Origin of the sequence: Mesorhizobium sp. M0296 (genome assembly GCF_040321675.1) — a bacterium.
Classification (GTDB): Bacteria; Pseudomonadota; Alphaproteobacteria; order Rhizobiales; family Rhizobiaceae; genus Mesorhizobium.
On the sequence record NZ_JAMYRZ010000044.1, the window covers coordinates 1 to 45,482 of the forward strand.

At 63.8% G+C, this 45,482-nt stretch carries 55 protein-coding genes and 2 pseudogenes; 24 read left to right on the top strand and 33 right to left on the bottom strand.

Going from position 1 to position 45,482, the window contains the following annotated elements; genetic code table 11:
• Positions 1-215: 215 nt before the first annotated feature.
• A complete protein-coding gene (locus tag NKI97_RS29505; protein ID WP_352774396.1) occupies positions 216-1,226 on the bottom strand; it encodes a zinc-dependent alcohol dehydrogenase family protein in 1,011 nt (336 codons plus the stop codon).
• Positions 1,227-1,331: 105 nt separating this feature from the next.
• Here NKI97_RS29505 and NKI97_RS29510 point away from each other — a divergent pair, with 105 nt between their 5' ends.
• Entirely contained in the window at positions 1,332-2,261 is a 930-nt protein-coding gene (locus NKI97_RS29510; RefSeq protein WP_352490004.1) for a LysR family transcriptional regulator, read from the top strand.
• Positions 2,262-2,387: 126 nt separating this feature from the next.
• Here NKI97_RS29510 and NKI97_RS29515 read toward each other — a convergent pair whose 3' ends face one another.
• Positions 2,388-3,158, bottom strand: a complete 771-nt coding sequence (locus tag NKI97_RS29515; RefSeq protein WP_023680344.1) for a slipin family protein — start codon at positions 3,156-3,158, stop codon at positions 2,388-2,390.
• A complete protein-coding gene (locus tag NKI97_RS29520; protein ID WP_352837934.1) occupies positions 3,155-4,546 on the bottom strand; it encodes an NfeD family protein in 1,392 nt (463 codons plus the stop codon). Before NKI97_RS29520 ends, NKI97_RS29515 begins: the two co-directional genes overlap by 4 nt.
• 88 nt (positions 4,547-4,634) lie before the next feature.
• On the opposite strand from NKI97_RS29520, the pseudogene NKI97_RS29525 reads away from it, so the two are divergent.
• Positions 4,635-4,761 (top strand): annotated as a pseudogene (locus tag NKI97_RS29525) (HAD family hydrolase); the annotation flags it as partial.
• A gap of 76 nt (positions 4,762-4,837) precedes the next feature.
• Here the strand turns inward: NKI97_RS29525 and NKI97_RS29530 are convergent.
• The 4 genes and pseudogenes from NKI97_RS29530 to NKI97_RS29545 all read right to left on the bottom strand — a co-directional run.
• Positions 4,838-5,125 carry a hypothetical protein gene (locus NKI97_RS29530; protein WP_352837936.1) on the bottom strand — a complete coding sequence of 96 codons (288 nt, stop codon included), beginning with the start codon at positions 5,123-5,125 and terminating at the stop codon, positions 4,838-4,840.
• Between the two features lie 70 nt (positions 5,126-5,195).
• Positions 5,196-5,786, bottom strand: coding sequence for an RES family NAD+ phosphorylase (locus NKI97_RS29535; protein WP_352837938.1), 591 nt, complete (start codon positions 5,784-5,786; stop codon positions 5,196-5,198).
• Entirely contained in the window at positions 5,787-6,134 is a 348-nt protein-coding gene (locus tag NKI97_RS29540) for an antitoxin Xre/MbcA/ParS toxin-binding domain-containing protein (protein ID WP_023680350.1), read from the bottom strand.
• 146 nt (positions 6,135-6,280) lie between these two features.
• Positions 6,281-6,478, bottom strand: a pseudogene (locus NKI97_RS29545) (pseudouridine synthase); the annotation flags it as partial.
• Positions 6,479-6,612: 134 nt separating this feature from the next.
• Between NKI97_RS29545 and NKI97_RS29550 the strand changes: the two are divergent.
• Positions 6,613-7,122: a hypothetical protein gene (locus NKI97_RS29550; protein ID WP_352834098.1), complete on the top strand. Its 510-nt coding sequence runs from the start codon at positions 6,613-6,615 to the stop codon at positions 7,120-7,122.
• Entirely contained in the window at positions 7,112-7,321 is a 210-nt protein-coding gene (locus NKI97_RS29555; protein WP_352837940.1) for a hypothetical protein, read from the top strand. Before NKI97_RS29550 ends, NKI97_RS29555 begins: the two co-directional genes overlap by 11 nt.
• A gap of 22 nt (positions 7,322-7,343) precedes the next feature.
• Here NKI97_RS29555 and NKI97_RS29560 read toward each other — a convergent pair whose 3' ends face one another.
• The gene (locus tag NKI97_RS29560; protein WP_352837942.1) at positions 7,344-8,108 is read right to left on the bottom strand and encodes a pseudouridine synthase; all 765 of its coding nucleotides are present in this window, start codon (positions 8,106-8,108) and stop codon (positions 7,344-7,346) included.
• Positions 8,109-8,223: 115 nt separating this feature from the next.
• On the opposite strand from NKI97_RS29560, the gene NKI97_RS29565 reads away from it, so the two are divergent.
• Positions 8,224-8,814, top strand: a complete 591-nt coding sequence (locus NKI97_RS29565) for a DUF922 domain-containing Zn-dependent protease (RefSeq protein ID WP_352451428.1) — start codon at positions 8,224-8,226, stop codon at positions 8,812-8,814.
• 46 nt (positions 8,815-8,860) lie between these two features.
• On the opposite strand, the gene NKI97_RS29570 is transcribed toward NKI97_RS29565, so the two are convergent.
• On the bottom strand, positions 8,861-9,604 hold the full coding sequence (locus NKI97_RS29570; protein WP_352743728.1) for an SDR family oxidoreductase: 744 nt from the start codon (positions 9,602-9,604) through the stop codon (positions 8,861-8,863).
• A gap of 283 nt (positions 9,605-9,887) precedes the next feature.
• Between NKI97_RS29570 and NKI97_RS29575 the strand changes: the two genes are divergently transcribed.
• The 5 genes from NKI97_RS29575 (at position 9,888) to NKI97_RS29595 (ending at position 14,842) form a co-directional block, all read left to right on the top strand.
• On the top strand, positions 9,888-10,511 hold the full coding sequence (locus NKI97_RS29575; protein ID WP_352614374.1) for an NAD(P)H-dependent oxidoreductase: 624 nt from the start codon (positions 9,888-9,890) through the stop codon (positions 10,509-10,511).
• An 859-nt stretch (positions 10,512-11,370) separates the two neighbouring features.
• Entirely contained in the window at positions 11,371-11,793 is a 423-nt protein-coding gene (gene arsC, locus NKI97_RS29580) for an arsenate reductase (glutaredoxin) (RefSeq protein WP_352837944.1), read from the top strand.
• 69 nt (positions 11,794-11,862) lie between these two features.
• Entirely contained in the window at positions 11,863-12,195 is a 333-nt protein-coding gene (locus NKI97_RS29585) for an ArsR/SmtB family transcription factor (RefSeq protein WP_352451421.1), read from the top strand.
• Between the two features lie 50 nt (positions 12,196-12,245).
• On the top strand, positions 12,246-13,622 hold the full coding sequence (locus tag NKI97_RS29590; RefSeq protein ID WP_352837946.1) for an NAD(P)-binding domain-containing protein: 1,377 nt from the start codon (positions 12,246-12,248) through the stop codon (positions 13,620-13,622).
• On the top strand, positions 13,619-14,842 hold the full coding sequence (locus NKI97_RS29595) for an MFS transporter (protein ID WP_352837948.1): 1,224 nt from the start codon (positions 13,619-13,621) through the stop codon (positions 14,840-14,842). Before NKI97_RS29590 ends, NKI97_RS29595 begins: the two co-directional genes overlap by 4 nt.
• A 24-nt stretch (positions 14,843-14,866) precedes the next feature.
• On the opposite strand, the gene NKI97_RS29600 is transcribed toward NKI97_RS29595, so the two are convergent.
• Positions 14,867-15,091 carry a hypothetical protein gene (locus NKI97_RS29600; protein ID WP_031213090.1) on the bottom strand — a complete coding sequence of 75 codons (225 nt, stop codon included), beginning with the start codon at positions 15,089-15,091 and terminating at the stop codon, positions 14,867-14,869.
• A 229-nt stretch (positions 15,092-15,320) separates the two neighbouring features.
• Positions 15,321-15,686 carry a VOC family protein gene (locus NKI97_RS29605; RefSeq protein WP_023680367.1) on the bottom strand — a complete coding sequence of 122 codons (366 nt, stop codon included), beginning with the start codon at positions 15,684-15,686 and terminating at the stop codon, positions 15,321-15,323.
• 144 nt (positions 15,687-15,830) lie between these two features.
• Here NKI97_RS29605 and NKI97_RS29610 point away from each other — a divergent pair, with 144 nt between their 5' ends.
• Both NKI97_RS29610 and NKI97_RS29615 read left to right on the top strand, forming a co-directional pair.
• Complete coding sequence (locus NKI97_RS29610) at positions 15,831-16,142, top strand: hypothetical protein (RefSeq protein WP_352837950.1); 312 nt, start codon at positions 15,831-15,833, stop codon at positions 16,140-16,142.
• A gap of 44 nt (positions 16,143-16,186) precedes the next feature.
• The gene (locus NKI97_RS29615) at positions 16,187-17,062 is read left to right on the top strand and encodes a sigma-70 family RNA polymerase sigma factor (protein ID WP_352837952.1); all 876 of its coding nucleotides are present in this window, start codon (positions 16,187-16,189) and stop codon (positions 17,060-17,062) included.
• Positions 17,063-17,250: 188 nt separating this feature from the next.
• Here the strand turns inward: NKI97_RS29615 and NKI97_RS29620 are convergent, their stop codons facing one another.
• The 6 genes from NKI97_RS29620 to NKI97_RS29645 all read right to left on the bottom strand — a co-directional run bounded on the left by NKI97_RS29620 (position 17,251) and on the right by NKI97_RS29645 (position 22,705).
• Complete coding sequence (locus NKI97_RS29620; protein WP_352453493.1) at positions 17,251-18,408, bottom strand: sulfite oxidase; 1,158 nt, start codon at positions 18,406-18,408, stop codon at positions 17,251-17,253.
• 592 nt (positions 18,409-19,000) lie between these two features.
• A complete protein-coding gene (locus tag NKI97_RS29625; RefSeq protein WP_352453494.1) occupies positions 19,001-19,645 on the bottom strand; it encodes a hypothetical protein in 645 nt (214 codons plus the stop codon).
• A gap of 170 nt (positions 19,646-19,815) precedes the next feature.
• Positions 19,816-21,057 (bottom strand): DNA polymerase IV, encoded by a 1,242-nt coding sequence (dinB, locus tag NKI97_RS29630; RefSeq protein WP_352837954.1) that lies wholly within the window; start codon positions 21,055-21,057, stop codon positions 19,816-19,818.
• A gap of 130 nt (positions 21,058-21,187) precedes the next feature.
• A complete protein-coding gene (gene ybiA, locus NKI97_RS29635; RefSeq protein ID WP_352457324.1) occupies positions 21,188-21,736 on the bottom strand; it encodes a riboflavin biosynthesis intermediates N-glycosidase in 549 nt (182 codons plus the stop codon).
• 98 nt (positions 21,737-21,834) lie between these two features.
• Complete coding sequence (locus NKI97_RS29640; protein WP_352837956.1) at positions 21,835-22,293, bottom strand: GNAT family N-acetyltransferase; 459 nt, start codon at positions 22,291-22,293, stop codon at positions 21,835-21,837.
• A 73-nt stretch (positions 22,294-22,366) separates the two neighbouring features.
• Positions 22,367-22,705 (bottom strand): hypothetical protein, encoded by a 339-nt coding sequence (locus NKI97_RS29645; protein ID WP_352837958.1) that lies wholly within the window; start codon positions 22,703-22,705, stop codon positions 22,367-22,369.
• Between the two features lie 205 nt (positions 22,706-22,910).
• Between NKI97_RS29645 and NKI97_RS29650 the strand changes: the two genes are divergently transcribed.
• Positions 22,911-23,210: a hypothetical protein gene (locus NKI97_RS29650; RefSeq protein WP_352837960.1), complete on the top strand. Its 300-nt coding sequence runs from the start codon at positions 22,911-22,913 to the stop codon at positions 23,208-23,210.
• A 224-nt stretch (positions 23,211-23,434) separates the two neighbouring features.
• Here NKI97_RS29650 and NKI97_RS29655 read toward each other — a convergent pair whose 3' ends face one another.
• Complete coding sequence (locus NKI97_RS29655; protein ID WP_352453499.1) at positions 23,435-24,130, bottom strand: XRE family transcriptional regulator; 696 nt, start codon at positions 24,128-24,130, stop codon at positions 23,435-23,437.
• Between the two features lie 82 nt (positions 24,131-24,212).
• On the opposite strand from NKI97_RS29655, the gene NKI97_RS29660 reads away from it, so the two are divergent.
• The 3 genes from NKI97_RS29660 (at position 24,213) to NKI97_RS29670 (ending at position 25,976) form a co-directional block, all read left to right on the top strand.
• A complete protein-coding gene (locus tag NKI97_RS29660; RefSeq protein ID WP_352837962.1) occupies positions 24,213-24,629 on the top strand; it encodes a hypothetical protein in 417 nt (138 codons plus the stop codon).
• A gap of 52 nt (positions 24,630-24,681) precedes the next feature.
• Positions 24,682-25,305, top strand: coding sequence for a high mobility group family protein (locus NKI97_RS29665; RefSeq protein ID WP_352453501.1), 624 nt, complete (start codon positions 24,682-24,684; stop codon positions 25,303-25,305).
• A 65-nt stretch (positions 25,306-25,370) separates the two neighbouring features.
• Positions 25,371-25,976, top strand: coding sequence for a DUF6456 domain-containing protein (locus NKI97_RS29670; RefSeq protein ID WP_352453502.1), 606 nt, complete (start codon positions 25,371-25,373; stop codon positions 25,974-25,976).
• Between the two features lie 44 nt (positions 25,977-26,020).
• Here NKI97_RS29670 and NKI97_RS29675 read toward each other — a convergent pair whose 3' ends face one another.
• Together NKI97_RS29675 and NKI97_RS29680 are read right to left on the bottom strand one after the other, a co-directional pair.
• Complete coding sequence (locus NKI97_RS29675) at positions 26,021-26,326, bottom strand: hypothetical protein (protein ID WP_352453503.1); 306 nt, start codon at positions 26,324-26,326, stop codon at positions 26,021-26,023.
• A gap of 223 nt (positions 26,327-26,549) precedes the next feature.
• The gene (locus tag NKI97_RS29680; RefSeq protein ID WP_352837964.1) at positions 26,550-26,867 is read right to left on the bottom strand and encodes a hypothetical protein; all 318 of its coding nucleotides are present in this window, start codon (positions 26,865-26,867) and stop codon (positions 26,550-26,552) included.
• Positions 26,868-27,086: 219 nt separating this feature from the next.
• Between NKI97_RS29680 and NKI97_RS29685 the strand changes: the two genes are divergently transcribed.
• Positions 27,087-27,365 carry a hypothetical protein gene (locus NKI97_RS29685; protein ID WP_352617074.1) on the top strand — a complete coding sequence of 93 codons (279 nt, stop codon included), beginning with the start codon at positions 27,087-27,089 and terminating at the stop codon, positions 27,363-27,365.
• A 228-nt stretch (positions 27,366-27,593) separates the two neighbouring features.
• Here NKI97_RS29685 and NKI97_RS29690 read toward each other — a convergent pair whose 3' ends face one another.
• From NKI97_RS29690 to NKI97_RS29700, 3 genes are all read right to left on the bottom strand, one after another.
• Entirely contained in the window at positions 27,594-29,567 is a 1,974-nt protein-coding gene (locus tag NKI97_RS29690; protein WP_352837965.1) for an acyltransferase family protein, read from the bottom strand.
• Between the two features lie 188 nt (positions 29,568-29,755).
• Complete coding sequence (locus NKI97_RS29695) at positions 29,756-29,977, bottom strand: alkylphosphonate utilization protein (protein WP_352837967.1); 222 nt, start codon at positions 29,975-29,977, stop codon at positions 29,756-29,758.
• Between the two features lie 384 nt (positions 29,978-30,361).
• Positions 30,362-30,658, bottom strand: a complete 297-nt coding sequence (locus NKI97_RS29700; protein ID WP_023675661.1) for a hypothetical protein — start codon at positions 30,656-30,658, stop codon at positions 30,362-30,364.
• Positions 30,659-30,918: 260 nt separating this feature from the next.
• Between NKI97_RS29700 and NKI97_RS29705 the strand changes: the two genes are divergently transcribed.
• Positions 30,919-32,916, top strand: coding sequence for an AI-2E family transporter (locus NKI97_RS29705; RefSeq protein ID WP_502907134.1), 1,998 nt, complete (start codon positions 30,919-30,921; stop codon positions 32,914-32,916).
• Positions 32,917-33,040: 124 nt separating this feature from the next.
• On the opposite strand, the gene NKI97_RS29710 is transcribed toward NKI97_RS29705, so the two are convergent.
• The 9 genes from NKI97_RS29710 to NKI97_RS29750 all read right to left on the bottom strand — a co-directional run bounded on the left by NKI97_RS29710 (position 33,041) and on the right by NKI97_RS29750 (position 40,735).
• Complete coding sequence (locus NKI97_RS29710; RefSeq protein WP_352472202.1) at positions 33,041-33,976, bottom strand: phosphatidate cytidylyltransferase; 936 nt, start codon at positions 33,974-33,976, stop codon at positions 33,041-33,043.
• 22 nt (positions 33,977-33,998) lie between these two features.
• Positions 33,999-34,661, bottom strand: coding sequence for a lysophospholipid acyltransferase family protein (locus tag NKI97_RS29715; protein WP_031211476.1), 663 nt, complete (start codon positions 34,659-34,661; stop codon positions 33,999-34,001).
• An 8-nt stretch (positions 34,662-34,669) separates the two neighbouring features.
• Positions 34,670-35,098: a hypothetical protein gene (locus tag NKI97_RS29720; RefSeq protein WP_352743757.1), complete on the bottom strand. Its 429-nt coding sequence runs from the start codon at positions 35,096-35,098 to the stop codon at positions 34,670-34,672.
• Positions 35,095-36,438: a phosphatase PAP2/dual specificity phosphatase family protein gene (locus NKI97_RS29725; RefSeq protein WP_352837971.1), complete on the bottom strand. Its 1,344-nt coding sequence runs from the start codon at positions 36,436-36,438 to the stop codon at positions 35,095-35,097. Before NKI97_RS29725 ends, NKI97_RS29720 begins: the two co-directional genes overlap by 4 nt.
• A 2-nt stretch (positions 36,439-36,440) precedes the next feature.
• A complete protein-coding gene (locus NKI97_RS29730) occupies positions 36,441-38,228 on the bottom strand; it encodes a bifunctional alpha/beta hydrolase/class I SAM-dependent methyltransferase (RefSeq protein WP_352837973.1) in 1,788 nt (595 codons plus the stop codon).
• Between the two features lie 26 nt (positions 38,229-38,254).
• Complete coding sequence (locus NKI97_RS29735) at positions 38,255-38,857, bottom strand: CDP-alcohol phosphatidyltransferase family protein (RefSeq protein ID WP_352837974.1); 603 nt, start codon at positions 38,855-38,857, stop codon at positions 38,255-38,257.
• 106 nt (positions 38,858-38,963) lie between these two features.
• Positions 38,964-39,644, bottom strand: a complete 681-nt coding sequence (locus tag NKI97_RS29740; RefSeq protein WP_352770598.1) for a hypothetical protein — start codon at positions 39,642-39,644, stop codon at positions 38,964-38,966.
• A gap of 63 nt (positions 39,645-39,707) precedes the next feature.
• Positions 39,708-40,229: an Hsp20/alpha crystallin family protein gene (locus tag NKI97_RS29745; RefSeq protein WP_352685157.1), complete on the bottom strand. Its 522-nt coding sequence runs from the start codon at positions 40,227-40,229 to the stop codon at positions 39,708-39,710.
• A gap of 29 nt (positions 40,230-40,258) precedes the next feature.
• On the bottom strand, positions 40,259-40,735 hold the full coding sequence (locus NKI97_RS29750; RefSeq protein ID WP_352744210.1) for an Hsp20 family protein: 477 nt from the start codon (positions 40,733-40,735) through the stop codon (positions 40,259-40,261).
• Between the two features lie 344 nt (positions 40,736-41,079).
• On the opposite strand from NKI97_RS29750, the gene NKI97_RS29755 reads away from it, so the two are divergent.
• Positions 41,080-41,292: a hypothetical protein gene (locus tag NKI97_RS29755; RefSeq protein ID WP_245274651.1), complete on the top strand. Its 213-nt coding sequence runs from the start codon at positions 41,080-41,082 to the stop codon at positions 41,290-41,292.
• Positions 41,293-41,429: 137 nt separating this feature from the next.
• Positions 41,430-41,699, top strand: coding sequence for a DUF982 domain-containing protein (locus NKI97_RS29760; RefSeq protein WP_352744213.1), 270 nt, complete (start codon positions 41,430-41,432; stop codon positions 41,697-41,699).
• A 108-nt stretch (positions 41,700-41,807) separates the two neighbouring features.
• Here the strand turns inward: NKI97_RS29760 and NKI97_RS29765 are convergent, their stop codons facing one another.
• Positions 41,808-42,077 (bottom strand): usg protein, encoded by a 270-nt coding sequence (locus tag NKI97_RS29765; RefSeq protein ID WP_023675672.1) that lies wholly within the window; start codon positions 42,075-42,077, stop codon positions 41,808-41,810.
• Between the two features lie 338 nt (positions 42,078-42,415).
• Between NKI97_RS29765 and NKI97_RS29770 the strand changes: the two genes are divergently transcribed.
• The 4 genes from NKI97_RS29770 to NKI97_RS35565 all read left to right on the top strand — a co-directional run bounded on the left by NKI97_RS29770 (position 42,416) and on the right by NKI97_RS35565 (position 45,365).
• Positions 42,416-42,730, top strand: coding sequence for a co-chaperone GroES (locus NKI97_RS29770; protein ID WP_352453513.1), 315 nt, complete (start codon positions 42,416-42,418; stop codon positions 42,728-42,730).
• A gap of 58 nt (positions 42,731-42,788) precedes the next feature.
• Positions 42,789-44,420, top strand: coding sequence for a chaperonin GroEL (groL, locus tag NKI97_RS29775; RefSeq protein WP_352743773.1), 1,632 nt, complete (start codon positions 42,789-42,791; stop codon positions 44,418-44,420).
• A gap of 103 nt (positions 44,421-44,523) precedes the next feature.
• Positions 44,524-44,739: a hypothetical protein gene (locus NKI97_RS29780; protein WP_352472116.1), complete on the top strand. Its 216-nt coding sequence runs from the start codon at positions 44,524-44,526 to the stop codon at positions 44,737-44,739.
• On the top strand, positions 44,736-45,365 hold the full coding sequence (locus NKI97_RS35565; RefSeq protein WP_502907135.1) for a DUF982 domain-containing protein: 630 nt from the start codon (positions 44,736-44,738) through the stop codon (positions 45,363-45,365). Before NKI97_RS29780 ends, NKI97_RS35565 begins: the two co-directional genes overlap by 4 nt.
• Positions 45,366-45,482: the final 117 nt, after the last annotated feature.

Here is a 45,482-nt window from a genome sequence, read left to right on the forward strand (position 1 = left end):
TTCTGTCCTCGAATGGCATCCCGAACCCCCTCGCGCAAAAGCGCAAAACTGTTCGCGATGTCCTCGCACATCTGTTCGCGATGTCTCCGGTCCAAACAGTGGGGAGGGGCTAGGGGTGGGGGTACGTCGTAGAGCGAAAGCCTCGGCTTTCCATCTGCGATAGCCCTGCCGCCAGAGGGGAGATCGGCAGCTTCAACGCTCTGCCTTTTTCAGGCTCACCACGACAGACTGAACGCGAGCTTGCCGAAATGCCGGCCGCCGGCTGCCATGTGGGCGTAGGCCTCGGTCGCCTGGTGCTGGCTGTAGACAGTGTCGATGACTGGATCGATACGGGCGGCGCCGATGGCCCGCGCCGCGTCGCGCAGGTCGGATACCGAACCGGTGTTGTTGCCCACCACCTTGAGTGCCTTGATGATGATCGGCAGCAGGTTCGTGGTGGCCTCGGCGCCGGTGACGAAGCCGATGGCGAACACCGTGCCGCCGGGCGCCGCGGCATTGATGGAGCGGGCGAAGGTCGCCGCGCCGCCGGTTTCGACGATCAGGTCGGCGCCCAGCCCGTCGGTCAACTCGAGCACCTTGGCGTCCCAGTCCGGCGTCTCACGATAATTTATGAGATGATCCGCACCCAAGGCCTTGGCGCGGGCCAGCTTTTCGTCAGACGACGAGGTGATGATGACCGTGGCGCCGGCTGCCTTGGCCAGCTGCAGGGTCAGGATCGAGACACCGCCGGTACCGAGCAGGACGACGACCGACCCCGGCCCGGCATCGGCGGCGCGAAGCGCATTCCACGCGGTGGTGCCGGCGATCGGCAGCGTCGCTGCCGCTTCGAAGGACAGATGCGCCGGCATCGGCACGACGGCATTGGCCGGCAGCGCGACATATTCGGCGAGCGAGCCGGGCAGTGTCAGCCCGCGCATCTCTCTGGTCTCATAAGGCCGCGGACGGCCGCCGATCCAGCGCGGTTTTGCATGGGCGATGACGCGGTCGTTGATGGCGAGCCTCGACACGCCCTCGCCGATGCCGACGATCTCGCCGGCGCCGTCGACGACGGGAATGAGCGGAAAGCTCGGACCTGGATAGTTGCCGCTCGCTATCGCGACATCGACAAAATTGAGGCTTGCGGCGCGCAGGCGGATCAGCACTTCGCCGCGTTGCGGTTCAGGCGTGGGAACGGTGGCCGCGCGAAACGCGTCCAGTCTCGGGGCAGTCAGTTCGATCGCTTTCATGTCTCACTCCGGTTGATGGCCGATTGACGGGCCGGGATTGAGTGAAATTAGCTGCTGCGCTATTGGTATATAATCCTTGGCTTTTACATTTGAGCTCTGCACCTGATGCAGCAATCGCACGAACCGGCAGCATTGGTCGAAATGGCCGCCTTCGCGGCAATCGCTGAAGCACGCTCCTTCACCAGGGCGGCTGCTCGCATCGGCCGCGACGCGACGATCCTGTCGCGGCGCCTTGCCTCGCTGGAAGAGCGGTTGGGCGTGCGCCTGCTGCACCGGACGACACGAAGCGTATCGCTGACCGAGGCGGGTTCGGAATTTCTCATCCGGGTCCGCGCCATCCTGGCTGCGGTCGACGAGGCCGAGGCTGCCGCGTCGGCGCATGCCGGCGGCGGGCCGCGCGGCGTGCTGCGGCTGGCGCTGCCCGGCTCGTTCGGGCGCATGTGGATCGGCCCGCTGCTGCCGCAGTTTCTCGCCGAATTTCCCGATGTCCGTATCGAGGCCGAGTTCTCCAACCGCTTCGTAGATCTCGTCGCCGAGAATTTCGATGTCGCCGTGCGTCTCGGCGCGCTGGAGGATTCGCGGCTGGTGGCGCGCAAGGTCGCTACACGGCGGCGGCTGCTGTGCGCCGCGCCGTCCTACCTCGCCCGCCGGGGCACGCCGACTGAACCTGAAGCACTGCTGGAACACAGTTGCCTGGGCTTCTCAGGCTTCCAGACCTTTCCGGCCTGGGAGATGACCGACAGTTCGGGCCGTCGCGTCAGTATCGAGGTCTCCGGGCCGCTGGTCACCGATGATGCCGAGGTACTGGTCGAAGCCGCCGTGCAAGGCGTCGGACTGATGATGAGCACGGATTGGCTGGTCGGACGCGAGCTCGCCGACGGCCGTCTGGTGCCAGTGCTGGAGGACTGGACGCTTGCCGACGAGGGCGCCGTCTATGTCGTCATGCCTTCGGCCAAGGGGCAAGCCGCCAAGACACGTGCCTTCGCCGACTGGATCGGCAAACGCTTTGCGCCGGTCCCGCCGTGGCGGAGGTGAGGGTGGGTCGCGGCGCGTGGAGCGTCAGCGCCGTCTCTCGTAGAGGAAGGCGTCGGCGATCTATGTGAGACGACCCCCTCTGGCCGCTTCGCGGCCATCTCCCCCTCGAGGGGGGAGATTACGCGCTCAGCCGCCTCCGCCTCCACCACCCTGCTTGATGAAATGACCGAGCAGATCCATCGGCACCGGAAACACGACCGTCGACGAGCGCTCACCGGCGATGTCATGGAGAGCCTCGAAATAGCGTAGCTGCATGGCCTGCGGTGCTTCGGCCAGCATCTTGCCGGCCTCGACGAGCTTTGCCGCCGCCTGCTGTTCGCCGTCGGCATTGATCACTTTCGCACGCCGCAGCCGTTCCGCCTCGGCCTGCTTGGCGATGGCGCGGACCATGTTCTCGTTGAGGTCGACATGCTTGATCTCGACATCGGAGACCTTGATGCCCCAGGCATCGGTGCGCTGGTCGAGAATCTCCTGGATATCGCTGTTGAGCTTGTCACGTTCGGCCAGCATTTCATCGAGCTCATGCTTGCCGAGCACCGAGCGCAACGTGGTCTGTGCCAGCTGGTTGGTGGCGGTCATGAAGTCTTCAACCTGGATCACCGCCCGCTCGGCGTCGACGATACGAAAATACAGCACCGCGTTGACCTTCACCGAGACGTTGTCGCGCGAGATCACGTCCTGCGGCGGGACGTCCTGGACCACCACTCGCAGGTCGACCTTCACCATCTGCTGCACGAAGGGGATGAGGATGATAAGGCCGGGGCCCTTGACCCCGGTGAAGCGGCCGAGCGTGAAGACCACGCCGCGCTCATATTCCCGCAGGATGCGAATGGCCGCGGATAGGAACATGACCACGACGAGCGCTGCTGCCAGATAGGCCACATAACCGATGATCATTGCCTTGCTCCATCGCTTCTCACATTGCGGCGCCGTATCGTCAGCACAAGATCCCTGACATCGGCCACCTCGACGCTGTCGCCCACTGCAAGCGGTTCGTCGGCTTTTGCCCGCCAGCGCTCGCCCCGGGCGAGCACGTGGCCCTCGCTGCCCTGCCAGTCGAGGACCTCCGCCGGCAGCCCCTGCATGGCCTGTGCGCCAACACGCGGAACGTTCTTGCGGGCCGCCCACAGATAGCTGCCGGTCAACAGCGCCAGGCCGAGCGTCAGGACGGCGGCGGTGCCGATAACGGCCCACGACATCTCGAAGCCGGGCCCCTCGATCCTGAGCAGCATGGCTGCGCCCAGCAGAAACGCAGCCACGCCTCCCAGCCCAAGGACCACAGTCGGGTTCAAGGCTTCGACGACCAGGAAGATGATGCCAAGCAGCATCAAGGCAAGGCCGGCATAGCTGATCGGCAGGAGATTGAGCGCATAGAGTCCGAGCAGAAGGCAGATCGTGCCGATCACGCCGGGCGCGACCGCGCCCGGGCTCGTGAATTCGAAAACGAGGCCATAGACGCCGACCAGCATCAGGATGACGGCGATGTTCGGGTCCGTGATGACGGCGAGAAGCCGGATGAGCCAGCCTGGCTCGAGCGTTTCGACCGGCAGTCCCTTCGTCGCCATTGCCTCTTTTTTGCCGACGATCTCGACGGTCCGGCCGTCGGCCAGTTGAAGCAGTTCGGTGGTGTCGCGGGCGACGAAGTCGATGACATGCTGCTGCAGCGCCGCGCCGGCCGACAGGCTGGCCGCCTCGCGCACGGCCTTTTCTCCCCATTCGGCATTGCGCCCGCGCAATTCAGCCAGGCTGCGGATCAGGGCAACGGCATCGTTCGTCGCCTTGGCGATCATCGCATCGCCCGCGGGTGCGTTCTTCTTGTCCTTGTCCGCCTCCGGGCCATCGTTCTTGCCGCCGGGAAACGATGGCAGCGGCCCGCCCATCTCGATCGGCGTTGCCGCGCCCAGATTGGTGCCGGGCGCCATCGCCGCCAGATGGGCGGCGTAGAGGATGTAGGTTCCGGCGCTCGCCGCATGCCCGCCGGCCGGCGCGACATAGCCGATGACGGGAACCGGCGAGGCGAGAATGCCGGCGATCATCTCGCGCATGCTGGTGACCAGCCCGCCGGGCGTGTCCATCTGCAGGATGAGAGCCTGGGCATTTCGGTCCGCGGCCACCGCCAGTGCTTCCTCGAGCTGCCTGGCACTCGCCGGACCGATGGCGCCGTCTATCTCGACGCGCAACACAATTTTCTCCCGGCCGTCCGCCTCTCCGGTTGCGGAAGAGGGACAAACGGCCGCAACAGCCACGAAAGCCGCGGCAAGCAGGACCGCACGCGCGAGTTTCACGCTCAAAGCTCCACATCTAGGAATATGGGCTGGATTTTGCCGAAATCCATGACGCGGCGCGCGGCGGGTGACGCATCGCACGGTCCTGCTGGATGTCGGCCTGCTCAGCGGCGGCTACGGCACCGTAGAAGCTCTGCCAATCGGGCACGTTCCGCGTCTATGAAGATCCCGACGACATGCTGCGCCATGTCGACGAAGTCGGCGGCCGCACATGAAAGCGAGCGGCGGGCTGTCGCCGTCATGCGATCACACCTATGTCTCTTGCGCATTGGAGCCATCTCTAGCGGGCTTCTATTGCGCGACGTCCTCCTGGATTGTCTGTTCCTGGATTCGGGCGGGTGCCCCGAGACACTGATCGTAGCCGATGGTGCAATTATTCAGACATTCGTTGCGCCCCTGGATGGATCTGACGCTATTGTAGTCGATTGGCACAGCCTGGCATTTCTTCTGGCACGCCTGGTCCTTCTCGGCGCAATTCGTGCCGTGGCCCTTGGGGTACCTCTTCGTCGTCGCTTCAGCGTTCAACGGCATGACGGCCAGCAGCGCCAGCAGCGTCGGTATCAGTCGGAGCATACGCATGGATCCTCCCTTGCGCGTTAGACGCTCTGCACTTGGAGGCAATGTTAGCGCGCCACTTCCGCTGGCCGCATCACCCGTGCGGGGGATGGACGGCAGCGGGGCCGCCGCTAGCCCAGGCAATTTCCCCGTGATCGGTTCTGATCGTCATCGCTCCGGCCGGCAGCCGATCACAAAACGCGACGACGTTGAGGCAGTCATGTCGCGCGCTGGGCACGATCAGGCCGTCATAATCGAGGAAATGCGCGGCCTCGCCGATGTCTTGCGACCTCGGATATTCGGCGTGCTTTTCCTGATACGAAAGCTGCCCGTAGCGCGCGGTGTCGAGGCCAAGGGTCTGCAAGGCTGCCAGGTCGAGCAGTCTGAGCGTCCGGTCCAAAGCAAGATCGATCTCGAAGAGATTGTATCTGACGCGCGAAGGGATCACTGGCTGCCCCCGCGTCAAGTGGAATCTCATCTCGCTCAAGGCACCTTCGCGCTCTTGCGAGGTGTAGAGCACGTCGAACGTCCCATCGTCCCAACGGCCGCCGGAGTTCGAGCACTGGATCGGGCTGCGGCCCTGGCGCACCACACGCCAAACCGTTCCGGAGTATTCGACCGGAACTATTGCCTCGATAGCGTCGATGAGCCGGCTATCGCGTCGTTTCCGCCCGGCGATCGCCAACTAGAGAAAGACCTCGTTCTCAAGGCGATCGATGACTTTGAGCACGTCGAGAGCACGGTCGTCGTGAATGAGATCGATTGCTCTTTCGCCGTTCAATTGCGGGTGGCGAGCGTAAAGCCAGGTGCGGATATCGCTTGGCTCGTAGAATTCCTGCAGTCGGCCGACGATATAGTGCAGGTCTGATAGAATGAGCTCGCTGCGCGGCTGGGGCTTGATGTCGCCGGCCTTCCACCTCGAAACCGTGGCCTTGGACACGTCGGTGATATTTGCAATATCGGTTCCCTTGAGACCGCCAAACGTGCCCAATTCGTCCAGGAATCTGGGGACCGCCCGCAACGCCGTGCTCATGCTTTTCTCTCCGGCTGCCGAGCCACTTCGCGTCGGACCAGCCCTTCAATTGCGCTGTCGCATTTCGGTTTCATAAAAGGAAAATATGAAACAGGAATGTTAATGTCAATCACCCGTTCGGTGCGAAGGCCCCTGGAGCCAGCACTTCAGGCCTGAAGTAGCGCCAGCTCTTCCGCGCTCAGATGGCGTGCCTTGCCTTTGGCAAGCTCGCCGAGCTGCAATTGGCCGATCGCCACCCGCACCAGGCGCAGCACCTCGATATCGTAGGCGCCAAGCAGCCGGCGGATGTGGCGGTTGCGGCCCTCGTCGAGCACGATCTCCAGCCAGGCGGTGCTGGTGCCGCTTCCACTCGATCGAAAATCAATCGCCTGAATTGCTACAGCGCCCTGTCGCCGGTAATGCCACGGGACAATTTGTTTTGTATAGTCCTTGATGCCACGTGGCCGACGATGGTTCGATGACTTGGGAAGGGAAGATCATGCGAAGCGGATTGGCGAAATTCGTCGTGGCGGGTTGCGTCGCCGCTCAGGTCGTCCTGCAAGCGGCGCAGCCGGCGTTTGCCGCGCCGTGCGGCTGGACGGCGAAACTGGAGGAAGAGGAGGGCGGCAAAGTGCTGATGGCGTCGGTCTGCGGCGGATCGAATGGCGGCGCCCAGCTGACGCTGGCCTGTTTCGGCAAGCCGACGCTGAGCTATGATTTGGGCGACAGCGGTCCGCAACTGGAACCCGGCATCGCTTCGTTCGCGTTCAAGGCCGGCGGCAAAGCGGTGACCAAGACGCTTCAACTCGAAGAAATGTACAACACCTTCACCGTGGAATTGAGCAGCACCGACCCGCTGTTGGCCCTGCTGCGCTCCAAGGGCGAGGTCACGGTCGCCTCGGGCAAATATGGCGAGAACAGCTTTCCGCTTGCCGGCTCATCCGCCGCCATCGGCAAGGTGCTGGCCCAGTGCGGCAAAGCCAAGGCTTCTGCCGACAATGACAACTGATGAACCCCTTACATTTCAATTTGAATCGCGCGAGACGTTGGTTGCGAAGATAGAGCGTGATCCCGCTAACCTCGATCCCTGGACAGGGCTTGTCGAACCGGAGGCCGAGGAAAGCAGCCTGGACACCGCGGTGTCGGTTCTCTTGCGGGCAATTGATGCTGTATCCGACAGGGAACAGCTTTGGCGGGCAGCTGCCTGACTATCGAGTCGCCGCCAGCAGTTCAGGCCTGAAGCAGCGCCTGCTCTTCCGCGCTCAGATGGCGTGCCTTGCCTTTGGCAAGGTCGCCGAGCCGCAGCGAGCCGATCGCGACCCGCACCAGGCGCAGCACCTCGATATCGTGGGCGCCGAGCAGCCGGCGGATATGGCGGTTGCGGCCCTCGTCGAGCACGATCTCCAGCCAGGCGGTGCTCGTGCCGCCGCGCAGCAGCTCGATGGACCGGGCCGTCAGCAATTCGCCGTCGACTGTCGCGCCGGCGCGCAACCGCGCCAGCATGGCCTCGTCGGGCAGCGCGCCGATCTGCACGTGATAGGTCTTGGCGACATGCGAGGCGGGATCGAGCAGGCGCTGCGCGAAGCGCGTGTCGTTGGTCATCAACAGCAGGCCTTCGCTGGCCTTGTCGAGGCGGCCGACGGGCGAGAGGAAAGGCAGGTCGAGGCCTGCCAGGCAATCATAGACGGTGCCGCGGTCCTGCGGGTCGTCGCGAGTGGTGACCAGCCCGCGCGGCTTGTTGAGCATCAGATAGACCTTGCGCTCGGCGGCGACGCGGCGGCCGTCGACCTCGATGCGATCGCGGCCTGGATCGACGCGCATCGAGCCGTTGCGCACGATCTTGCCGGCGACCCGCACGCGCCCCTCGGCAACCAGAAGCTCGGCCTGCTTGCGCGAGCACAGGCCAAGCTTCGACAGTGCACGACAGAGGCTGACGCCGGGAGGCTGGGCCCCGGGGGCAGGGCGTTGCCGGGCAATGTTCGGTCGCGGCGACATGATGTTGCCTGTGGATTCTTGTATACGAGCATCCCACTATAGCCGGCCGCCGGCTATGTCCACGGAAGGGAACTGCATATCGTTTGCGTCGTGCGCAGCGGCTGCGAGGACTTGCATGAAAACAGCCATTCGCCTTTGCCTGCTGCTCGCCTTCCTGCCGACATCGCCGGCGCATGCCGGCTGGCAGGCGGTCGAGAAGGTCGAGACCTATGCCATCTCAGGGCAATCCGGGCCGGAGCTCTACGCCTCGATCGGCGGGCGCGGGCCGCTGCTCGGCGAACGCCGCGTCATCGCGCATACCAATTTCAAGCTGACCTGGGTGAGGGACTACCAGCCGCAAGGCGACGCCTGCGTGCTGGTGTCGGCGCGGCCGAAGCTGATCATCACCTACACCTTGCCGAAGCCGGCCGCGCAGCTGCCGGGCGCAATCCAGAAGAACTGGGAGGTTTTCGCAGCCGGCCTCGCAGCTCACGAGAAGGTGCATGGCGCCAGCATCGTCGACATGGTGCACAAGATCGAGGCGGCCACCATCGGCCTGACCGTCGCCGATGACCGCGGCTGCAGCAAGATCAGGATCGAAGTGACGAGACGGCTCGCCGGAATCTCGCAGGCACAACGGCAGGCGAGCCGCGATTTCGACCGGGTCGAATTCGGCCCGGGCGGCAAGTTGCGGCAGCTTGTGTTCACGCTGATGATCGGCGGATGATGCTGCAGGGCTGCGGGGGCGGCGCAGGGTACCACCTTTGCGGCCCTCACGCCTGCTCGGTCGGATAGAGCGTCAGGATGTTGACGTTGACCCTTGGCGGCTGCGTCACCGCATAAAGGATGGCGGCGGCGATGTCCTCGCTTTCCAGCTGCTCCATGTCGCCCAGCCTTTGCTCGACCGCCTGGCGCACATCGGCGCGCATATTCTGGGTGAACTCGGTCTTGACGGCGCCAGGCTCGATGCAGGTGACACGGATGCCGTCTTTGCCGATCTCGCGACGCAGCGATTCCGCCATCGCGCTCACCGCGTGCTTGGTGCCGGAATAGACCACCGAAGGGTGGATGTAACGGCCGGTGCCGGACGAGACCACGACGATGTGGCCGGCGCCTTGCCGTTGCATCGTGGGCAGTGCGGCATGGATCGGATAGAGCAGCCCGAGAATGTTGACGTCGACCATCCGGCGGTACTCTTCCGGCGTCGTGTTGCGGAACGGCGCCGCGACGCCAACGCCGGCAATGGCGAGCAGCATGTCGAGCCGGCCGTATTCACGCGCGACCCGTTCGACCATGGCCGAGGCCTGCGCCTCGTCGGTGACGTCGACCGTCATCGGCAGTGCCGCGCTGCCGGTCTCACGGATCCGCCTCGCCAGGTCGTCCAGGCGCTCGGCGCGCCGCGCGGCAATCGCCAGCGTGGCGCCCTCTGCCGCCAGTGCCAGGGCGGTGGCCTCGCCGATGCCGGAAGAGGCGCCAGTCACCAAGGCGATCTTGCCGCTCAGTTTTCCTGTCTGCATCTTTTTCTCCTGACGCTTTGGACCCGCCCTGAAGCTAGGGCGCCGGCTTTCTGGAACAATGCTGATCGAAAAACCGAATCCACCGTTAGGGTTTTGGCCCCAGCAAGCCCACGTCTGCGCATGAACGGGCCTTGACGCGACCGGAGGTGTTGCGTCTTGATATGGGGGCTGCGGGGCTTCGCATGAAAACAGCTGATCGACTACGTCTGCGGGTGGCTTGTTTGCATGCGACGCTTGCATGCACCCCCGCGATCCTCTCGCGACCGACAGGTCTGAGCGCCAGATGAAGGTCCTCGTCGTCCATTGCCATCCCTGCGCCGACAGCTTCAGCGGCGCGGTGCGCGACACGGTGCTGGAGACGCTTGCCGAAAGCGGCCACCAGGTCCACCTGCTCGACCTCTATGCGACCGGCTTCGATCCGGTCATGCGCACGCAGGAATGGCGCGGTTACCACGACAAGGCGGCGAACCTGCAACCGGTGCACGAACATGCGCAGGAGCTGCTCTGGGCGGAGGCGGTCGTCTTCATCTATCCGACCTGGTGGTATGGCCTTCCGGCGATGCTGAAAGGCTGGCTGGAGCGTGTACTGGTGCCGGGCTTCGCTTTCGAGATGCCGACGGCACGACGCGGCCCGCGGCCCAAATTGCGGCACATACGCCGGGTGATGGCAATGACCACATGTGGCGCCACGCCGCTGATGTCGTGGATCATGGGACAGCCCGGCCGGCGGACCCTGCTGCGCGGCTTCCGCTCCGTCTGCCATCCACTATGCCGGACCAAATTCTTGGCGCTCTACCGGATGGACAGCGTCTCGGCCGCCGGACGCCAGGCGCATCTGCAGCGGGTCAGGAAAGCGGTTGCCGGTCTTGGCCGCGCTGATGCCGTTGCCGCCACGGTGCCTGGCTGATCAGCCGGGTGGGCCGTCGCCGGCGCGGGCAATCGCTTTGGACGGGCGATAGCGCCAAGTTGGTGTTGGAGACGGCCAATTATCGAAGTAGGCGCCCCCCTCTGGCCCTGCCGGGCGTTTCTCCCCGTAAACGGCAGGGCAATCGAATATGGACTTGACGGACCCACCTACCGAACGCTGCAACGCCTGAAACGAAAAACCCGCCTCGGAGGCGGGTCGTTGGGAGCCAATTAGCACCATTCCCAAATTAGTAGCATAGCTGCCGGCACAAAGCAAGAACAAAATACGCCGTGGCGATAGAAAATCCGAATTCCTGCTCGTCCGAGGCCGCTGCTCAGAACGATTGCAAACTCGTATTCCCACTTGGCATCTCCCGCAGGGGCAGGGCAAATCGCATATGGATTCTTACGAAGAAGGGACCCCCACCCCTAACCCTCCCCACAAGGGGGAGGGAACGCTGCCGCGTGCCTTTACTTCCCCTTGGCGCCGAAAAGCAGGCAATTTGCCGAGGTCGGCGCCGACGGAAGTCTCCCTCCCCCTTGTGGGGAGGGTTAGGGGTGGGGGTCCTTCGTAGAGCGAAAGCCTCCGCTTTCCATCTGCGATAGCCCTGACCATAAACGGAGAGATAGACCCGTCCGCAACGCTGGCGCTATGCTTGCAACGTTGGCGCTTTGCGAAATTGTCGAAGGCAGGGTCCCTCGCTCCGTCTACAACGACGCCAGCAAGCAGGCATGGGGCGGCGCAAACCCGTGAAGTAAGGGGCTGATTCAAATTTAGGTCTAAAGCGATTGCTCGCCATGACCTTGGCAGGGTGGCTGCTCGCCCAACCGAAACCAGCCGGACAGATGAAAGCTGCGCAATGACCATCACCATCTATCACAACCCCGATTGCGGCACCTCGCGCAACACGCTGGCCATGATCAGGCAGTCCGGCGAGGAGCCTGAGGTGGTCGAATATCTGAAAAATCCGCCGTCGCGCAAAAAGCTCGTCGAGCTGATCGCAGCGATGGGCATGACGCCGCGCCAATTGCTGCGCGAAAAGGGCACGCCCTATGCCGAACTTGGCCTGGGCGACCCGAAGTGGAGCGACGACGAGATCCTCGATTTCATGCTGGCGCATCCGATCCTGATCAACCGGCCGATCGTGGTGACGCCGCTCGGCACCATGCTCGCCCGACCCTCCGAAGCCGTGCTCGATATCCTGCCCAATCCGGATATCGGCCCGTTCACCAAGGAGGACGGCGAGGTCGTCATCGACGCCAGCGGCAAGCGCGTCGTCTAGATATCGGCCTATTTCGATTTTTGTCGAAATCCGCTTGACGTGCAGCGATTCTGGAAATAGCTTATTTCCATGAAACTCGAAAAAGCAGCCTTGCAACTTGAAGCCCTCGGCAACCCGACGCGGTTGCAGCTCTACCGCACCCTGGTCCGGGCGGGCGATGAGGGGCTTCCGGTCGGGCGCATCCAGGACAGGCTCGGCATCGCCGCCTCGACGCTGTCGCATCACCTCAAGCGGCTGGTCGACACCGGCCTGGTGACGCAGGAGCGGCAGGCGACGACGCTGATCTGCCGGGCCAACTATCCCGCCATGAATGGGCTCATCGGATACCTCGCGGACGAATGCTGCGCCGACGCCACCTGTGCGCCGGCATCGGCGGAAGCGACGGCCAAGACGGCGGCGTGATTTTTTTGGCACCATAATTCGAAATTACCGGAAGGATGGAAGATATGGGAATGATCGAAAAGCTCCCGGTCGCGGTGATCGGCGCCGGGCCGGTCGGTCTGGCGGCAGCGGTCCACCTCATCGCGCAAGGTATTCCTGTCAAAGTCTACGAAGCCGGCAATACGGTTGCATCCAACCTCAGGAATTGGGGCCATGTCCGGGTGTTCACGCCCTGGCGCTATTGCGTCGATCAGGCGGCTAGAAACCTGCTCGAGGCGCATGGCTGGCGGATGCCTGAGTCCGAGGCATTCCCAACCGCGGACGACCTCGTCGCTGATTATCTCGAGCCGCTTGCAAAGCTTCCGCAATTGTCGCCGTCGATCGAAACCGGCGCCCGCGTCGTCGGCATTTCGCGCTGGGGCGCCGACAAGGTGCTGAGCAAGGGACGCGAGAACCGGCCGTTCATGCTGGCGGTCGAGACTGCCGATGGTACAAGACGCGACAGCGCACGTGCCGTCATCGATGCTTCGGGAACCTGGCAGATGCCGAACCCGCTCGGCGCCGGCGGAATTCCTGCAGAAGGCGAAGCCGAATTTGCCGACCGCATCGCTTACGGCATCCCCGATATTCTCGGCCGCGACCGCAGCCTTTATGCGGGGAAGACGACGCTGGTCGCCGGCTCCGGCCATTCGGCCGCCAATGCGGTGCTGGACCTCGCCAGCCTGGCAAATGTGGAGGCCGGCACCGCTTTCATCTGGACAACGCGCGGCACCGACCTGGTGCGCATCTACGGTGGCGGTGATGCCGACCAATTGCCGGCACGCGGCGAACTCGGCGCCGAAGTGCGCGAACTCGCCGAGAGCGGCGGCGTCAGGCTGGTGACGGGCTTTGCGGCTGTTTCGATCCGCGATGCGGACGGCCGGCTCGTCGTCGAAGGCCAGACCAGGGACGGCTTGCAGGCGCTGGGTCCGGTCGACCGTATCATCGCCGCGACCGGACAGCGCCCCGATCTGTCGCTGACCCGCGAGCTTCGGCTCGAGCTCGATCCGTGGCTGGAAAGCGTCAAGGCACTGGGACCGCTCATCGATCCCAACGAGCATTCCTGCGGCGACGTGCCGCCGCACGGCCACCGTGAGCTCAGTCATCCCGAGCAAGGGTTCTATACGGTCGGCATCAAGAGCTATGGCCGGGCGCCGACCTTCCTGCTGCTGACCGGGTACGAGCAGGTCCGCTCGGTCGCGGCGGCGATCGCCGGCGACATGGTTGCGGCCGACAATGTCCAACTCGTGCTGCCCGAGACCGGCGTCTGCACCGTGCCGCGGATCGGCATTGCCGACAAGGGTTGCTGCGGCGGTCCGGCGCCGGCGGCTTCGAGCGCCTGCTGTGTCGCCGATGCCGAAGCAAAGGCGATCGGCAAAAGCGGCTGTGGCTGCAGCGTCGCGGCATGAGTCTTTCGCCGCCTTCGCCGGCCATCCTGCGCAGCCGCGGCGCGATCATCACCGCGCTTGGCCTGACGCAGATCATGGCGTGGGGTTCTTCCTACTATCTTCCCGCGGTCATCGCGCCGGCAGTCTCCTCCGATACCGGCTGGCCGCTGGCATGGGTTGTCGGCGGCCTGTCTCTTGGCTTGCTTGTGGCCGGATTGATCTCTCCGCGCGTCGGGTCGTCGATCGAGCGGCATGGCGGCCGCAATGTCCTGGCGTTCAGCGCCGGATGCATCGGGCTCGGCCAGATCGGGCTGGCTCTTGCCCCTAATCTTGCGGCCTATATCGCGGCTTGGCTGGTCATCGGCCTGGGCATGGGGGCGGGGCTCTACGATGCCGCTTTCGCAACGCTTGGCCGCCACTACGGCCACGGCGCGCGCTCCGCCATCACCATGCTGACGCTGTTCGGCGGCCTTGCGAGCACCATCTGCTGGCCGATCTCAGCCTTGCTGCTGGGGGAGGTCGGCTGGCGCGGCACCTGCCTGGTTTACGCCGCCTTTCAGCTGGCAATTGCGCTTCCGCTCTATCTGGTGATCCTGCCCCGGGAGCCGCCGCAACCGGCAGTCAAACCGGGAGTGAAGAAGGCGGCACCCATTCTCGACAACCAAGCCGATCCGTCGATCATGATCGTTCTGGCCGCGACCCTGACACTCGCAGCGGTGATCTCGTCGACACTATCGGTGCATCTGCTCACAATCCTGCAAGGCAGCGGCATGGCGCTTGCCGTAGCCGTCGGGCTCGGCGTGCTGGTTGGTCCATCACAGGTGGCGGCGCGCGCGATCGAGATGATGATCGCGCGCTACCACCATCCGATTTTCACCAAGTTTGCCTCGGTTACGTTTGTGGCGATCGGCGTTTCGACGCTCTGGGCCGGCATGCCAATCATCCCGCTGGCGCTGGGCTTCTACGGCGCAGGCATCGGCCTGGAATCCATCGCGCGGGGGACGTTGCCGCTCGCGCTGTTCGGCTCTAACGGCTACGCGAGACTGATGGGCCGCCTCGCCATGCCGAGCCTGATAGCCCAGGCGGCGGCACCCTCGGCCGGAGCATTGCTGCTGGAGCGCTTCGGCCCGCACGGGACGTTGGCCGCGCTTTCTGGTCTAGCGCTGGCCAACGTCATCCTCGCATGCGGCTTGGGCTGGCGGATGCTCCGCCGGCGGCAATCGCAGGTTCAAACCCGATAGGATTTCGACCTGCGTTCGGCGCCTTCAACTGGAGAGCGGGAGATCTTCCAAGGGATCGACAAGGAAAGACGCGGCGATCAGATCGTCCGCATCGAGGCGCAGTGAGCCTTTGGCGCCGCCCATGATGGCGGCAACCTTTTGAAACGTCTTGATCTCATGCTCGGTAATCTGGGCACTTTGCATTCTGGATTTGAGGTCAGCGACGCGCAGCCCCAAACTGTGGGACATTCCGATTTTACGGTTCGACATGGTAAGATGCTCCTCCCCGGCCCATGTTTGTTTTGCCACCCGCCCTATTCGTATTTCCTCCGCCTGCCTAAATATGAGGCATCGCGATACAGCGCCCGAACGCCCGATGCAAGGGAAGGTTCCGGCGCGCAGAGGTCACGAAATAATAATACGAAGGAAGTACGGCCGATGGTCCGCCCGGAGGTAGGACTTAGGTACGACGCCCCGCCGGACAGAGGGCTCCGGTGCCTTATCGGCTGGCGAGGACCATGCGGTTGCCTTCGCTGTCGCGAAACTCCGCCACCGTGCGCCCCGGCTGCCACGGCGCCTCATGCGCTTCGGTGATGATCTCGACGCCGCCCGCTTTCATGGCCGCGATCATTGCCCCGACATTTTCGTCGACCAGCACCAATACCGGCTCCGCGCCGGGTGCGTCGTCGGCGCGCCTGACAAAATGCAGGTTCGTCACGGCATGCGGAAATGCCAGCTCGATCCAGCGCCAGCCGCCATCACCCATCTTCTGGTCGGCCATGACCTGGCAGGCGAGATGCCTGGTGTAGAACGCCTTGGCGCGGTCCTGCTCGAACACCGGAAGCTCGGCAAACTGGATATGCATGATCGTCTCTCCTGCTTGATGGCTGCCGCGCAGCCGCCCACGCGGGAAAGACGATGCGGGCAACCGAAAAGATTCTTCGGCAAGGAGAATCTTTTCAGCGCAGCCGGTCGTCCTTCGTTCATACCAACCAGTCAGGAGACGACGATGAACTACGCGCTCATTCGATACGGTGTGAAGCAAGCCGACCTGGAAGATAACCGCGTGCTGGTCGAAAAAGTATTCGAAGCGCTGGGCGAGGCGGCACCGCCGACGGTGCGTTATCTCGCGCTCGAGCTGGACGACGGCTCGTTCGTCCACATCGTCGGCCAGGACGGCGATTCGTCGGCGCTGACCGGGCTTGCGGCCTTCAAGGCGTTTACGGAAAACCACGCCGAGCGCCGTTCGACCCCGGCATTGCGATCGCCTGTCAAAGTCATCGGCAATTACCGTATGCTGGCGGATCAGAAAGCCGGGTAGCGCCCGCCGTGCCGCTCGCGCAGAAATGGGACGCTACGCCGAAAATGAACAGGGCGACTTTGGAGGCGATGCTCGTCGGGTTGCGGCCAAGGCTGCATCGCTACTGCGCACGCATGGCCGGCTCGGTGATCGATGGCGAGGACATCGTCCAGGAGGTGCTGATCAAGGCGCTGCAGGCGATCGACGGCGGTGCGATGGTCGAACGGCCGGAGCAATGGCTGTTTCGCATCGCCCACAATGCCGCGCAGGATCATCTGCGGCGGCGCAATCGGGAAAGGTCGCGCATGACCGAGGCCGACATGAGCGTCATCGAGGATCCCTCCGGCAGCGCCGACAGCCGGCTCGCCGCCCAGACCGGCCTGCGCTCCTTCATGCAGCTTTCGGTGCCGCAGCGCAGCGCTGTGATCCTGGTCGACGTGCTCGGCCTCAGCCTGCATGAGACCTGCGAGGTGACCGGCACGACGCTCGCCGCCACCAAGGCCGCGCTGCATCGCGGGCGGGCGCAGCTCAAGCAGCTGGCGCTGCAGCCCGAACAGGCGCTCGCGCCGAGGCTCGACGCCGATGACGAGCGCCGGCTGCGGCGCTATGTCGACCTGTTCAACGCGCGCGACTTCGACGCGGTGCGGGCACTGATCGCCGAGGACGTCCGGCTCGACGTCGTCAACCGCGTCCGCCTGCGCGGCAGGGCCGAGGTGTCGACCTATTTCGGCAATTACGACCGTATCAGCGACTGGACATTGTCGCTCGGCGTGGTCGACGGCCGGCCGGCGATCCTCATCCGCGACCCGCAGGCGGCCGACGGCGCTGTGCGCGGCTTCATGCTGGTCGAATGGAGGGACGATCAGGTCATCCAGATCCGCGATTTCCGCTATGCGCCCTGGTGTCTGGTCGACGCGGAGATCAGGGCCGTGGAGGGGTGAGGAGTGCGCTGGAAATGGTGCGAAATGGCGATCAGGCAGCCTCCTCCTGTTTGACCCAAACGCAATTGCCACATGGCAGCAAGTTCTTAGAGCGGTTCCGGTTCTCTTAGAACCGGTAACTCGCTCTAACTATCTGTTTTGCCGCATTTATGCGGACGCCAAATGACTCCATTTGGCGGCAAAATCCTCTAGCCGATACGCACGCGGCGCGTCACCTGGCCATTGCTCTCCCAGTATGTGTGTTTCTTGGCAATCAAGGGATCGTCCATCGCCGGTTGAATTTGTCCTGTGGTGCTGACCGCGCGCGAGGTCACCGTGTGTTCTCCAGGAGAGGGATTTGCCCAAGCCAGGGACCATATTTTCCAAGCGTGTTCGGCCTCCTCACTGTGGTCAATGGTCGCTGGTGTCCAAGGCCCTTGATCGATTTGCACTTCGACCCGGTCGATCGGCGCCCCCCAGGCTGCCCCAACGATGCGGTAATCTGAATCTTTCCGGGTAACCTTCGCAGGTGCGGACTTTATCAGCGCTCGGCCGACTGACGTCTCGGCCCATACGGTCTCGCCGTTGTGGTCCTCCTCCCGGATGGTGACATAGTCACGGGCCATCAGAAGGCTCATGAACCGCGTATCGCGAACCTCGATGCGCTTTAGCCACTTGACGTTGGCGATCCCGTACCAGCCTGGCGCGATGAGCCGTACCGGGAAGCCATTGGGCGCCGGCAAGGCGGCCCCGTTCATTTCATAGCAGAGGAGATTGTCGGGGTTCATCGCGTCGGCGAGCGACATGCTACGAGCGAAGTTCTGCTGCATCTTGACGTCGCGTATCGGGATCTCGCCTGTGTCGGTACCGAAAAAGACGACCTCGATGCCCTTCTCCAGAACGCCGGCTTCCTCAAGGATCGGGGCGAGCGGCGTCCCTGCCCAGCGAGCATTGCCGATGCCGCCGGTGAAAAAGGGAAACCCGTGATTGCCCGAGCATTCCACTGTGAAAACGACCTCCTGCCGCGGTCGCGCCCTGATGTCGGCGAGCGTTAGCTCCAGGGGCTTCTTGACCAGGCCTCCGATTTCCATCGACCACGTCTTCTCGTCGATCGTTGGTCGGTTGAAATGCGAGATGCTGAAGAACTTGTCGTTTGGCGTTATCCAGCTATCCAAATCCTCCCAGACAAGCTGCTTCTGGATACCCGCCGGATCGGGATTTTCGGTCGGCTGATCCAGCCACGGAATAACTTCCTCGTTCGGCCGTGTTGGAAAAGCGTAAGCCCGGCGCGAGGTATAGAGAGCAGCAATTGCGGCAAGAGCCGCGCTTCCTTGAACAAGAAGTTCTCTGCGCTGAAAATCAGGCATGTTGTTTACCTCCCAGTTGATCCGGAACGGGCTGCAACGTGCCTTAGGCCGTAGCCTGATCACGGATAGGCGACACAATGTGAGGTCTGCCCACCCGGAAGTATCCGGGTAGGTCAGATAATCACCGACGCAAGTCAAGCATGTGAAGCGTTGCACGAAACGCTAGCTCGCGTTTCGCATGCTAAGAGTGCGCCTTTGAGAAGGAACTGTCCACAACTTGGACGGGACATGATGATGATTGCAGCATTCCATGCCGATTTCCGGTCCTGCCAAAATCGTTGCTGCTCTGATCGCTGCCGAACGCCCGCTTCTGGGTCATTTCGGGACCCTCGCGGGTTCTCGTCGAACCGGTGTTTCCTGCCGGCCCGTGGGTTGGCCGTGCGGCCGGCACCGCCCTGATCGCTTGGGGCGGCGCAACGCTTTTGGTCTGACGACCAGGGCCGCCTCGAATGTCGCATTTGCAGGAGGAGGGCGGGCCCGGGCGGCACATCAAACCAGTCTGCATTACGAGGTGGCCAGCAACCCAGGCCGCCTGGCTCGGGCGCGGCAGATCATTCACACGTGAACCATTCGCCAACCGAGCGGGGACACCCTAGTTGGTGGTGACTTGCGTCACCGCCACGCCGGTTATCCTGCCGTTCCCGGCTGTGTAGGTGAGCGTCTGCGTGACCGTGGCGTCCTTCTGGTCGGGAGACGAAGCAGGATAAGAGGCGGCGAAGCCGAAATGGCCGTAACGATCGGGCTTGGCGGCGCCAAATTTCGCGGCCACGTCGCTCAGCGGCGCTCCGACGCCGGGCGTATCGAGTTCAATAGCTGTCAGGCTGGCAGGCGCGCCGGCGCATCCTTCCGGCACCTTGCCTTCCGGGTTCGGCTGCAGGGCGACGGACAGGACACCGTGGTCGGAGCCACCCATCTCGCCGGATACGAACCAGAAGATCGACGGCGATCCGCCAGCGTCGGGGCCGGCATAGCAAAGCCAGTGGCGTGAATCTCCGGCGTCACCTTCATCGTGCATCGCTCCGCCGAAGGCTTTTTCGACATCGGCAAGCGTGGTTTCCTCAAGCTTTATCTCCAGCGGCCCAGCCTTGACCTGCTTGAATAGCGGGCTGGCCAGCGGCGAGTTGATATCGCCCAGGGATGGAATCGCCCGGTCTGGGTTGAGCGGCTTGGCCAGCGTCGTTGCATTGGTCACCAGTCCGGCAACGATGAGTGCGAAATATCCGGCGTTCTGTCCCATGCCGATCTCCTGTCGTTCGAAATGAAGGTGCGGAAGCATTTGCGGGCGGGTGCTACCCTGTCTGGCTGATACCCAAACCGGTGCACGACCAACTGGACCGAAGATAAATTCACAAGTCCGCAGCCTTCAACGTCATTCCGGCGACTTGGCAACCAAAGTGTAATCGAGGCTCACAATTCCTTCTCGGCCAGCTCCCGAAATGCGTCGGGAACCGACCGCTGTAGCCCGAGCGCGACCGAGGCGTAGCCGACCGCCTCCCAGCCGAAGCGGTCGCGGATCTTGTCGACGGCGCGGTCCGCGGTCCAGCGCGCCGCGCCCTTGCTGGTGCCGGGGCGGCGGCGGTCGTCGTCGAGCCCGAGCGGCAGTTCCAGTTGCAGGCCGGCATGCTGCTCCAGATGCGATACGGCGATCGCCAGCAGCGAGATGGTCTTTTCGTGCGGATGGTCGATGAGCACCTTGCGCACCAGCGCCTCGGCGATCTCGGCCAGCATGGCGGTTGCCGAAATCGGCTGATCGAGCGTGATCGAGCGCGTCACCGAGCGCAAATCGGCAAAGCGGACGCGAACCGTCACTGTACGGCCGGGCCGGGATTTCGCCCGCAACCTCGTGGCGACCCTGTCGGCCAGATGCAGCAAAGCGGGTACGAAGACGTCCTCGTCGGCCGGTTTTCGGCCGAGCGCCGACTGGGCGCCGGCAGAGCGTGCCCGGCGCTGCGTCTCGAGCTTGCGCGGATCGCGGTTCCATGCCAGCGCGTTGAGTTTTTCTCCGGCCGCCGGCCCGAGCAGGCGCTCCAGCGCCCCACCATTGGTCTTCGCCAGCTCGCCGATGGTGTTGACGCCGATGCCGGCCAGCCGCTCCTTGGTGACCGGGCCGACACCCCACATCAGCTCGACTGGCAGGTGGTGCAGGAACTCCAGCTCGTGGCGGGGATCGACCACCACCAGCCCGTCGGGCTTTGCGACCTGTGAGGCGATCTTGGCCAGATGCTTGGTGCGGGCTACGCCGACCGAGATCGGCAACCCGAGCTCGGCCCGCACGCGGCGGCGGATCTTGCCGGCGATCTCGGCAGGCGAGCCGAACAGATGGGTGCAGCCGGCGACGTCGGCAAAGGCCTCGTCAATGGAAATCCGCTCGACCACCGGCGTGAAATCGCCGAGCACCTTGATGGCCGCATCGCCCAGCCGCTGATAGTCCTTGAAATGGCCGTCGACGAAAATGAGTTGCGGGCAGAGTTCCCGCGCTCGCCGTCCCGGCATGCCGCCGCGCACGCCGAACGCCTTGGCTTCATAGGATGCGGCAAGTACTACCCCGCCGCCGACGGCAATCGGCTTGCCGCGCAAGGCCGGGTCGAGCAATTGTTCGACCGAGGCATAGAAGGCATCCAGATCCGCGTGGAGGATGTTGGCTTCCATCCGGCCCGTTCGCCCGCGGCGGTTCGAACGCCGCATTGTCTCGAGTTGTGATCAGAACATAAAGAGAACATTGTGGGTGGATTGTCAAGCAGCGCGGAGGCTGCCGCAGATGACGAGCGGACGGCAATGTTCAGCCGCGCAGCCGATCGCGGGCCTGCATCAGCGCGAATCCCAACAGGTTCTCGCCGCGCCACAGCAGCGGGTTCACCGCCCTCTCGTCATCCGCCGCTAGGCCGATGCCCCACACCCGGTCGACAGGGCTCGCCTCGACCAGCACCCGGTCATGCGTCGACAACAGATATTCGCGCAGCGCCGCGTTCTGACGGAACTTCTGAAAGCTCCCTTCAGTCACGATGCGATATTTGTCTGCATCCCATTTGGTGCCATCGAAGCCGCTCACCTGGCGGCCAAGCTGCTTTGCCTGCTTGGGACTCGCCGCCCTGAGGATTTGTGTTGCCGTCGGAGCATCACCGAACAGTCGTGCCTTCTCGGCCATCATCCAGTGTTCGGCAGTCGGATAGCTCAGGCCATCGACGGTAAAGGGCGCATGCCACCACTGGCTGAAGCACGACGTGGTTATGCGGCCGTCCTTAGACGGCTGATGGCCCCAGAAGAACAGGAACTTCTGCCGGGGCTTTGCGCGAAAGGTTTTCTCAAGCCAGGTTCGGTCGTAAATCATGGGCGGATGGAGCAGGGCGAAAGGCCGGCTTGTCAATGCTCCATCCAGAGTGGGTAGCGAAGATGAGCGGTCGGCGCTGAATGCGATGAAATGCTGATCTATAGCGCCATCTTGTAGCCGAGATGACTGGCGGTGAAGCCGAGGCGCTCGTAAAAGGCGTGCGCCTCCCGTCGACCTTTGTCCGTGGTGAGCTGGACGAAGCTGCAATTGCGCGAACGGCAGGTTTCAATCGCCCATTCGATCATCAGCTTGCCGACGCCGCGGGAGCGCCATTGCCGGGCGACGCGAACGCCTTCGATCTGGCCGCGCCAGGCGCCTTTTCTCGAAATGCCTGGAAGGAAGCTGAGCTGCAGCGTTCCGACCACTTGCCCGGCCTCGACGGCCACGACCAGCAACTGGTTGGGATCGGTATCGATTGCGCTGAAGGCATCGAGGTAGGATGGCGCCAGCGGCGTGGACGGGTCTTCCCGGTTCGCGCCGAGCACGTCGTCGGCAAGCATTGCAACGATCGCAGGCAGGTCGGGCGCCTGCGCGCGACGGAATTCGATCTCGCTCATCGCGCGGAGACATACGGCGCGGTGTCGGCGATCGCAATATCCGTTTTGACTTGCAAGGGAGGCCCGCGCGCCTTCAGGTGGCCTCGAGCGCCCAGAGGCGGTGGCCGTAGCGGCGGAAGAAGCGGGCGAAGAGGCGTTGCTGCCTGGCGCGGGCAAAGTCGGCGGTGCGCCTTTCCTGTCGCCAGCGCGGCATGTTGCGGAACATCGACACGAAGCGGGCAGCGTCCTCGATCGCTTCCTCGGCCGACTGCGCCGGGCGGATCGCCGCCAGGAACAGAGCGCGGCTCGGCTTCATCTGGTCAATCGCCGCCTTGCGCTGGCGATGACCCTGGCGTGCCTTGCGGATGCCGTCCTGGCGGATGGCCGCGAAAGCGAAGCATGGCCGGGCTGTCGCCGCTATAGCCGCAGGCATGGGCGAACTGGGCTGGGTCCATCGTCGTTCCCTTGCTGCCGGCCGGCTGCGGTTCTGTGGCTCGCGCCGATTCCAGTCCGCACCATATATAAGCATAACTCAAATAATTGAACAAGTGAAACTTTCACGTTGGTGCAAGCGGAACCGACTCGACTCCGCCCCGAAAACCGATAATGATGTGAACAAAGCAGGAACAATGATGGGGATGGCTATGGCATTAGCGGGCAGGGAAGCGACGATCGCCGATGTTGTCTCGATTGCCGTCGAATGCATCGATTGCGGCCGCAACAGGTGGTGGAAACCGGCCGAGCTCAAGCGGCATGGGGTGATGCCGGAGACACCGCTGGCCGCACTTTCGGGGCGCCTGATCTGCAAGGCCTGCCGGGCCGACGGCCTGCCGGGCGCCGCCGTCTCGATCCAGGCCGCCTTCATCGACGACCGGCAACGGACCCGCGCCGAGGCGCGCCTGCTCAACGGTCGAGAGCTGCAGTCGAGGCGGGCTTGAGGGGGCGGGCGTGCTGCTCTTCCCTTCTCCCCTTGTGGGAGAAGGTGGCCGAGCGAAGCTCGGTCGGATGAGGGGTGTTGGACGGATCGCTACCTTGATGGCGTAAGTGCTTAAGAATCGCTTCTACATTTCCTCCGCCGCGTTCCTTCCAGCACCCCTCGTCCGGCTCGGCGCTGTGCGCCGATCCACCTTCTCCCACAACAAGGGGAGAAGGCAACAAGCCCTCAATACCCCAGCAATTCCTTGAGCGGGATGACGCGGAAGATGTTCTTGATGGCGTAGCGGTTGAAGGACAGCGTCTTGGGCGGGTTGTACTGTTCGACGATCAGCTCGGCGGCGGTGCGCTTGACCAGCTTCTTGATGAAGGCCTTGCCGTTTTGCTCGTTCTCCTCGGGCAGGGTCTCGATCACCACATGGTCGCCGGGCAACGCTTCGCGGCCGCCGCAATAGATCATCTCGCCGGGCTCGTAGCGCGGCACCATCGAATCGCTCAGCACGTGCAGCGCAAACACGTTGCGCAGATGCCGGATCCCCGGCGGCCGCTGGACATAGCCGGCCGGCTGGCCGTTGAAGGTGAAGTCGCCATCGTCGCCGCCGACGGCGGTGCCGAGAAGCTGGATGTCCATCGGCCCGGCGGGCAGGGGGCCGGGATCGGTGACGATCTCGGCATCGGCGACCGGTCCGGCATCATCGAGGAAAACGACCTCGCCCTTGCCGAGTGCCACCGGGTCGACGCGCAGGAAAGCGGCGGTCTTCAAAAGGTTCTCGGTCTTGGGCAGGTTGCGCCCGGTCTCCCAATTGCCGACGGCAGCGACGTCGGTGTCGTTGTGCTCGGCAATGTGACGCATCACCAGGCCGCGCTGCTTGCGCGCCCGGCGGATCGCCGCTCCGACCTTGATCGACAGTGCAGTTTTCGCCATGGCTCCATCTGTGGCATAAGATTCGGTTTAGTCTATGCAAGAATCGCTTGCATTATGATTTGAGTTATGCTCTTATGTAGGCATGCACAAGTCGCTTCGCCAGCTTTCGGTCCTTGAATCCGCCGTTCAGCGCGCCGGCAGCGCTCGCCTGGAGGTGGTACCGCAACCGATCGCCGGGGCCATGCATGTGCCAACCCTGTCCCCTTCGTCGCGGCTGTCCTCCTCCCCGGCCGGGACGATGCCCGAGGCTCGCGCCTCGGATCCGGCAGCGCAAGCGGCCGGAACGGCCGGAGCCGTTCCCCTCACGGCTCCGGCCACGAATTACCTGCCGGCCGGCAATGCGGATGCCGCGGTTTCCTGCATCCGCAGCGAAGACGGCACGGTCATCGCCTTCGACGAGCGGACGGGCAAGGCAGTGTCCGGCGCAACAAAGGCAGGCGGCCGAGATGAAGCTCGATCGCAGCAGACCACGCGAAGGCTGACCGGCTTTCGAGCCTGAGGCCGGCGAAGCCGGCGCCGCACACAACCATTTTTGCAGGGAATGAAACATCATGGCCGCCCGCTATTCCGCCTCGGAACTGGAACAAATCGAGAACTGGCTGATGAGCGGACTGTCGGCCGCGAAGATCGCCACCCGGTTGACCGCGCTGCGCGGCCGCCCGGCCTCGCGTGCAGCCATCATCGGCATCGTCCACCGCACCGCCCGTTTGCGCACCATCGGCCTTGCGAAATCCAAGGGCTGGTATGGCGGCCGGCTCGGAAATTCGGCGCCTGAGCCATCAAGCACTGCTGATCAAGCGCAGTCGGCCCCGAAGGCCGAGCCACGCTGCCGCCCGGCAAGGCTGTCGGCCAGGCTGGCGCCGCCGGCCTGGCAGCCCGGTCCGGCTCGGATCACCGGGACCGATGGCGCGCCGCTCGAAATGCCGGCACCGCGCCCGATCGCCGCCGGCGGTCGCCAGCCGCATTTCGCCGCCATGCGCTTCATCGATTGCCTGTTCGAGCGCTGCCGCGCGCCGCTCGATACGACGCTGCAGGAGGATGCGGAAAACGACGCCCCCGGCAGCCGGCCAGGTTTGGACATGCTGTGCTGCGGAATGCGCACGAACCCATCGAAAAGCTACTGCGCCTATCACGCTGCGCGCTTCCTGCGCACGCTGCCGGCCGAAGCGATTTGAGCTCGCTGCAATGAGGCTGGAAGTTCGCCAGAGCCCGACGACCAAAACCCAGGAGGACCGAGCCGATGAGCACCAAAACCGCCCAAAAGGCCAAAGCCAGGCCACCGAGATTGCCGAAAGGCGAGGCCGAGCAGGTGCGCATCCGCAAGGAGATCGGCCATGATTTCGCACTGAAGGACGACCGGTTCGGCCGCAAGCGGCTGGCGAAGGGGACGCAGGAGGGAGCGCGCCTCTATGAGGTCTCCAATGACGGCCACACAGCGACCGGCGGCATCGTGCGGGTGCGCAACGTCGACCCGCTGAGCGGCCTCACCTCACTGTCGCGCCAGCAGCGCGAGGCGGGCATGCGCTACCGCCAGGATTTCCGCAACTCGTCCGAGGCAACCGCCAAGCCGATGGCCTGGGCCGAGCGCGTCGACGGCGGCCGTACCGGCAGCGGCGTCGCCGAACACATCCTGTCCGCCGGCCGCGACCATGCCGAGGCCACCAGGGCGCTTGTCCATTGGGAGATCGCCGGCATCGTGCAAAAGGTCTGCTGTGCCGACGCAACGGTCAAGAGCCTGGCCGAACAGGCCGGCGAGCCGCGCGACGTGGTGGTGAAATTACTCAAGATCGGGCTCGACATATTGGCCGTGCATTACGGCATGATGCTGATGCGCAAGCCGAGATGAGGAGCCCCGCCGATCCGGCCGGCACTACCGGCCGGATCGATCCGTCAACGACGGCAGACACGGATTCTTTCGATGATCCGGTGGTGATGACGCCAGTGCCTGATGACTTCGGTGTGGCAGCGCCGGTGGTGGTACCGGTAGCGCGGCCTGTAGTCCTCGTCGTAGACATCATAGCGGTAACGGGGGACGTACTCATCGTCGTAATCGGAATACCGATGGTGGCGATAATAATAGTCGTCGTCATAGCCGTTGCCGATGCCGATCGTGACGCTGCCGCCGGCATTCGCCGGGCCGATCACGGAAGCCGCCGATGCGATGGCGATCACCGAGGCAAGCAGGAGCTTCTTCATAGCTACCTCCTTCTTTAACGTCCCTCTAATAGAAAAACCCCCGAGGGGCAGCCTCGTTCCATAGATTGGCAAGATGTAACGAACGGACGAGCCCGAAGTTTAGCGCCTGCTGGCGCGAAAACGCCGCTGGCTGCGCCGGGGTCGGATCGTCGACGCAGCGTGGCCGCTCCTCTCATCAAACAGCGGCAATCGCGCGTCAGTCCCGTCTTTTGCCGACGTCTGCCTACAGAACATGGCCCAATTCCAGCAAAACGAACGCGGTCGCACCCAGCACAGCGAGGGCGTAGGCCGCATAAAGAACAAGCAGCATTACCTCAAAATCCCGGACGAAGCTTGCGGCAATCCTGGTCTCCTTAGGCTCCGCTTTCTCGATGCGGTCGGTTTCCAGCTGCTCCGTTGCCACGACGAGGCAGACAATCCTGTCGTTGTCGGCCGCCTGTAATATCCGTTCCGTCAAATCGACTGCAATCACTGGATCATCGGCCAACTGATCCCGCGATAGCCGGCTTTCAGTGACGGTCTGGATTTCACGCTTGCTCACGCACGCATAATTGCGTCGACTAAATTAGGTTCCACTAAAATAGATAGATTGCCTCGACCCGATCACGACGTGGTGAGGCGTGAGCCCAGCTGGGCGGGGAACCCCCGCCCGAGGTCCGCATTTGTCAACTGTCGGGGCGAATCGCGATCCGCATCCTCCGATCAAAGGGCGCGGGCTTCTTCATAGGCTGCTACGGTGCGCCATTGCTGGTAGGTCGCAATGCCAAAGCAGCCAAACTCTCATATCGCGAACGCAGCGCCGACGTCTTCAGTGCCGACCGGTTATGACGAAGATCGCATGCTTACTTATATCCGGCTGCTCGACGCGTCGGCTGAAGGGACCGATTGGCGTGAGGTCGCCCGCATCGTTCTGCACATTGATCCGGAGCAGGAGCCGGAGAGGGCTTTCCGGGCGTGGGCGACACATCTGGCGCGTGCACGATGGATGACCAGGAAGCGGAACGAGTTGCGCCAATTGCATGATGAGTGGTGGGGATGAGCACTATCTAAGCGGAACTGCCGTCTCGGTCTGGCCGTTGAGGGAGGAGGCCAACATGGAAAAGCGCCCAATGACTTCTTGGCGAGCCGATACTTTCGAGCTGTGCTGCCTTCTTGCAGTTCCGCTGTCGCTTATCCTTACGGTTTTCCTGGCGGGTCTTATCCTTAGCTGACCCCCGCATGGTTGCTTGCCGAGGGCTGGGTCGTGATCCGACAAGATCCGGAACCGTTACTTTACGGCCGCCGCCATCACATCCGAAAACAGCGCCCGCTCCACTGCCGGTTCCAGCGTTTCGGCGAAGGGCGTCGCCAAGTGGTGGCGGTCGCGGAAGGCTAGTTTGCCGTCGATGAAGACATGGCAGGTGGTCTGGTCGCAAAAGCGGTCGGTCATGTCGATGTAAGCAGCGTTCGGTGTCGAGCGCACGATATCGCGCTCGATGGTGGCGATGTCGTCGTTTGCCGCCATGATCCTCGGCGTGTCGCATGTCGCGGGCGCCGGGCCCCGCCATAGCGCCCGCGCCACGCATTTGTCGGCGTAGCTTGCATTGTAGGGAACGTCCCTGATGACCGCGACCTTGATGCCGGCCTCGCTGAAGGCTTGAAGCGTCCAGGTGAGGCCCGTCCTCCACTGCGCTTGCCAATCGGCGTGCTTCAACTCCTCGGGCGATTCTTTCATCACATTGCCGATCGAGAATTCCGAGATCACCACCAGTTGCGGATGGAGCGCGATGATGTCCTTGACCGACTGCTCGCGCCATTGATCGCATTCGGTGTAGTCGCGCTTCAGCCGCCAGTTCCAGGTCGTCACCCGCGAAGCCCGGCAGGAGGATTTGAGAAAGGTGACGACGCGAAAGTCGTTCTTCTCGGCCGCCTTGATCAGCGGCGTCGACCAATGGTCGGCATGCGAGTCGCCGAACAGCACGACCGAGCGCTGGGCATCCTTGCGGCCGAACATGCAGGGTTTTGGCTTGACGGTCTCGAAATCGAGCACGCAGCCGCCATTGCTCGCGCGCACGGTGGAGAGCTGCGCGGCGCTGTCGGCGATGACGTGCTGTTCGGGGCCGAGATTGTGCTCGGCAAAGCGCGCATTGCCATAGGCCGCGACCACGCCGGCGCCGGTCAGCGCGACGGCGGGCACCAGCGCCCGCGCTGCTCCGGCCATCAGCCAGCCGTTGCGGCGGATCGGGTTCTCGATGAAATGATAGGTGGACATCGACAGAAGCAGCGTCAGCGCCGCGCAGGCAAGGCGGTCCAGGATGGACAGGCTGGGAACCACCATCGCCGCATAGACGATGACCGGCCAGTGCCAGAGATAGAGCGAATAGGACAGCCGGCCCAACCATTGCATGGGCGGCAGCGCCAGCACGGCGCTCGGCAGATTGCGGCCGCCGCTGCCGCTGAGCAGCAGCAGCACGGTGCCGGCAACAGGCGCCAGCGCATTCACCCCGGGAAACGGCGAGTCTTCGTCCAGCATCAGATAGGCCCAGGCGATCAGCGCCAGACCGAGGCATGCCTGGAGCGTGGCCAGCAGCGGCCGGTCGCGCCAGATCTTTGCCGGCGCCATGGTCGCGAGGCCGCCGGCGGCGAATTCCCAGGCCCTGAGCGGCGAGAAATAGAAGGCCCAGGGCTGCGACACTTCCGTCAGCCAGGCGCAGGCGGCGAAGGAGGCCGCGCCGGCGACGCCGATGACGATTATAGCGGCGCGCTTGCCGGGACGCAGCAGCCAAGCGGCGGCAAGAAGCAGCGCCGGCCATGCCAAATAGAACTGTTCCTCGACCGAGAGCGACCAGAAGTGGATGAACGGGTTGTTGGTGGCGTCGGCGGCGAAATAGTCGAACGACCAGCGGATCAGCCAAAGGTTGATCATGTAGGCGGAGGCGAACATGGCGCCTTTCGAATAAAGCGCCTGTTCCTCCGGCGACAGGATGAAATAACCAGCAAACAGCGTGGCGAGGATGACGAACAGTGCCGCCGGCAACAGGCGCCGGGCGCGCCGGGCGTAGAACCGCCAGAGGTTCAGCCGCCCGGTCTCGGTGATTTCCGTAATCAGGTGTTTTGTAATCAGATAGCCGGAGATGACGAAGAAGATGTCGACGCCGGCAAAGCCGCCGGGCAGGCCGGACAGACCAAAATGGAAGGCGATGACACCCGCCACCGCCAGCGCGCGCAGCCCTTCGATGTCAGGCCGAAATGATGCCGACACAATCACCTCATGCAAGGAATGCCCACCTCGCAGAGGCTCGACCCGATGCGACGATATTGCAATGCAACAAATCTAACGCAGTGCAACATAGGGGGAGGGCGCGGCTCCTCCAGTTCTTCGCGTGGGCGATTCACATGAGCGATTCGAGAGCGACTGATATGGAAGCGAAGCGAAGGGTGCCGAGGCGATCACGCCTTTTTCAAAAACTCGGTCTTCAGCACTAGGCCCTTCACCTGCCTGGTGCTGCATTCGATCTCGCCGGGATTGCCAGTGAGGCGAATATTCTTCACCAGCGTGCCGCGCTTGATCGTCTCCGACGTGCCTTTGACCTTGAGATCCTTGATCAGGGTCACGGAGTCGCCCTCGTGCAGCGCCGTGCCATTGCCGTCTCTTATGATCGCGTCGGTCATGGCAGGTCTTTCGTGGGACTCCGATGCGGAGGTGGTTGGCTCATTACCCGGCCTATCCCACGGTTGGCGGCGAGGTCAAGCGTGCCGGGGGCAGCGTGCCGGTAATCAAGCGTGCCGGCCGCTAATGCCAGGCGGACGGCCGACCGGAAAACCCGGATTGTGAGCAGACTGGGACCCCCTGGGCGGTAGCGGCATTGCCGCTTCGCGACATGCGCTCCGGCCAAGCCATGCCAATGGCGCCACGGCAATCGAAGTCGTGGCCTTTTACGCGGATATTCCGGCACGAGTTCAAATAGATGAGCGCCCGACCGTGCGGACAGGAAGGTCGCACAGTGACAGACCTGCCCGCCCTTTCGCTTGGTGCGTTATTTCAATTGGCAACGATCACTTGTTGGCGCCACCGAGCTGGTTGGCCATCTTGCAGAAGTCGGCATGCATCGTGGCAATGCCTGCGTCGCTGCATTCCTTCAACATCATGGCCCGGTCGCTCGTGGACATGGCCATCCATGCCGCCTTGAATTCGGCTTCCGACTTCATGGTCTTCATGCCGGCGTCGGTGAAGAAGGGGTTCATTTTCTGCGGATCGTCGAGCGCCGAAGTGCCAGTGGCACCGGCGGCAAGCGCTGCGCCGGTCATCATCGAAAGCGCCATCGCGCCCATGCAAAGCGTCTTGATGTTCATGATCATTCCTCCTGAGCTGCTGCTTTGAGGTTGTCCATCAGCGATCTACGAAGGAACGGTGTTTTGATCCAAAAGTTCCACGTTCTGGCGCAGACATGGAACAGGATTGCCCGTGACGTCATTAATGCAAAAAATTCTACCATGACTGAATTTGCGGCGCTGCCGACCAGGGCAATCGGCGTCCAGCTGGGTGAGACGCTGCGAAGTTGCACGCCGGCTCAATATGCCCGATCATGGCGACGGCGGGGCGGAGGTATCAAGTGGCGGCAAATCGTCGAAACGACGCGCACCTGTCGGAGCCCCGGCGGGCGGGCATTGTTTCCACGGCCAGGGCGCTTCCACGCACATCGTTGCCCAGCGTAGCGTCGGTCGTGACGGCCGTCGCGGCGCTCTATTTCGGGCGCGAGGTCTTTCTGCCGATCGCAATCGCGCTGCTGCTTACCTTTGCGCTCGTGCCCATGGTGTCGGCACTCAAGCGAGCCGGCATTCCGCGTCTTCCTGCCGTGATCGCCAGTGTGCTCGGCGCATTCACGGTGCTGGCTCTGTTCTCCTTCATCGTCGCCACACAGGTCAGTGAACTGGCGCAGAACATTCCGCTTTACCAGGCGAATATCCTGACCAAGGTCCGGTCGCTCAAGGAAACCGGCGTCGGCGGCGGCATCGTTTCCAGATTGAGCCGGGTGATCGAACGCGTCGGCCAGGAGCTCGACAGACCCGAGCCCGCACAACCCGCCGCCGATCAGCCTCCGCGGGAACCGATCCCGGTCGAAATCGTCGCGCGCGAACGACCGCTCGAGGTTCTCCAGAATCTGATCGGCCCGCTGCTGAGCCCGCTGGCATCGGCCGGACTGATCGTCGTGGTCGTCATATTCATGCTGCTCGAGCGGGAGGACCTGCGCGATCGTTTCATACGCCTCGTCGGCTACGGCGATCTGCACCGAACCACCGAGGCGCTGCAGGATGCCGGCAAGCGCGTCGGCCGCTATCTGCTCATGCAACTGGTCGTGAACATCGTCTATGCCGTCCCGATTGCCATCGGACTTTGGCTGCTGGGCATACCCAATCCATTGCTGTGGGGCTTGCTGGCGCTGGCGCTGCGCTTCGTTCCCTATATCGGCCCGGTCATTGCGACGTTGTTGCCTCTGTTCCTGGCGCTTGCCGTAGCGCCCGGCTGGTCGCTCGTGCTATGGACCGCAGGGCTTTTCGTCGTGGTCGAACTGATCACCGGCAACGTGATCGAACCCTGGCTCTACGGCTCGCGCACCGGGCTGTCGCCATTGGCCATCATCGTTGCGGCGATCTTCTGGACCTGGCTCTGGGGGCCATTGGGCCTGGTTTTGTCGACGCCGCTCACGGTCTGCCTCGTCGTGCTCGGCCGGCATGTGCCGCAGTTCGAATTCCTCGACGTTCTGTTCGGCAACGAACCCGTGCTCGAACCGCACGCCCGGCTTTACCAGCGGCTGTTGGCCGGCGATCCCGAGGAAGCGACGGACCATGCCGAGGAGATGCTGGACGAAGAATATCTGGTCGAGTTCTACGACAAGGTCGCGATTCCCGCACTTCTGCTCGGCGAGCAGGACCGGGTGCGTGGTGTGCTGAGCGATGAACAAAGACAGCAGGTCGCGGGCAGCGCGCTGACGATGGTGGCGAACCTCGACGACAGCGCGCAGGAGGAGGCGGAAGCGGACGACACGGCCGCGGCCGAGGACAACGGCTCACGCGAGGACAAGCACGTTCAGGGGGAGGTTCAGGGCGAGGAGTACACCGAACTGCCGGATGGCACGGGCATGTCGGTGCTGTGCGCCGGAGGGCGCGGCGAACTCGACGACGCGGCGGCCGCCATGCTGGCGCAGGTGCTCGAAGTCCAGGGCGCTACGGTGTTGAGAGCGAGCTTCGCCGAGATGGAACCGGGGAGCATTCGCCGCCTTGAGCTCGACGCCGTCGATAGTGTCGTCGTCGGATTTTTGAACCGGGATTCCGTCAAGCACGGGCGGTTCCTGGTCCGTCGGCTGAAACGCGCCAAACCAAGGTTGCGAGTGGGCATTGTGTTGTGGTCGGAAGCCGACAGCGACAACCAGGAGGCAGATGCCAGATTGGCCAACGAGATCAACGCCGATTTCGTCGCACATGGCATGGTAGGCGCGGTGCTCGGTGCGTTGTCCAGCGCTCCGCCGGTGGCGCTGAAGACCACCGCCAAACGCCGCATGCGCCGCCTGACGCCGGCGCGCAAGAAAGAGCCGCTCGCCGCGGCAAAATGAGCGCGGCGAAGACTGCGGCAGGTCGGGTTATTACCGCTTTCGCGAAAGTGGTAATAACGAAACGGATCAGGTTATCTTCGCAAGGTCGCGCTGAACCGTCCGCCGCGGCAAACGGCGCCAACCTTCATACGGTCCAGAAATAGCGCACCGTATGGAAGAAGACCGGGGCGGCGAAGACCAGGCTGTCGGCACGGTCCATCATGCCGCCATGGCCTTCGATCAGATGGCCCCAGTCCTTGACGCCTTGATCGCGCTTGATGGCGGAGGCGACCAGCCCGCCGAGGAAGCCCATCAGGCAGGCGATGAAGGCGACGCCGGCTGCCTGCAGCGGCGAGAACGGCGTCAGGAACGACAGCAGCGCGCCGAGCAGGCTCGATGCCGCCAGCCCGCCGACCAGCCCCTCCCAGGTCTTCGACGGCGAGACCATCGGCGCCAGGAGATGCCGGCCGAACAGCTTGCCGAAAATATATTGCAGCACGTCGCTGCCTTGCACGGTGATGATCAGGAAAGCGATCAGCAACAGGTTGCGGCCTTCGAAGCCTGGCACCTCGAGCGTCAGCAGCGCCGGCACGTGGCTGACGCAGTAGACCGAAATCATCACCGCCCATTGCTGCGCCGAGACGCGCTCGAGAAAGCGTTCGGTGTCGCCGTGCAGCGCGGTGATCGCCGGCATCAGCAGGAAGCAGTAGACCGGGATGAAGATGGTGAACAGGCCGTACCAGGCGGTCCACACCAACCAGTACTGGAACGGGATGACGATGCCGAACATGCCGAGCAGCACCCAGTGGTCGCTGCGGCGGCTGTGCGTCAGCGTCACGAATTCGCGCAACGCGGCGAACGAAATCAGCGCGAACAGGATGGTCATGCCGGGGCGGCCGAAGAAAAAGGCGACGGTGATCGCCACCACCATCACCCACCAGGCATTGATGCGCTGGGTGAGGTTGACCAGCGTCGGCGACAACGGCTTTGGCGCGCGCCATGACAAGACGCCGGCGACGACGCTGGCGCTGATCAGCACCGCCAGCAGGCCGACAATCAGAATGAGGGTTTCGTGCATCATCGGCAGCATTTTGCCTTGGTCCTCAATCGTCTCGCTGCGGCCGGGGGTTCAGCGCCAGCAGCGTTTCGCGGGCGCGGTCGAGAAAGGCGCGGCGTTCCTCACCCGGTTGAATGGCGATCGGCGCGCCGAAGACGACACGGCAAAGCAGCGGCACCGGCACGAATTGCCCCTTGGGCAGCACCCGCGACATGTTCTCGATCCAGCACGGGATGAGTTCGACATCGGGCCGCGCCATCGACAGATTGTAGAGGCCGGAGCGGAACGGCAGCAGCGGTTCGTCGGTCATGTTGCGCGTGCCTTCGGGAAACAGGATCAGCGAATGGCCCTGGTCGAGCACCGACAGCATGATCGAGATCGGGTGCTGCGTTTCATCCGTCCACTGCCGGTGGATCAGCACGGAAGACAGCATGTCCTCGGCAATGAAACGGCGCAGCCGCGTCTTGCTCCAATAATCGGCGGCCGCCACCGCATGGGTACGGGCGCGCTCCTTCTCGCTGAGGCAGGCCGACAGCAGGATGAAATCGCCGTGGCTGGCATGGTTGGCGAAGTAGATACGCTGCCGGTCCGATGGCTGGCTGCCGTTCCAGATCGGCCGCACTCCGGTGACCACCCAGGCCAGTGCCGACAGGCCGACCGAGGTCACCGTCTGCAGCAGGGTATAGGTGCTGACGCGAAGCTTTGTCATGGACGGGCTCAAAAGAATGCCGCGACGACCGAGGCCGCCGCGAACAGGCCAAATGCGATACGCTGCTTGGCGAGCAGACGGCGCGTGCCGGCCATCCGCTGGTCGAGCGAGCGGCCGCCGGCCGCCGTGGGTTTCAGCCGCATGCGCGCCAGCACGTCGTCGATCGCCGCACCGCCGCCTGCTTCGCTGGCGTGGCTGGCCATCAGCCGGAACAGCAGCGCGTCGAACAAAAGCAGGGCCGAGAGAATAATTGTGGCTATGGCACCCGCGGCGGCGATCAGCCAGGCCGCCGCGGACAGCGACGATGTTTGCGGCGCAGCCGCCAGGCCGATGACTGGCGCCGCCAGCGAGGCAGCAGCAATCAACAGCAGCGGCCATGCCACCTGCACAATCAGCCCGGCGGCGAACGTCTCGGCCTTGTCTCGAAAGGCGGTCATGTCGCCGCGTCCATGCCAAGATGCACAGGCCGGCCCGCGGCGGCGAGCTGGCCTCGCGCCTGATCCGGCGTGGCGGCCCGGCCGCTGGCGACCAGCCATTCGGCGACGACGGCGGCGCTGCGTTGGAAGCCGAGCGCACAGCAGACCAGCACCGTGCCCTGGCTCTGCGCCGTCTCGATCGCCGCCACCGCTTGCGCACGCGCCTCGCGAGACGGCGGCAAAAGGTCGACCATGGGCAGGCTCAACCAGTGGATCGAGGCGCGACGCGGCCTTTCCAATTCGCCGGCAAGGTCGATCACCGTGCCGAAGGCGTCGGCCTCGGCGGCGGTCGGAAAACGGCCAAGGCAAACACCGTCGGCAATGACGATCTGCGCCGGAAGCTTTCGCGTCCATGCCCACACATTGACCTTGGCGGCAACCCGGTAGGGCCACAGCAGAAGACGGCTGGCCAGCGACACGCGGCCATCGGCTGTTTTCTGGAACACCTTGGCGCCGGCGCCGGCATAGGCGAAAGCGACTATGGCCAGCGCCAGTGCCGGCCACAACAGGATGAGCCACAGCGCCGAGACCAATGCGCCGGCAGCAGCGCCGGCCAGCGCAAAGGCTGCGCCAAGCGCATAGAACAGCGCCAGAAGCCGCGCTTTCGGGTCCGCGGTCAGGCGGAAGCCGGCGAACGGCAAGGCGCCGTCGCGCGGAAACAGCCACAGCGCGAAAAGGCCGAGCAGCGCGCCGGTCGGAATGTCGATGAAATGGTGCTGCCACGTCGTCAGCACCGAGGCGCCGATCAGGAAACACCAGACATGCCAGGCGACGCCGGCGATGCCGGTCAATCTGTGACGCCAATGGTCCCAGATGATGACCAGCAGCGCGATGTGCAGCGACGGCGCCTGGTTGAAGGGTTTGTCGAAGCCGCCGAGTACGGCGAACATGAAGCCGGGCAGACCGCTCGTCTGCGGGCGCACGAACGTGGCAGTCAGCGGGAACAGGATGAAGCAGGCGACGGCGACGATCTGTGCCGTCAGATAGCGGCCGGCGAGGCGGTCGACGCCGCTCTTCGAATTGTTCAACAGCAGCGACAAGCCGTAGAACAGGTTGATCGACCAGTAGGGCACGATCGTCCAGGCAAGGAACGGGATGCCATGCTCCCAGCCAAAGACGATGCTGCCGACGTCGTCGCGCCGCGACGCCAGCCAGTTGGCGAAGCCGTAGGTGGCGTAGAAGAACGGCGCCAGAAATGACAGCCACAGCGCGGCGCGCAGGACTATTCCGGGATACGGCTCGTGCGGCAAGGCCGGCAGGGCAGGGGCATCGCGAGGAACGGCAGAGGCAGGCAAGTCCATGCTCAGACGCGCCGCGCGACCGAAACGGTGAAGATGCCCCACTGGTCGATGCGCTGGTCGAGTTTCTCGAAACCGGCGGCCGCCACCAGCTGGTCCATCTCGGCCTGCGTGCGGCGGCGCATCACCCAGGCCTGGCCGCCGCGGTGCGAGGTCAGGCTGCGCGCGATCATCTCGAGCTGCGGATGCCAAGGCTGGTTGGTGTAGACGAGCAGGCTTCCGGGCTGCACGGCGCTGGCCAGTCCACCGAGCGAGCGGGCGATCATGGCATTGTCGGAAAACAATTCGTAGAGCCCCGAGACGATGGCGAGATCCGGCGCCGGGTCGAGCCCGGCCAGCATCGTGGCGTCGAAGGCGTCACCTTGATGGAACGAGACGGTCGCCGGCAGCTTGCGCTCGGCGATCAGCTTGCGGCCGAGCGAGACGTTCAGCTCGGAGAAATCCTGCAGCCGCACGCTTGCCGGCGGCGCGGCGCATTTCTGCACGGCATCGAGCACATAGCGGCCATGGCCGGCGGCGATATCGACGATATGGACCGGCCGGCCGGCGGCCTTGAGCGAGGCGGCGGCGCTGCCGATCAGCTCTTCCAGATGCAGCTTGCGCTGGCGGATGCCGCGCCAGCCGATGGCATCGAGAAAGGTGCGGTCGATCATGCGGCCGATGGGGCTGATGCCGCGCGCCTCGTTCTCGTAGACATAGTCGAGCGTCGAGCCGGAATCGAAGCCGGTGGCAATCCCCGTCTTCATGCCGGACGACAGCCAGGCGCCCATGCGGATCGAAGCGCGGCTGATTGTCCAGTAGAGCCCCCTGGGAGACAGCAGCGGCAGCGGCGAGGCCAGCCGGTCGGCCTCGTCGCGTGTGTAGCCGGCACGGTCGGCCTCGGTCAGGTCGACCGGCTTTTCCGGCGCTGTGAACTGCCTTTCGAGGAAAGGCCTGATCAGGTCGAGTGCCTTGTGGCGGTCGCGCTCGCCCAGCGTGTCGTGAAAGAAGCCGGGCAAAATATGCCGCTCCTTGGCCGGGCTCGCCAGATTGACGAAAAACTCGTGCTGCGGTCCATGCCGCACCACCCAGTCGCTGCCGGAGATCAGAAGCTGTGTCGGCACGGTGATGGAGCGGGCGTCGGCGACGATGCGCGCGGCATGGTCGTAGAGCTCGACCAGGATGTTGGAGGCGATCGGCCGGGTGATCAGCGGGTCGGCGTCGAAGGAGGCGATGCGCTCGGGGTCATGCGTCAGGAATTTCGCCTTGACGTAGGAATTGACGAAGAAGCGGCCCTTCAGCTTCTGCCACAACGCAATGCCTTGCTTGGCGAAGGGTACGTAGAGCTTGACCGAGAAGGCCGGCGAGGCCAGCACCAGGGCGCGAATGTCGGGCGCGTAATCGTGCACCCAGGCGGCGGCAAGCACGGCGCCGAAGGATTGCGCAATCAGCGCGATGTCGCGCCGGGTAAAGCCGTCGCTGCCGATCTCGCGCACAAAACAATCGATGTCGCGCACCAGCGCGGCAAACGACGGCGCATAGCCGCGTTCGCCGGCGGAGCGGCCATTGCCGCGCGCGTCCCACGCATAGAAGGCGTGGTCGGGCATCTGGAGCTCGTCGACCAGATGCGCCATCCGGCCGCCATGCTCGTGGCCGCGATGGAACAGCAGGATGGCGCCCTTGCGGTTTTCCGACAGCGCCGGCCAATAGCGGTAGAAGATCTCAGTGCCGTCATGGCTCTTGAAGCTGCGCTCCTGCGCCACCCGCTCGATATTGGCTGAAGCCACTGCGGCAACCGTCTGTTGGTGAAGCATGTTGTTCTCCCTGGCGAGACCGGAATTCAGCTGCCGCTCCCGTTAAGGCCGCTGCGTATCCGGTTGATGGCGGTCGCCAGCGAGAGTGTAGCCATGGCCGGAAACACGAGCGGCGTGAGCGCCGGGCCCCACAGGCCGGACGCGATAAGCACGGCGAGGATGCCGAGCGCCAGCGCCCGGTCGCTTTTGCCGAACGGGCCGGCATAGTTGCGCCCGGTTCCCGCGGCGATGCCGAGCACGCCGGCGAACTCCGTGATCATAGCCGCGATCGCACATGCAACGACGCCCCAGGCAGGAAAAATGACGGCAAAGGCCAGGATCAAAGCGAGATCGGAGACAACATCGCAGAGCTCGTTGAGATACATGCCGAGCTTCGAGGCCTGGCCATGTTCCCTCGCGAGCATGCCGTCGATGGCGTTCAGCGCCATTCGCGTAAACAGCACGAGCGGCATCAGCAGAAAGACCACGCGGTGGCCGGCAAGGGCTGCCACCACAAGGCCGGTGGCGAGCGAGAGGGCAGCGGCCAGCAGCGTGATCTGGTTGGCGGTGACGCCGGCCCTGGCCAGGCCGTCGGCAAGCGGCCGCAGCCTGGCCTGGAAGGCCGGTTTCAGCGCATAAAGCGTCGGCATGTGCGAACCCCCCGGCCGCGGTGCAAAGTGATGTTGGCGAGGATGGTCAATTGGCGCGCAAGACGCAAGGGCGGCGCCCACCACTTTCCGCAAACTTGCCGGACGGCTATGTCCTCGCTTTGACCGTGTCGCCCGGGAACCGTGCGGGCAAGCTTTCTTCGGCCGCCGCCCATGCGCGACTATGGTAACGCCGCAGGATGAGAATGCATGTCGCGAAGACCGCCAGCCCGCAAATCACGCCGGGCGACATGCCCCCGCCGAAAGCGGACTTAACAACGATGCCGGTGAAGACGCCGGCAATGGCGCCATTGATCGTGCCCACCATCCCCGCGGTGGTCATGAAATATTGCAGCGGCGAGGGTCTGAGGCCCTTGTCGACCAGCACCGCCGAGGGGTCGTCATGCGTGGAATTGACAAGGTATTTTTGCAGAACGGGCGCCAGCTCGACGAAATAGTGGCGGATCCGGGCCATGCCGCGGGCATGCACCATGTCCTCGATGGCAACCTGTACAGCGCGAACGAAGGTGACCAGGCCGATGAAGAAAAGGCAAGGCAGCAAGATCAGGCTGAACAACACGAACGGCCTGCCCATCTCCGTGACCTGCGCGACGAAGGACAAGGCAATCGTTGCGCTCGAGACCGAGGTCAGGAACAGATCGGCTCGCTGATTCGCTTCCTGAATGGTCGCGGCGCGAGCGTTTTGCAGCACGAAATGCTCGGTCGTCAGGCACTGCAGGGCCTGCTGCGCCTGGTCAGGCGGAACCGGAGCGTCGGGAGAACGGGTCATCGACATTTGCCCGCTTCTGCCCGCCGGAACCGGCAGGCAGAAGGGGCGTCGTCCTACGAGCCGTCAGGACTTGCCGTCGCCGCCGGTGATGGCGATACGCTTGGCCTTTGCCTGGGCGCGCTCCGTCTTGGGCAGCGTCACGCTGAGCACACCGTTCCGGAACGCGGCGTTCACCTTGTCTTCGTCGACTTCGTAGCCGAGCGGGATACGCCGCTCGAAACGGCCATAGAAGCGTTCGGAGAACTGCCTGTCCTTGTCCTCGGTCTCTTCGCGCTTCTCGCCGCGCAGCGTCAGCACGCCGTCATCGAGCAGCAGCTCGACGTCCTTCGCGTCCATGCCGGGGATCTCGGCGGTGACGCGGATCTCCTTTTCGCCATCGGCGATGTCGATACTGGGCCAGCTGACGCGGGCAGCGGAGAAGCCACCGAGCGACGGCAGCCTCGTGTCGAAGCCGCGGAACGCCTCGTCGAACAGGCGGTTCATTTCGCGATGCAGCGTCAGGAAGGGATCGCGATCGGCGTCACGGAACAGGCTGGGGGTCTGATTGTTCTCCCGGCCCCAGGGAATGAGATCACGAATAGCCATTGCATAGTCTCCTTTCTCGACTGGTGCATTCAGGCAGCCTGCTTGTTTGCTTCGCCCTGCGCGACCTTCGGCCCGGTCTTCGGCGAGGCGACATCGGTCGCGATGGCGATGCGCCGAGGCTTCATCTCCTCGGGCACCTCACGTACCAGATCGATGCTGAGCAGGCCGTTGTCGAGCGAGGCGCCTGCGACCTTGACGTGATCGGCAAGCTCGAAACGGCGGGTAAAGGGCCGTGTTGCGAGGCCATGATGCAGATACTCTGCGTTGTCCGGCTCCTTGTGCTGGCCGGAGACAATCAGGAGGTTGGGTTCATGGGTGATTTCGAGGTCGTCCTCGGAAAACCCGGCTACGGCGATAGTGACGCGGTAGTTGTTCTCGCCGCTGCGCGCGATGTCATAGGGCGGCCAGGTGTCGAAGGCCTGCGGCGCATTTTCCAGCAGGTTGAAGACGCGGTCGAAGCCGATGCTCGACCGATAGAGCGGGGAAAAGTCGAATGCGGTTCTCATAGCTACATCCTCCATCGAGCAACATAGATACGAGGGACGCCAAAGAGCTGGCGCTCCCTGGTTCCGCCGGCCCCATTTCGGCGACCGGTGCCTTCGATTTGGTTATTGTCCGCCGCAAGTCAAGACCCGGTGGCTCTCGCGTTGCCGGTTTTTCGGGCCGGTTTTCGGTCGGTTCGGCGAGGCTGCCAATCTCGCCACAAGTGGGGAGATGTCCGGCAGGAGATTGCCTGTTGGTTTCAATTGCCAACGCTGACTTCCCCGGCCGGTTATTGTCTGCAGCAGGTCAAGACCCAGATTTCTTGTGTTGCCGGGCCCGTTCCCGGCACTCGCAGATGGAGCTGACCATGACACGCGACGAGATCATTTCTGTGCTGGGCCCGGTCGACGAAGCCGTGATCGCCGACATTGCGGCGACGGACGGGACGGTCCAGGAATTGCGCGAGGCCCTGGCGTGGATCGCCGCCGACGAGGCGTTGGTGAACGAGGGCCGACCGCTGCCGACGGCAAGAGTAGCGACGCTGATCGAACTGCTGCAAGGGCCGGACGAGGAGGAATAACCGGCTGTCGCCGCGATGCTCTTGAACCGCGCAGAGAGACGAACCATGTCCTTCAGCGGCGCCGGCCGGCCGCCGGTGCCGCCAGCATAACGTTGCTTGCTCAAACAAGAAGACGATCAGAAAACAAGGAGGAGGTGATGGACGACGTCCGCTTTGCCGAGCCGATCACGTTGAAATTCCAATCCAGCGAGCGCAAGGTCGCCAGCAGTTGGGAAGCCATCGAATGCATGCGCCAGCAGTGGCCGGACCGTGCACGCGGCCGGAGTTGGCGCGCCGCCTATCGGACCTGCCGCGACGCGCTCGACGGTTGGCGTACCGCGCGTGATGCGCGCAAGGCCTTCGTCCGGGCGGCGCGCAAGGGCGGATTGCTCGCATCGGCCCGCAAGCCTGTCGACCGCGCCGGCTAGTCCGGACCCCCTCCGATATTGTGAGATCCAAAACAAGTGGGAGAGGCAGCTGCCTTTCCCCCGCTTCGGAGACTTTGTCCGCTGTCTAGCGGCAGATCGGCTTGCTCCTCAGTGGACGGTGATAATGCCGTTTACGGCCCGCCATTCGGAGGGCTGGATCAGGTGATGATGAGCCACGCGCACCGAATGCAGCGGGCCTTCGATCTCGCGCTCCCAGAAATCGAGGAAATGCTTCAGCGTCGGGAAATCGGGGGCAATATCGTATTCCTGCCAGATGTAGAGCTGCAGAAGGCTTCGATGATCGGGCAGGCGGTAGTGGATCTCCGCCGTGGTGAGGCCAAACCCTTGCATCTGGAGCTGAAAGTCCCTGCTGATCATGCAATCCTTCCTTTCCCAATGAACCTCCGTCTGCAAAACGCCTCGCCTTCCACATAGGTTCCAGCCGCCGCACGCGGCTCAGGAGACGGGCAGATTTGGAAATCCGGCCGGGTCATCGCGCCGGAAACGGCGAATGTGCGAACAATTACAGCGTATTGGCACTCTCAGGTGTCGAGTGCTAAAATTTTTGCGTGATCCTCTTGAAAGCTGAAAAAAGCGCGACTAGTTCGTATGCGCGCGATGCCTGAATGAAGGGGTCGCGACCCCGTGCCGGGCCGATATTGCCGGTCCGGTCAGGAGGATGTTCGAAAATCTGTTTGTCGCGAGAGGAGAACGACATGGCGTTTCGTCCATTGCATGACCGCATCCTGGTCCGCCGCATCGAGGTCGACGAAAAGACAGCGGGCGGCATCATCATCCCCGACACCGCCAAGGAGAAGCCGCAGGAGGGCGAGGTCATCGCCGCCGGCCCCGGCGCGCGCGACGACAGCGGCCAGTTGCGGCCGCTCGACGTCAAGGTCGGCGACCGCATTTTGTTCGGCAAATGGTCCGGCACCGAGATCAAACTCAATGGCGAGGATCTGCTCATCATGAAAGAGAGCGACGTGCTGGGCGTGATCGAAGCCACGGGCGAAATGAAGAAGGCTGCCTGAGCGGGGCCTGAACAAGCATTCCAGTCGACGAAAAGCTGCCTATCGAAGGAGTGTTCCAATGGCTGCCAAAGATGTGAAATTTCATACCGAAGCCCGCGAGAAGATGTTGCGCGGCGTCGACATCCTCGCCAATGCGGTGAAGGTGACGCTCGGTCCCAAGGGCCGCAACGTTGTCTTGGACAAATCGTTCGGCGCGCCGCGCATCACCAAGGACGGCGTGACGGTGGCGAAAGAGATCGAGCTTGAGGACAAGTTCGAGAACATGGGCGCGCAGATGGTGCGCGAGGTCGCCTCGAAGACCAGCGATACCGCCGGCGACGGCACCACGACCGCGACGATTCTGGCGCAGTCGATCGTCCAGGAAGGCGCCAAGGCGGTTGCTGCCGGCATGAACCCGATGGACCTGAAGCGCGGCATCGACAAGGCGGTCGAAGCAATCATCGCCGAACTGAAGGCCAATGCCCGCAAGGTGACCAGGAACGACGAAATCGCTCAGGTCGGCGCCATCTCTGCCAATGGCGATGCCGAGATCGGCCGCTTCCTCGCAGAGGCGATGGAAAAGGTCGGCAATGAGGGCGTCATCACTGTCGAGGAAGCCAAGACCGCCGAGACCGAGTTGGAAGTGGTCGAAGGCATGCAGTTCGACCGCGGCTATCTCTCGCCATATTTCATCACCAACCAGGATAAGATGCGCGTCGAGCTCGAAGAACCCTATGTGCTGATCCACGAGAAGAAGCTGTCCAACCTGCAGGCCATGCTTCCCGTGCTCGAAGCCGCCGTGCAATCCGGCAAGCCGCTACTGATCATCGCCGAGGACGTCGAAGGCGAGGCGCTGGCGACGCTTGTCGTCAACAAGCTGCGCGGCGGCCTGAAGGTTGCAGCCGTCAAGGCGCCGGGCTTTGGTGACCGCCGCAAGGCCATGCTCGAAGACATCGCCATCCTGACCGGCGGCACGGCGATCTCGGAAGACCTCGGCATCAAGCTCGAGAACGTCACGCTGGAGATGCTCGGCCGCGCCAAGAAGGTGCTGATCGAGAAGGAGAACACCACCATCGTCGACGGTGCCGGCCGCAAGGATGAAATCCAGGCGCGCATCAGCCAGATCAAGGCCCAGATCGAGGAAACCACCTCCGACTACGACCGCGAGAAGCTGCAGGAGCGGCTGGCCAAGCTCGCTGGCGGTGTCGCCGTCATCCGCGTCGGCGGCTTGACCGAGGTCGAGGTCAAGGAGCGCAAGGATCGCGTCGACGATGCCATGCACGCCACACGCGCGGCGGTCGAGGAGGGTATCCTGCCCGGCGGCGGCGTAGCGCTGCTCAGGGCGGCGAAGGCGCTCGACAACGTCGCCGTCGACAATCCCGACCAGAAGACCGGCGTCGAGATCGTGCGTCGCGCCATCGAAGCGCCGGTGCGCCAGATCGCCGAGAACGCCGGTGCGGAAGGCTCGATCATCGTCGGCAAACTGCGCGAGACGGCCGATTTCGGCTATGGCTGGAACGCGCAGACCAACGAGTTCGGCGACCTCTACAGTCAAGGCGTCATCGACCCGGCCAAGGTCGTGCGTACTGCTCTCCAGGGCGCCGCTTCTGTCGCCGGCCTGCTGGTGACGACCGAGGCGATGGTGGCAGAGAAGCCGAAGAGGGAAACGCCCATGCCTCCGATGCCCGGCGGTGGCGGCATGGACTTCTAAGGCCAGGCTTCCAAAGCGCGACTTCGAAACGGCAGATGGACCGTGTCCGCCAAAAGCGGGCACGGTCTTGCCGGTCCGGGACTGATGCTGAGCAGGTGTTGCCATGGATATGATGGACAGTTTTGGAAAGATCGCGGCGCCGACCCGCCCGAAAAACGATTTCAACTATGAAACCGACTGCAGGGCGGCGCTGGCGCCTTTGGTCGACGGCTTGCTGGATATGGCCGAGTCGGCCGGCTGGGACCGCCGCAAGGCGGCCTACACGCTGATGTTTCTGTCGGCTCAACGCGTGGGGGCCGGCACGGAGGAGCGCAAATGATCGCGGCGCGGATGCGCGAATGCCTGCGCCTGCTGCGTTGGTCGGAAACCGATTTCGCCGAAGAGGCGGAATACCCGCTCGCCAAGGCAAAGGCGTGGCTCTACGGGCGCGAACATCCGCCGCTGGGCGTGGCGGCTTGGCTCGAGGCGCTGGTCAAGGTGCATCGGCTGCTGCCGCGGCCGGGCATGCAAGCCGTATTGCATTCGCCGATCGACGCCGTCCTGCAGGCGGATCGAAGCGCCCGCGCGGTTGAGTTCCGAAAGGAGCCGATCGAGCCAGGAAAGGAGAGTATCATGGATCGTGCTTCGTTCGACAAGCCGATTACCATCCTCACCGGCCTCGGTACGCCGACGAAGATAGAAAGCGCGGCTGAGGCTTATGCGCTTTTGGCTGAGTGGCCGGCAACGAGCCGGACGGCCGCGCATGACATCGCCGCCAAGGCCTGCCGGGCGGCAATGGAAGGAGAGATCGACGGCGAGACGGCGCGCGCCACCTTCGTTGCCTTCGCCCGCCGCAACGACCTGCTTGCGCCGCAGACGAACGGGATGGTTGCCGGCGAGAGCGTTGCTGGCGCGACGATTGCCGACTGGGCAACGCGCCCACAGCGCGTCAACGCCCCGGCCTGAGCGGCTGGAGAAGTCGCCAATCTCCCCCCTTGAGGGCAGGGGAATCGCATATGGCGATTTTGGGGTTGAGTTTAGGCTGAGAAAGGATTCTTTGGAGAGGCAGTTGAGCGAAGGAGC

Bases quoted from the DNA above. Each gene is read 5' to 3' on its own strand.
- NKI97_RS29505 (WP_352774396.1), bottom strand. From the start codon at position 1,226: ATGAAAGCGATCGAACTGACTGCCCCGAGACTGGACGCGTTTCGCGCG.
- NKI97_RS29510 (WP_352490004.1), top strand. From the start codon at position 1,332: ATGCAGCAATCGCACGAACCGGCAGCATTGGTCGAAATGGCCGCCTTC.
- NKI97_RS29515 (WP_023680344.1), bottom strand. From the start codon at position 3,158: ATGATCATCGGTTATGTGGCCTATCTGGCAGCAGCGCTCGTCGTGGTC.
- NKI97_RS29530 (WP_352837936.1), bottom strand. From the start codon at position 5,125: ATGCGTATGCTCCGACTGATACCGACGCTGCTGGCGCTGCTGGCCGTC.
- NKI97_RS29540 (WP_023680350.1), bottom strand. From the start codon at position 6,134: ATGAGCACGGCGTTGCGGGCGGTCCCCAGATTCCTGGACGAATTGGGC.
- NKI97_RS29550 (WP_352834098.1), top strand. From the start codon at position 6,613: ATGCGAAGCGGATTGGCGAAATTCGTCGTGGCGGGTTGCGTCGCCGCT.
- NKI97_RS29555 (WP_352837940.1), top strand. From the start codon at position 7,112: ATGACAACTGATGAACCCCTTACATTTCAATTTGAATCGCGCGAGACG.
- NKI97_RS29560 (WP_352837942.1), bottom strand. From the start codon at position 8,108: ATGTCGCCGCGACCGAACATTGCCCGGCAACGCCCTGCCCCCGGGGCC.
- NKI97_RS29565 (WP_352451428.1), top strand. From the start codon at position 8,224: ATGAAAACAGCCATTCGCCTTTGCCTGCTGCTCGCCTTCCTGCCGACA.
- NKI97_RS29570 (WP_352743728.1), bottom strand. From the start codon at position 9,604: ATGCAGACAGGAAAACTGAGCGGCAAGATCGCCTTGGTGACTGGCGCC.
- NKI97_RS29575 (WP_352614374.1), top strand. From the start codon at position 9,888: ATGAAGGTCCTCGTCGTCCATTGCCATCCCTGCGCCGACAGCTTCAGC.
- arsC (WP_352837944.1), top strand. From the start codon at position 11,371: ATGACCATCACCATCTATCACAACCCCGATTGCGGCACCTCGCGCAAC.
- NKI97_RS29585 (WP_352451421.1), top strand. From the start codon at position 11,863: ATGAAACTCGAAAAAGCAGCCTTGCAACTTGAAGCCCTCGGCAACCCG.
- NKI97_RS29590 (WP_352837946.1), top strand. From the start codon at position 12,246: ATGATCGAAAAGCTCCCGGTCGCGGTGATCGGCGCCGGGCCGGTCGGT.
- NKI97_RS29595 (WP_352837948.1), top strand. From the start codon at position 13,619: ATGAGTCTTTCGCCGCCTTCGCCGGCCATCCTGCGCAGCCGCGGCGCG.
- NKI97_RS29600 (WP_031213090.1), bottom strand. From the start codon at position 15,091: ATGTCGAACCGTAAAATCGGAATGTCCCACAGTTTGGGGCTGCGCGTC.
- NKI97_RS29605 (WP_023680367.1), bottom strand. From the start codon at position 15,686: ATGCATATCCAGTTTGCCGAGCTTCCGGTGTTCGAGCAGGACCGCGCC.
- NKI97_RS29610 (WP_352837950.1), top strand. From the start codon at position 15,831: ATGAACTACGCGCTCATTCGATACGGTGTGAAGCAAGCCGACCTGGAA.
- NKI97_RS29615 (WP_352837952.1), top strand. From the start codon at position 16,187: ATGAACAGGGCGACTTTGGAGGCGATGCTCGTCGGGTTGCGGCCAAGG.
- NKI97_RS29620 (WP_352453493.1), bottom strand. From the start codon at position 18,408: ATGCCTGATTTTCAGCGCAGAGAACTTCTTGTTCAAGGAAGCGCGGCT.
- NKI97_RS29625 (WP_352453494.1), bottom strand. From the start codon at position 19,645: ATGGGACAGAACGCCGGATATTTCGCACTCATCGTTGCCGGACTGGTG.
- dinB (WP_352837954.1), bottom strand. From the start codon at position 21,057: ATGGAAGCCAACATCCTCCACGCGGATCTGGATGCCTTCTATGCCTCG.
- ybiA (WP_352457324.1), bottom strand. From the start codon at position 21,736: ATGATTTACGACCGAACCTGGCTTGAGAAAACCTTTCGCGCAAAGCCC.
- NKI97_RS29640 (WP_352837956.1), bottom strand. From the start codon at position 22,293: ATGAGCGAGATCGAATTCCGTCGCGCGCAGGCGCCCGACCTGCCTGCG.
- NKI97_RS29645 (WP_352837958.1), bottom strand. From the start codon at position 22,705: ATGCCTGCGGCTATAGCGGCGACAGCCCGGCCATGCTTCGCTTTCGCG.
- NKI97_RS29650 (WP_352837960.1), top strand. From the start codon at position 22,911: ATGGCTATGGCATTAGCGGGCAGGGAAGCGACGATCGCCGATGTTGTC.
- NKI97_RS29655 (WP_352453499.1), bottom strand. From the start codon at position 24,130: ATGGCGAAAACTGCACTGTCGATCAAGGTCGGAGCGGCGATCCGCCGG.
- NKI97_RS29660 (WP_352837962.1), top strand. From the start codon at position 24,213: ATGCACAAGTCGCTTCGCCAGCTTTCGGTCCTTGAATCCGCCGTTCAG.
- NKI97_RS29665 (WP_352453501.1), top strand. From the start codon at position 24,682: ATGGCCGCCCGCTATTCCGCCTCGGAACTGGAACAAATCGAGAACTGG.
- NKI97_RS29670 (WP_352453502.1), top strand. From the start codon at position 25,371: ATGAGCACCAAAACCGCCCAAAAGGCCAAAGCCAGGCCACCGAGATTG.
- NKI97_RS29675 (WP_352453503.1), bottom strand. From the start codon at position 26,326: ATGAAGAAGCTCCTGCTTGCCTCGGTGATCGCCATCGCATCGGCGGCT.
- NKI97_RS29685 (WP_352617074.1), top strand. From the start codon at position 27,087: ATGCCAAAGCAGCCAAACTCTCATATCGCGAACGCAGCGCCGACGTCT.
- NKI97_RS29695 (WP_352837967.1), bottom strand. From the start codon at position 29,977: ATGACCGACGCGATCATAAGAGACGGCAATGGCACGGCGCTGCACGAG.
- NKI97_RS29700 (WP_023675661.1), bottom strand. From the start codon at position 30,658: ATGAACATCAAGACGCTTTGCATGGGCGCGATGGCGCTTTCGATGATG.
- NKI97_RS29710 (WP_352472202.1), bottom strand. From the start codon at position 33,976: ATGATGCACGAAACCCTCATTCTGATTGTCGGCCTGCTGGCGGTGCTG.
- NKI97_RS29715 (WP_031211476.1), bottom strand. From the start codon at position 34,661: ATGACAAAGCTTCGCGTCAGCACCTATACCCTGCTGCAGACGGTGACC.
- NKI97_RS29720 (WP_352743757.1), bottom strand. From the start codon at position 35,098: ATGACCGCCTTTCGAGACAAGGCCGAGACGTTCGCCGCCGGGCTGATT.
- NKI97_RS29725 (WP_352837971.1), bottom strand. From the start codon at position 36,438: ATGGACTTGCCTGCCTCTGCCGTTCCTCGCGATGCCCCTGCCCTGCCG.
- NKI97_RS29730 (WP_352837973.1), bottom strand. From the start codon at position 38,228: ATGCTTCACCAACAGACGGTTGCCGCAGTGGCTTCAGCCAATATCGAG.
- NKI97_RS29735 (WP_352837974.1), bottom strand. From the start codon at position 38,857: ATGCCGACGCTTTATGCGCTGAAACCGGCCTTCCAGGCCAGGCTGCGG.
- NKI97_RS29740 (WP_352770598.1), bottom strand. From the start codon at position 39,644: ATGACCCGTTCTCCCGACGCTCCGGTTCCGCCTGACCAGGCGCAGCAG.
- NKI97_RS29745 (WP_352685157.1), bottom strand. From the start codon at position 40,229: ATGGCTATTCGTGATCTCATTCCCTGGGGCCGGGAGAACAATCAGACC.
- NKI97_RS29750 (WP_352744210.1), bottom strand. From the start codon at position 40,735: ATGAGAACCGCATTCGACTTTTCCCCGCTCTATCGGTCGAGCATCGGC.
- NKI97_RS29755 (WP_245274651.1), top strand. From the start codon at position 41,080: ATGACACGCGACGAGATCATTTCTGTGCTGGGCCCGGTCGACGAAGCC.
- NKI97_RS29760 (WP_352744213.1), top strand. From the start codon at position 41,430: ATGGACGACGTCCGCTTTGCCGAGCCGATCACGTTGAAATTCCAATCC.
- NKI97_RS29765 (WP_023675672.1), bottom strand. From the start codon at position 42,077: ATGATCAGCAGGGACTTTCAGCTCCAGATGCAAGGGTTTGGCCTCACC.
- NKI97_RS29770 (WP_352453513.1), top strand. From the start codon at position 42,416: ATGGCGTTTCGTCCATTGCATGACCGCATCCTGGTCCGCCGCATCGAG.
- groL (WP_352743773.1), top strand. From the start codon at position 42,789: ATGGCTGCCAAAGATGTGAAATTTCATACCGAAGCCCGCGAGAAGATG.
- NKI97_RS29780 (WP_352472116.1), top strand. From the start codon at position 44,524: ATGGATATGATGGACAGTTTTGGAAAGATCGCGGCGCCGACCCGCCCG.
- NKI97_RS35565 (WP_502907135.1), top strand. From the start codon at position 44,736: ATGATCGCGGCGCGGATGCGCGAATGCCTGCGCCTGCTGCGTTGGTCG.